Here is a 56,955-nt window from a genome sequence, read left to right on the forward strand (position 1 = left end):
AAGCAAGCCGGCCTGGTCCTCACCCGCCGGGAGGGGACCAAGATCTACTACGACCTGGCCGGTCTGGACGTCGCTCGCCTCTACGAGCACATACGCACCGTGGCGACCGACCGCGTCGCCGAGGTCAGGCAGGCTCGCGACGGATATCTCGGCACCGATCACACCCTGGCGACCGATGCGACGCAGGCGCAGGAGGTCGGTCGCGACGAGCTCCTGGCCATGGCAGCCAGCGGCCGGATCACCGTGATCGACGTGCGCCCCGTCGAAGAGTATGCCGCGGCCCACATCCCCGGAGCGGTGTCCATCCCGCTGGAAGACCTGCACCAACGTCTGGCCGAACTCCCCGCGGAGCAAGAGATCGTGGCCTACTGCCGCGGCGCCTACTGCGTTCTCGCCTACGAGGCCGTCGACCTGCTGCGCACCCAAGGCCGCCAGGCCCGCCGCCTCCAGGACGGCATGCTGGAATGGCGCCTGACCGGCCTGCCGATCGACGTTGGCGAGGCCGCCTGAGCCGGGAGGCGGCGTCGAGGGTGGGCGGGCGGACGGAGCGAGGCTGACTTCATGACTGGGCGTTCGTGGCGGGGATGAAGCTGTACTTCGTCTCGAGGTATTCGGCGATCCCCTCCGCGCCGCCCTCGCGCCCCATCCCCGAATGTTTCGTACCTCCGAAAGGGGCAGCCGCGTTGGAAATGAGGCCCGCGTTGATGCCCATCAAGCCGGCCTCCACGTGTTCGATCAGTCGGTGCGCACGCTGCAGGTCCTTCGTGTATGCGTATGCGGCAAGCCCGTACTCGGTGCCGTTGGCGAGTGTGATCGCCTCGTCCTCGTCGGCAAAGGTGGTGATCGAGATCACTGGGCCGAAGATCTCTTCCCGGTAGAGGCGCGAGCTCACCGGTACGTCGCTGACGATGCTTGGTTGGAAGAATGTCCCTTCTCTCTTCAGCGGCTCTCCACCCGTGATGATGCGCGCGCCGGCAGCGACGGCGTCCGAGACGAGCTCGTGGGTCTTGCGCACGGCGGCGGCGTCGATCAGGGGTCCGATCTCCACGTCGGGTTCCGTGCCGGGACCTATCCCGAGTGCGCCGACCCGTGTAGCGAGCTTCGCGGTGAATTCGTCCGCGATCGACATGTGTACGAGGAAGCGGTTCGCTGCGGTGCATGCCTGCCCGGTGTTGCGGAACTTCGCCGCCATCGCGCCATCGACCGCGGCGTCCAGGTCCGCGTCGTCGAAGACCAGGAACGGGGCGTTGCCGCCCAATTCCATTGACGTACGCAGTACGTTGTCCGCGGCTTGGCGCAGGAGAGTCTGCCCCACGGACGTTGACCCGGTGAAGCTCAGCTTCCGCAGTCGGGTATCGCGGAGCAGGGGGGTCGACACGTCGGCGGAGCGCGTCGTGGTCACGACGTTCAGCACGCCCGGGGGCACGCCAGCTTGGTCGAACAGCGCCGTGAGGTACAGCGTGGTAAGCGGAGTGAGAGCCGCCGGCTTGATGACCACGGTGCAGCCCGCGGCGAGCGCAGGAGCGATCTTGCGCGTGGCCATGGCCAGCGGAAAGTTCCAGGGCGTGATCAGGTAGCACGGGCCCACTGGACGACGGGTGACCACCATCGTGCCCGTTCCCTCGGGAATTGGGGTGTAGCGGCCTTCGATCCGGACAGATTCCTCGGCGAACCAACGGAGGAACTCTGATCCGTACCGCACCTCCGTGCGGGACTCCGCGAGCGGCTTGCCCATCTCGAGGGTGATCAGCAAGGCCAACTGCTCGGCGTGCTCCTGTACGAGCTGGTAGGCACGGAGAAGCAGGTCGCTGCGCACCCGTGGGGCGGTGTGTGCCCACTCGGCCTGTGCGGCTGCCGCCGCGTCCAGCGCGCGCAGTCCGTCGGCGGCGTCGGCGTCGGCGATATGGGCGAGCGTGCGACCGGTCGCAGGGTTGGCCACGTTGAACGTCGCTCCCGCCTCGGCTGCCTGCCACTGCCCATCGACGTAGAGCCCGCGTGGCACCTTGTTCAGCAGTGCTTCAGTTTCCGGAGTCATCGGATCCCCTCTTCGCGCGTTGCTGCGCCAGATGAGGCAATCGCTGCCTCATGCGTTGTCACTGCGGACCGCACTTGTTCTGCGACGCGCTGAGCTGACAGCCCGTACTTGTCGAGAAGGAAGTCATCGGGCCCCGACTCCGACCACTGGTCGTCAAGACCCAGCCGCACCACACGGGGAGACGTCGGGTAGTTGCCGAGCACTTCGCAGACAGCCCCGCCGAGTCCACCGATCACGGTGTGCTCCTCGACCGTGATCAACAGGGACGCGCCCTTGAGCGAGTCCAGCAAGGATGCTTCGTTCAGCGGCTTGATCGTCGGCAGGTGGACGACCCGCGCGCGGATGCCTGCGGCGGCGAGGAGGTCGGCTGCCTCGACGACCCGCGAGGACTGCACGCCGGTCGAGACCAGCACGATGTCGCCGTCGGCGCGCAGCGTGACGGCTTCTCCCAGGCGGAAGGTGTAGTCGTGAGGCAGCACCTGGCGTACCGCGTCGCGCGCGATACGTACGTAGACAGGTCCTTCGTGGTCCGACGCCCACCGGGTGACCGCCGCCGCCTCTACTTCGTCGGCGGGTGCGAGGACAGTCATGTTCGGCATGGCTCGCATGATGGCGAGGTCCTCCACGTCCTGGTGCGTCTTGCCGCTGCTGCCGTTGAGCAGGCCGCTGTATGCGCCGGCGAGTCGCACGTTGGCGCCGGTCTGGGACACGAGCATGCGGATCGGGTCGAGAGCGCGATGAGTGAGGAAGACGGCGAAGGTTGACAGCCACGGACGGTATCCGAGCGTGGAGAGTCCGAACGCGATGCCGACCATGTTCTGCTCGGCGATGCCTACTTCGATAAATCGGTCGGGAAATTCTCGAGCGAACCGGTCCGCTTTCGTGGAGTTCGCGAGGTCACCGTCGACCAGCACGATCGAGGGATCGGTGAGTCCGATCTCCGCGACTGTGTCACCCCAGACGTCACGCTGCGCTTTCATCGGTTTCTCCCTCGATCATGAGCTCGGCGCGTGCGGTCGCGAGCTGTTCCTCGCTCGCCACGCCGTTGTGCCATGTGTAGGTGCCTCGGGTGAAGGAGATCCCCTGCCCTTTAATCGTGCCGGCCAGGATCACTGTTGGCCGGGTTGTCGCTCGTGCGTTCTCTCCCGCCTCGTCGAACGCGGCAAAGATGGCGGCGAAGTCGTGGCCGTCGATCTCGATCACGTTCCAGCCGTAGCCTCGAAAGATGGCCGCGAGGTCGACGTGCGCCCAGGGTTCACTCCGGTCGAACCGGTCGCGACCGTCGACAGCTGGCCAGCCGAACTGCTGCAGCCCGTTGACATCGACGATCGCGGTGAGGCTGCTCAGCTCGAACCGGCTCGCGGAGTTGACCGCCTCCCACACCATCCCCTCCTGCAGCTCGCCGTCTCCGAGCATCACCCAGGTGCGGAACGCCTGACCGGCCATGCGGGCGCCGAGCGCGATCCCGACCGCTGCGGAGAGCCCTTGGCCGAGGGAACCGGTGGAGACGTCGATCCCCGGGGTGAGCCTCATGTCGGGGTGGCCCTGCAGGCGCGAGTCGCCGTGGTCGAAGGTGGCGAGCTCGGCCACAGGAAAGTATCCACGCAGCGCGAGCACGCTGTACAAGCCGATGGCCGAGTGCCCCTTGGAGAGCACGAAACGGTCGCGGCCGGGCGCGTCAGGCCGGTGCGGGTCGATGTTCAACTCACGGAAGTAGAGAGCAACGACGAGATCGGCCATCGACAGCGGTCCGCCGATGTGGCCGGCCTTGCTCTGCGCGACGGTGTTGAGGATGTGCCAGCGCACGTGCCGGGCTATGCGGTGAAGGTCGACGCCGGCTGCTCCGGAAGCCCGGGCGTCGCTGGGTGGGTCACTGAGAGAGACGTCTATGTCCATGCACCCACCATACCGATCTTCGGACACAGTGTCCATATTATTGCACGCTCATGTTCATAGCTGCGCCTCACAGGGCTGCATCAGGACCGACATGCCAATGTTTTGGACGCGTGTCCACATAATGCGACGTCCGCGCGCCGAGGCGCATGCGAAAGACCTGCGGTGGAACACCGCGAATGAACTGCCGCCCATGGTCACAGCGGTCAGAGGAGGCTCGTGGCCGTCGACGGAGCGATCACCTCGGATCTCCACCACGCCGCGCACCGTGTCGACGCGGTGCGCGGCCCCGTGCACGACAGTCACGAAGCGACTCCCGATGCGCGGTCTCCGACAGCCCCTACCTCCGACAGCCCCTTCGCTGCGGAAGGCGTTCAGCCCTGTGCCCGCTGAGCGCGGGACGAGTTCCAGCGGCCGCGGATCCTCCGGTGGTTGGGCGGGAGTCTCGGCAGTACACGTTCACGCTCATGCGCGTCCTGCTCGTCCTTGATCACGCTCGCGTGGTGCGCAGCGCTGCCGCGCGGTCGGCGCGCCCAACAAGCATGCGATATTTCGCGCGAGCGGGCAGGCGTCCGTCGCGTGAGTCAGTCCGGCGCCGCCGACTCACGCAGGCGGGGCATCCCGAGAGTCGTCGTCGCGGGCCGCGGAGCGCGCACCCCGAGTCGACGACGGATGCCCGCGAGCACCTCCGGCGAGGCGTGGACCTGCGGTGCCCGCACGCCATGCACACCGCTCACCGACTCCAGGACGGTCTGGACCAGCCCGGCGTAGGTGACGGCCATCGCCGGGCAGCTCTCACAGGCGCCGAGGAAGCGGACGACGACGTCGCCCTGCTCGTCCACCTGCACGTCCATGTCACCCGCGTGACCCCGCAGCCGGGGGCGGATGGCGCGCAGCGCCTCGCTGAGCTCCCGCGGATCAGCAGCCATCAGAGCCCACCCGCTCGATAGCTCTCGGGGATCTCGTGGCCGAGCGCCCGGGCGAAGCTCAGCCCGAACACCTTCTCCTTGATCTCGCGTGTGAGAGCTGGGTAGCCGTAGCGTTCCTGAAGCTCTTCCGGCATCTCCAGGTTCGCCCACATCTCGATGTATGCCTGGATGTCGGGCCATATGAACCCTTCCGAGCCGTACGCAAGGCGATCGGCACCGACGAAGAGGAGCGCCTGACCGATGCGGTGCAGCATCGGGTACGGCTGCAGGAAGTACTGGTTGAACCATAGCGGGAGCATCAGGTGCATGTTGGGGAACCTGCCCACGATCGAGATGGTCTCGTCGACGTAGGGGTCGCCCATGTGGTGGATGCCGAAGTTCAGCTCGGGGAAGTCGTACGCCGCCATCTGCAGATCGTTCGGCTTGAAGGCCTCGACCGGGTGCATGCCGAGGGGGTACCCCTTATGGAACTGCACCATCTTGATGCCGAGTTCGATCGCCTTCTCGTACAGCGGATATGCGACCTCACGATCGTCCGCAGCCCAGTGGTGATCGCGGTCCTGATAGGTGTAGAACTTGAAGCTCTTGGCGCCCCATTCGTGCACCTGCCGTTCCATTTCGTCCAGCGCGAGGTCCAGGCCCTGCCAGCTCGGGTCGACTCCACCGCAGAAGATCAGCCGCTCGGGGTTGACCAGGGTCAGGTCATGGCACAGCTGTGCAGGCCCGAGAGAGTCCTTCCAGGGGCCGAAGAGCGGCACGGTCTGGACCATCGCCAGGTCAGTGTCGGACTTCTCGAACAGTTGCACATTCGCCCACTCCGGGTCGACGGGGTCATAGAAGTCCGGCTTGTCGGCCGGACCGCCTTTGCTCGCCATCAGCTTGTTGAACTCGTGCTGGTTGGCCCTGTGTGCGGCGACGTTACGCCCGTCCGTGCCGGGCAAGATCTGCCGATCCGTGAAGTCCTGCGTGTGTACGACGCAGTCAAATACAAACATTCCGTCCTTCATTGCACTTTCCTCTCTAGATGCCGTACGCGCGTCCCGCGGGGCATCAGCTCACGAAGTCACCGTTCGGCTGCCCGTTCCAGGCCGTCACGCCACCGTCGATCGGAAGAATGGCGCCTGTGATGAACGACGCCGCCGGCGATGCCAGGAACAGCACCGCGTCGGCGATCTCGCCGGGCTCCGCGATGCGACCCAGCGGGATGAAAGTGCTGAACGCGTCATCCAGCCCGGGGATTGCCCGGAAGTTGTCCTCCAGCAAGGGGGTGCGCACCGGCCCGGGTGCGATCGCGTTGACCCGCACCGAGGACTTTCCGTAGTCGATCGCCATGCTCCTGGTGAGGTTGACGATCGCGCCCTTGGCGGCGTTGTATGCCGCATAGTTGAAGTCGGCGCCGATCCCTGAGACCGAGGCCGTGTTCACGATCGAGCCGCGTGCGGCGATGAGGTATGGCAACGCCGCACGGGCGAGGAAGAATACGCCGTCCACATCTACGCTCATCACTCGTCGCCACAGCTCATTCGATGTCTCGGTCACAGAGCCCACGGGTGCGATGCCCGCGTTGTTGATGAGCACGTCCATGCGGCCGAACCGCTCGTGAACGGCAGCGACAAAGGCATCCGCCGACTCGGTGCGAGAGACATCCAGCACGAGAGGAACGAACCTCTCCCTCAACGTGGCGGGCAACTGCTCGACGAAACGGTTGAGCGCTATGTCGTTGACGTCACCGCCGACGACGGCCGCCCCTGCGCGGAGAAAACCGATCGAGACGGCCGCTCCGATCCCCGAGGCGGCCCCGCTCACCGCTACGACACGGCCGGAGTAGAGGTTCTCTTTCCACACATTCGTGCTCACAACGTCACATCCTCTCTCTCCGCACGTAGCGGCTCAGGCCGTCTGTCGTCGACTGCGTACGCGGAAAATAGAAAGGAGTCTGCCGTCGCTCAACACGGCAAGAATGATCACGGCACCGATGACGACCGGCTGGAGATGCGGGGAGACGTTAAGCAGTGTGAGTCCGTTGTTGAGCACGCCGATGATCAGTAGACCCACGAAGGTTCCCCACATGGAACCTACCCCGCCGGCCAGGCTCGCCCCACCGATGACGACGGCTGCGATGACGCTGAGCAGGTCGCTGGAATTCCCCGCCGAGGGCTGGGCGGCGTTCAGTCGCGCACCGACGACCAGGCCCGCGACCGCGGCGAGAAACCCCGCGGTGGCATACACGCGCAGTTGCAAGAGCTTCACGCGGATCCCCGAAAGTCGTGCCACCTCCTCATTGCTGCCGATGGCGTACAACGACCGTCCCGCAGGCCGGTACTTCAGCCAGAGAGCGGCGATAATGACGACCACGATCATGAGGTACACCTGCAGGGAGACCCCCAGCAAACGCACTTGAGAAAGGCCCAGGAACCAGTCAGGCAGCCCGAGGATCGGCGTCCCGTTGGTGAGGTAGAGGGACAGGCCGGTGGCGGCGAACATCGTCGCAAGCGTGGCAATGAACGCCTGGACCTTGCCGAACGCGACCAGCACGCCGTTGAGCAGTCCGATACCAGTGCCCGTGGCTAGACCGACGATGATGCAGATCCAGAAAGGCCAGCCGAGGTTCTGGTAGGTGACCGCGACGACCATGAAGCTGAGGCCGAGGACGGCGGACACCGACAGGTCGATGCCACCGAGGATGATGATCAGCGTCGCCCCTGCCGCCATGATCCCGATGTACGAGACCTGCACGAGGATGTTGATGAGGTTGTTCGTGGTGAGAAACACCGGAGAAAGGAACGACATCACAGCGATCAGCAGAACGAGTCCGATCAGCGGACCGGACAGCATCTTCAATCGGCTCTTCACCTGAGTGATCCGGATCGCCGACGCCGGCAGTGCGGTCGGTCGCTCCGTGAGTGACGTTGCCATTGGCTTTTCTCCTTGGTCTGTTCGATTCACTGTTCACTCACCGCTACGAAACGCACAGTTGCATGACTCGTTCGGGAGTGGCTTCCTCGCGAGTGAGAATGGCGCGTTGGCGTCCGGCCGCGACGACCATGACCCGGTGCGAGAGCAGCAGCACTTCTTCGAGTTCCGACGACACGACCACTACCGCCACCCCGCGGGCAGCGAGTGCGCGGATGATCTCGTAGATGGCCTCCTTGGCGCCGACGTCAACACCCCGGGTGGGCTCGTCGAGGATCAGGACCTTCGGAATGCGGACGAGCCACTTGGCCAGGAGCACCTTCTGCTGGTTGCCTCCGGAGAGCAACCCCACCGGGCGATCAAGATCGCCACGGATGTCAACCTCGGACGCCATCCGGCGCTTCAGCCTGTCCAGGAAGCGTGTCGTCACGAACCCGCTGGGCACCAGGCGCGACTCCCAAGGCAGGGCCATGTTCTCGGCGCTCGTGCGGTTGAGATTGAGGCCCTGAGCCTTTCGGTCCTCGGGGACCATGTAGATGCCGGCCGATATCGCGTCCGGCACCGATCGGATCTTCACCGGAGCGCCCTCGACCAGCACCTCCCCGGAGTCGAACGGATCGGCTCCGGCGAGGGCCCGCACGATCTCGGTGCGTCCCGAGCCGACGAGCCCCGAGACGCCGAGGATCTCGCCGCGACGCAACTCCACGGTGATGTTCTCGAACCGGCTTGAGGAAAGATCCTGCACGCTGGCCACGACCTCGTGCCCATGCGGTGGGGGCGGTGCCTCCCGACGGGCAAGATCGCGGCCCACCATCGCTCGGATCATTCCTTCGCGATCAATGTCGCGGGCATCCCACTCGCCGACCTTGGAGCCGTCCCTCAAACAGACCACGCGATCTGCGATCCGCAAGACCTCGTCGAGCCGATGACTGATGTAGACGACGCCTGTGCCGCGTGAGCGCAGCAGATCGATCTGCTCGAGCACGCGCTCGGTCTCGTGCCGGCCGAGTGACGCCGACGGCTCGTCGAAGATCACGAAAGCCGGACGACGGATGATCGCCCGCGCGATCTCGATCTCCTGCTGGGTGGCGGTCGACAAGCCGGCGACGGGCCGGCGGGGGTCGAGCGTGACGCCTAGATCGGCGAGCGCTGCTCGGGCGTCGGCGACCATCTCGCGCGTGGCAACGCGCCCGCGCCGGACCGGCAGTCGGCCGAGGAACATGTTCTCGGCAACCGACAGCTCCGGGATCATCTTGATCTCCTGGTGGATGATCGCGACACCCGAATTGAGTGCATCGATCGGGCTGGCAGGCGCGTACGGCCGGTCGTCGATGGTCATAGCACCGTCGTCGGGTCGTTTGATGCCCGCGATGATGGAACTGAGTGTGGACTTGCCGGCACCGTTCTCGCCGATCAGGCCGACGACTGAACCAGCCGCGATGGAGAAGTCCACCGCGCGCAGGACGGCGTTGCCTCCGTAGCGTTTCGTCAGGGCCGTCCCGGTCAGGGTGCGTGCAGTGTTGGCTTCGCTCATTGTCGTCTATTCCCGGTTCGTTTTGGACGGGCGGGCCGCCCGGCGTCCTTCGTTTGATACTTGTTCAAGATCTGCGTATCCCCCGCCTTGGACACGGGACTCCTCCACGCGGAGCATCACGGCTGTCGAGGTATTGAATGCCTCGGTGATGCTGGCTCGATATCCAGGTTGCGCCAGCTCCGCCCGAGGCGTGGATCAGCTCAGCCCAGTGCGTCTCGTCGTTGAGACACGTTCATGAAATAGCGACGCGGGACGCTATCCCTGTGTTCCGTAGTATCTCTGGGCACGAGCCTCTTCCAGGTTCTCATTTGTCACGAGGACCGACTCCTGGATCTGCTCCTTGGGGATGTCTTCCCCCGTGCCCTCCATCGCTGCGATCGCGTCCTGCACAGCAATTTGCCCCATGGTGTAGGGCTGCTGGCTCATGGTGGCGGAGATGTGGCCCTTCTCGATCGCGTCGTAGACCGCCGGGAATCCGTCGATCGTCACGATCGGAATGTTTTCGCGGCCGGCCGACTCAGCCGCACTCGCGGCGCCGAGCGCCATGTCGTCGCTCTGAGCGAATACACCCTGCAGGTCCTCGTTGGCGGTGAGCACATTGGCGAATACGCTGACAGCCTTGTTCTGGTCCCAGTCCGCGCTCGTCGTACTGACCACGTCCAGCCCCGGGTTCTCGTGAAGGGATGTATCGCACCCCTCCGTCCGCTGCATCTGAGTGGACGAGGCAGGGATGCCTTCGACGATGGCGATGTCTCCTTCGCCGTCCAGCAGTTCAGCCAGGTGATCGCAGGCTTGCCTCGCCATGGCCACGCTGTCGCTGCCGATGTAGGTGACGTAGTTGCCGCCCGCCGGAACCTGGTCGACGGCCACGACCGGGATACCGGCTGCATTCGCCTGGCTGATCGATGCGCCCCCCGACGCCGCGTCGAGTTGGATGAAGATCAGCGACCCGACGCCCTGGCTCACCAGGTTCTGCACGTGGTTGACCTGTGTGGAGCTGTTGCCTTGAGCGTTGAGGATCACCAGCTCGTAGCCCTGCTCTGCCGCTTCCTCTTCCATGCCCTGCTGCGCAGCCGCGTAGAACTGGTTGACGAACGACATCGAGACGCCGATCGCCTTGTCGTCACTGTCACGGCTCGACTGTCCCCCGGGGGTGCCCGAGCACCCGGAGAGAACGAGCACTGCCGTGGCGATCGCCGCAGCAGCGGGAACGACGCGGCGGCGCATCTGCGGATTCTGCTGGATCTTCATGGACTCACTACTTTCTTTGGTAACGAACTTCGCCGCGAGCGGCGAACGTGACGAGCGGGCCGTGATCGGCGAATCGGCCGAGCGGGACGTCGGGCTTGTACCGGTGCACCTCGGCGCCCTCGCGCAGCAGCCCGTCGAGGCGGCACTTTCAGAGGGCGCGAATCGGGACACCGGTGCGTTCGCGCGGGGCGCATGCCCGACTCACTCGGTCGCCGGCGATCGCGTGGAGTGCGCCTCGCCCGACGACGGCGGGTCTCCCGATTCGGGAAGCTGCCCCGTGGCGACAGCGAACCTTCCGTCGAGCCGGAACGCGGGAGCACCGGGAGGGGTCACGAGAGCGCTCCCGTGGGGCGCTCGATGAGTCTGCATGGTCCGACCTTCGGACGTGTGCTTCACAGTTCGCTCCTTTGCGATCTGCCGTCGCTGATGAATCTACGCTGACTCCTCCAGCGAACGCGCAGTACGGGTCTTACATGAGGAAACTAGCACGGGTCCATCTATCTTGTCCAGGATCCTGGACACTGAGTTCATTTATAGCAACTAGAGCCGGACAGGCGGGTCAACCCAAAGTATCGTTGCTGGCCCGTCCTGTTTTCTGTAGAGTCTGTCCAAGAAGTGGAAGGAAGTGACGTGGCCAAAATCGGCTCCGAGACCAGCGACACCGCCGGGATGAGCGCGATCAGGAAGGCCACGCGCGTCTTGCACCGCCTCGCCGCATCCGGTGAACTCACTGCGGGAGAGCTCGCCGATGCCCTCGAGGAACCGGTAACGACCGTTTATCGGATGCTCACCAACCTCGAGGGCATCGGCTGGATCGAGCGGGGGTCGCGCAAGGGCAGCCCCGTACGCCTCGGAGTGGAACTCATCGCCCTCGGGCAGTCGGTGGAGGACGCCCTTGACCCGCGCCTCCTGTCGAGGGCTGCACTTGTCCGACTGAATGAGGCGACCTCGGAGACGGCATACCTGTGCGTGCCCAGCGGGCAACGCGCCACCTGCATCGAGCGGGTCGACGGCATCTACACACGCACCGCCGAGCTACCGATCGGTGGATCACTTCCACTGCATCAGGGTGCCGGCCCACGAGCGATCCTCGCCTTCACCTCGCAGTTGTTCCGCGACCGCTACACCGCGACGATGCGCGCCTCGCAGCTCAACCCGATGACCGAGTCGGAGGCGCTTCGACTCGACGCGGAACTCGCGAGCATTCGGGCGTCCGGGCTGGCTTCGTCCGATGGCGATGTCACCCCGGGCGTCTACAGCGTCGCGGCCCCCGTCATGAATCATCGGGGCGAGGTCATCGCCTCCATCACGCTCAGTGCCCTCAAGTCACGAACGGACACCCGCATGCTCGCTTTCGATGACCTCGTCCGCGACGAAGCCCGGCGCGTCTCGACCGACCTGGGATTCCGCCATGCCGACAGTTGAGAAGCCGAGTCGAGTTCTGACACATCTGAGTACTGCCGTCAGGTGCCTCGCGGAAGTGGGCCCGCTGTCGGCCCCCGACATTGCCAAGGAGATCGGCGTTCCGCGTCCAAGCGCCTACCGATTGCTGGGAGCGCTCGTCCAGGCTGGTCTCGCGATCCAGCGTGCGGATGGCACCGTCTCGTTGAGCACCGCCTGGCTCAAGCTCGGCGACAGCGCCCTCGCTACCGCCGCACCATGGTTCGATCGTGACGACCTCTTGCTCGAGCTACGGGACAAGACCCGCTTGACTGTGTTCCTGTGCGTGCCGCGTCCGCAGCGGACGGTATGCGTGCGGCGGCTCGACGGGCAGGGCGTCCAGGTTCTGGTACTAAAGCCGGGCGGGAGCCTTCCGCTCCACGTCGGCGGCGTCGGACGTATCACCCTCGCGTTCGGCGACGAAGACCCCGAGGCCTACCTCGCCGACATCGGCCTCGATCAGCTCACACCGAACTCTCTCGTCCAGCCGGAGCAGGTCCTCGCCGACGTACAACTGAGTCGCCAGCGCGGATACTGCGTTTCCGACGAAGACGTCACGGTCGGGGTGGGCGCCGTCGCCGTTCCCGTCCTGACGGAGGATGGCAGGCTCCTTGCGGCACTGTCAGTGGCAGGTCGACGCGAAGACATCATCGGCCACGAGCCGGGCCTCGCGAACGAACTGACCGAAACCGCCGCTGCCCTAGTGACCTCCGCCAGCACGGCCCGCACGGCCCAGGCCGCGGCGGTTCCGGGCAGGACCGAAGCAAAGGCCGCGGCCCACACACGGACGTAGAGCGCTGCCGTTGCCAGGAGTAGTGACGCCCGGTCGTGGCGGCAGGGCAAGCCTTCTTGGACCAACCCGGCCACGGACGCACCGTCCTTCGGAACTGGCCGTGACCGGGCCCGCGCGCACAGCGACGGGAAGGTGAGCATGTGGCACCCCGACAGGGAGGCGACGCGTCCTTTCGTCATTGGTGAGTCAGGCGTGCTGTCACCGCGCAGTGTGATCGTGCGGGTCACCCTTTGACGCCCAGATCCGGCGATAGGAGCCGTCCATCAGATCCGCGAGCAAGTCGGGCCCTTGCGGATCCCAACCCAGCTCTTCCTTTGCGCGAGATGAGTCGACGCGGCTGTTGCTGGCCAGTGCGACGTCAACCCAGCGCGCGCCAAGCTCTCCACGCGCCTCCTCAATGGATACCTCACGCGCGCCCGTCTGACCGAGAACGTGCGCGATCCCGTCGGTGACCTCACTCATGGCGAGCTCACCGGAAGCGACGTTGTAGGAAGCACCAGGCTTCGCATGCTCCAACGCGAGCAGGTATAGCTCAGCGAGGTCGTAGAGGTACACATTCCCCCAGCGGTTCTCACCGCTCCCCGCATAGATGGTCCTCCCCGTCGAGAGTCCGTAGCGAAGCATGAGGGGAAGCTGTTCTGAGCCGCCGTCACCGAAGACCATGGCCGGCCGGATGACGACCGACCGGATGTCGTCGTTCGCCGCGTCCAGGACGCGCTGGTCAGACTCGTACCGGGCGGCGACGACCGGTGCGGGCACGAAGGCATCCGTCTCCGTGTAGACGTTCGACGAGAACTCCCCGGCCGCGAGGTCGGTGTACACCCCTGTGCCGCTGGTGCGCAGGTACGTCTTGCCCGTGCCCGCCAGCGCACCCAGGAACGCCTCCGTGGACGGCGCGTGGTCCGCGGTCGCAGTGTCGATGATGCCGTCGTAGGTGGACAAATCGAAGCGCCCAATATCTTCGAGGCTCCCGATCACCGGAGTGACGCCTTGCGCTCGCACTGATCGCGCTGACACCTCCGACCGGACCAGACCGTGGACGTGGTAGCCGGCACGCGACAACCGCTGGGAGATCGCCTGGCCGAGGTATCCGGCCGCACCGGTCACGAAGAGTTGCTCAGTCATGTCTTCCTCCATGCACCATCGAGTGCCTGAACGGAGCGCGAAGAGCCTCCTGGACTCTCGAACTCCTCAGATGTCAACACCGTCACTTCCAACTCGCCCAAATCCTGAAGCAGGCGCTCGACGCGCGCCGAAGCATCGTGCTCGGCCAACGCCCTGCGATCGGCGAACACCTCGATGATCACGCGGTCCTGCGCGCTCTCACCGACGAAGTGCCGCCAGAACACGGTGCCCGGCTCCTCGGCGAACGACACCGCCGAAGCCGCGAGCAGATCGTCGAGCGCGCCGACCTGGTTCTCGTCGACGTGCGCTCGCACCAACTTGGCGATGAGCAAGAAGTTCTCCAATCGTGGACACCAAGGATGTCCCGCAGCATCATGGGACGGTGTGGGCTTCCTGGCATCGGCATCCTACACTATTCTCGGACAAGATGTCCACATTTTGCAACACTCAAGGAGCCCCTCACGGCGCATGTCACCACCGCGATCGAGAGCATGCCCGGAAGATGCAGTTGATCTCGCACCCCTTCGAGCACGCAGCGGTCGACAAGGCCCCCGGTCAAGCCGGCAAGCCGATCGGCCCGAGCTCTATGCATCGTCGCCTTGCCCTCCCCTCCCAACTCCGGGGCTGCCCGTGGGCGGGTCGGTGAGGACCGTGCAGGAATCGGCAATCTGACGGTGCCGCAATTCCGCGATCCGCTCGACCGGCGCGGCGCCCGGGTCCCCACAGCTCCGCGAACCCACGGCAAGAGCGCTTGAGCAGTTGCTCGTGCGATGACTCAACCGCACTCATGAATATACATATTCACAGGTCGATGAAGACGCATATGTGGAAGTAGATGAAGACACATGCTTATGAGTCACCAAGGGCGCATATTCGCAGGTCAGAGCCCATACGACAACCGCTCAGAAGGATACTTCCGCTTAGCAAGCGCGAAAGCTCATCGTCAACGAAAATGTCCTGTTTTGCACAACAATCACCCAGTCCCTGTCAGGGAGTGGCTTGCGGTGCCGAGGTGGTGATGTGATGGCTTCACCGCGGAACGATGACGTGCCAAACGGCCAGGCAACTGGTCGTCATCGTTCCGCTTTTGTTGTGTTCAGAGCGGCGTTTCGGAAGAGAACCGTCGCCCGACGCTGAACGACACAGGGAGTCATCGTGAGCACCATGACCACCGACCACCTGTCCTTCTCCAGCAGCCTCGCGTCCGCCGTCGTGCTTCGTGACGCCGTCGAGGCCCCGATCACCCAGCGCAGCGTCGTCGTGAACTGCGCGACGACCGACGCATTCACCGGCACCGCGCAGCTCGCGCCACTGCCGCCGCTGAGCTCCACGATCGTCACGGCGGGCACCGTCACCGGTGAGCTCATCGTCGTGGTCGTCCCGAGCGAGTCAGCCGACCTCGAGGACCGCGCACGGGAGCTCGGCTGGCGGAACTTCTATGGCAGCGAAGGACCCCTGCTGCTGAAGTCGCCGCAGGACCGCGTTGGCACGGTCTCGATCGACCGTCGTGCCGTCCTTCATCAGCCCGCGCTCCCGTCTGGTCCGGAGGCCTTCGCGGTTCGCGCGAACCTGTGGTTCAGCCCTGCCGGGACCGACTGCGGCATCCATAACATTCACCCGTTCATCGAGGTGCACACCCAGATCAGTGGGTACGGCCGCATGCAGAAGTTCGACACGAAGGACCACGAGAGCCTCTACGAGGACCAACAGCTCAGTCCCGGCACCACTAACCCGGTCCCGTTCTGCACCGACCGGGACGGTGAGCTCATCTACCCGTGGCATCAGTACCGAGCGGACACCGACTGCATCTGGCTCGCACTCGAGTACCACAAGGTCTGAAACCTCTCCATCGCACCGCCTCATTCCGCGTTACGTCGTCGGTCGACCTACCGGCTCTCTTCGGCGTACCCCAAACCAGGCAGGAGCACCCCTATGAAGACTCTCGGCATCGTTTTCGGAACCAGGCCCGAAGCCGTCAAGCTCGCACCGATCATCCACACCCTCCAGGACGACCCCCGCTTCCGGACCGTGCTGATCTCCACCGGCCAGCACCGCGAGATGCTCGACAGCACGCTTGAGGAGTTCCGGATCACTCCGGATGTGAACCTCCGTGTCATGCGGGACGGGCAGACAGTCTCCGAGGTCACCCACCGTATTCTCGAGCGCCTGTACGCGGGCAGGCACCTCGACGGCCTCGACGCCCTCCTGGTCCATGGCGACACCGCGACCACCCTCGCCGGCGCCCTCGCCGGGCTCCATGCCCAGGTGCCGATCGTCCACGTCGAGGCCGGGCTGCGCAGCGGGAGCAACGCGTCACCGTTCCCCGAGGAGGCCAACCGCAAACTTGTCGGCCAGATCGCCGCCCTCCACCTCGCGGCCACCCCGGGCAACCACGCCAACCTCATCCGCGAGGGGGTCAGGGAGAGCGCGATCACGGTCACGGGCAACAGCATCGTCGACGCGCTCGCCTGGGGCATGCAGAACCTCGGCTCCTACGGCGACCCGCGGCTGGAGGACCTGGACGACGACCCGCGCCAAGTTATCCTCGCCACCACGCACCGCCGGGAGAGTCACGGCAGGCCAATGCAGGAGATCGCCGAGGCTCTGGCCGACATCGCCACCCGCGGCGACGTCCGGATCGTCGTCCCCTTGCACCTCAACCCCAAGGTCCGCGCGGTGATGCTGCCCGTGCTGTCGGGCGTCGACAACATCGACCTCGTCGACCCTCTGCCCTATCTCTCGTTCTGCCGCCTCCTGCGGCGCAGCGACATTATCCTCTCCGACAGTTCCGGAGCGGAGGAAGAAGGCCCTGCGCTCGGCAAGCCCACCCTGGTGCTCCGGGAGATCACCGAGCGCAGCGAGTCGATCCTGACGGGCTCGTCCCGCCTCGTGAGCCGTTCCCGCGGCCAGATCGTCGCCGAGGTGCAGCGGCTCCTCGACGATCCGGTCGCGTACGCGGAGATGTCGAACGCCATCAACCCGTACGGCGACGGGCGGGCCACCGGACGTACGGTCGCCGCGATCGCAAACTACTTCGGTATGGGCCCGGCGGTCACACCGTTCGTGCCCGGTGCCGACGTGGTTCGGTCGGTCGCATGACGGCGGCCAAGCGCCTGCCTGCCGGACTGGTCGCGCTCGCCCTCGGCGGCTTCGGCATCGGACTGACCGAGTTCGTCATCCTCGGTCTTCTGCCCGAGGTGGCAGCCGACTTCCGGGTGACGATCCCGCAGGCCGGCTACCTCGTGTCGGGCTATGCCCTCAGCGTCGCGGTGGGTGGCGTGCTCGTCACCGCCGGTACCGCCCATCTCCGGCCCAAGCGCGTGCTGGTCGGTCTGATGGTGCTCTTCGTCCTGGGGAACTTGCTCTCCGCGGTCGCCGACACGTACGCGGTGATGATGGCCGGCCGGATCGTCGCGGCGCTCTGCCACGGCGCGTTCTTCGGTATCGGGTCCGTCCTGGCGGCTTCCCTCGTTCCGGCGCACCGGAAGGCGCAAGCGATCTCGATCATGTTCCTCGGTCTGACGCTCGCGAACGTCCTTGGTGTCCCGCTCGGCACCTTTCTGGGCCAAGGCCTCGGCTGGCGGTCCACGTTCTGGACGATCACCGCTATCGGGGTGGTCGCGCTCCTCGGGCTCGTGGCGTTCATACCGAACCGGAGCGCCGATGCCCGCCCGCCGGGACAGCTCCGGCGCGAGCTCGCGGCCTTCCGGAACGGCCAGGTCTGGCTCTCGATCCTCGTCACCGTGTTCGGCTTCGGCGCGATGTTCGGCGCATTCACCTATATCGCGCCGATCCTCACTGAGGTCTCGAGGTTCCCGGACGGCGCGATCCCGTGGCTGCTCGTGCTCTTCGGCGCGGGCTTGTTCATCGGCAACCTCGCCGGCGGCCGAGCCGCGGACCTGGCCCTCGACCGCACCCTGCTGACACTGCTCGGCTCACTGACGGTGGTATTGATCGGCTTCGCCCTCGTCGTCGGCAACCCTTTGGCCGCTGGGGTCGCGCTGTTCCTGCTGGGCGCCGTCGGCTTCGCCTCCGTGCCCGGCATGCAGATGCGTGTCCTCGAGTTCGCGTCCGCCGCACCGACCCTGGCGTCCGGCGTGAACATCAGCGCCTTCAACCTCGGCAACGCCATCGGCGCCTGGATCGGCGGCCTCACCATCACCGCCGGGCTCGGATACCGATCACCGATCGTCGTCGGCGCCGCCCTGGCCGCCGTCGCCCTCGCCGTCATGGCGCTCGCCGCGAACTCCCACCGCCGTTTCGTCATGAAGCAGACGGCGGCACCACTGACCAGCTCCATCACCGCTCACTGACGAAAGGCACTGGCATGACCACACCTATCGTTCGCAGCACCGCAATGCCGTCATTGGCCATCAGCGAACCTGTTTTCGGCTCCGAGACCGTCACCGACTTCCTCCGTGACGGCTACTGGCTCGAGGCCTGCGACATCGACGGCGACGGCAACCTCGACCTCGTCGGCTACGGTCTCAATGTCGGCGAGATCTACTGGTACCAGAACCCGACCTGGCAGAAGCGGCTCGTCGTCGACAAGATCAAAGAACCGGTCGGAGCCGACTTCGGGGACGTCACCGGCAACGGCCTGCCCGACCTGGTCGTCTGCTACCAGCTCTACGGCCCCGGTGGCACGATCCACCACGCCGACGGCGAGGGCGGGAAGATCGACTGGCTCGAGAACCCCGGCGACCCGACCGTCAGCACGGAGAACTGGAAGCGGCACTACGTCGGGCGGGCGACGGGCATGCACCGGCTCCGGGTTGGGCACTTCTCTCGGACCGATCGCCTCCAGATCATGGGTTTTCCGATCGTCGCCGTCGAGGACGTGCACGCCGTCCTGCCGGTCATGCTGTTCACACGGCCCGACGATCCCACCGACGAGTGGGACGCCGAGGTGATCAGCCGCACCGACTTCCGCATGATCCACGGTGTCGCCCGCAAGCCCGGCCTCATCCCAGGATCCCCCCTCGACTCGATCCTCATGGCGTCCGACGAGGGCGTCACGTGGCTGTACTTCGACGAGGACGCCGGTGCGTTCGCGTGGGAACACATCGGCGACGGCGAGACCGGCCAGTTCGAGCAGACCACGTTCAAGGGCTCCGGCGACCTGGACGGCGGCCGCATCGGCGACGACCCGCTCGCCTACGTCGCGGCGATCGAGCCGTTCCACGGCAACACCATCGCCGTGTACACGCGGTCCGCGCAGGACGCCGAGGCATCCGTGTGGCGTAGGCACCTGCTCGACATCTACGGCGACCCGAACGAGAACGGCGAGGGTCCGGGCCACACGGTCATGTGCCGCGACTTCGACGGCGATGGCGACGACGAGTTCCTCGTCGGGCTCCGCGGCCCGGAACCGTGGCAGGGCGCCTACTACTACAAGGCTGTCGACCTCGAGAAGGGCCTGTTCCTGAAGTGGAAGGTGTCCGGCGAGTCGATCGCCCGCATCGTCGCAGGAGACTTCAGCAACCGCGGCCTGGACGACTTCGCCACGATCTCCTACTCGGTGCAGCACTACTTCGTCGCGCCGAAGGCGGAGATCACCCTCCACCGCAACCGCACCCCGCAGCAGGATGGCTGAGATCACCGCGAAGAGCACGGTGTCCTCCAGGGGCAGGCGGGAACGCCCGGCCGTCGACCGGCGGGCGTTCCTGCTCGGTGCCGCGGGCACGGCTGCCGTGGGCGCGACCGTCACGCTCGAACCGGCAACCGCCACCGTCCCTGCTGGTGTCACGTCGTCTGGCGGGAACGGAGCCGCCACCGTCGCCTCGGTCGTCACCGCGTCCGACTCCCGGTACCTCGACATGGCGACCGGCAACAACGCCCGGTTTGTCGCCACACCGGAATACGTCCGCCTCATCAGCTCCACCAGTGACGCGGAGAGGGCGGTCCGGACCGCGGTCCGGACGGGGAGGAAGGTATCCGTCCGGAGCGGTGGTCACTGCTTTGCCGACCTCGTCTGCAACCCGGAGGTCGAGGTCATCCTCGACCTCTCGACGATGACCGATGTCTTCTATGACCCTGCGATGCGCGCCTTCGCCGTCCAACCCGGTGCTCGGCTGCTGACCATGTACGAGAAGCTGTTCAAGGGGTGGGGAGTCACCGTCCCGGGCGGGATCTGCTACAGCGTCGGCATCGGCGGGCACGTCGCCGGCGGGGGCTACGGCCTGCTCGCACGCGCGCACGGGCTCGTCGTCGACCACCTCTACGCCGTCGAGGTCGTCACGGTGGACGCCCGGAGGAACGTCCGGACCCACGTCGCCACACGCGACTCCCAGGGGGGACTCGGCGACCTCTGGTGGGCCCACACCGGCGGCGGCGGCGGGAACTTCGGCGTCGTGACGAAGTACTGGTTCCGGTCGCCTGGCGCTTCTGGCTCGGACCCGTCCGACCTGCTCGTGAGGGCGCCGTCGAGGGTGCTGGTCAGCGCCCTGTCCTTCCCGTGGGACCAGGTGGGCGAGCAGGAGTTCCGGCGCCTGATGGTCAACTGGAACGAGTGGCATGAGCAGTACGAGGACCCGGGTACGCCTGAGTCGCACCTGTCGAGTCTCTTCAACCTGAGCCATCGAGCGAACGGCAGCCTGGGGATGTTCACCCAGATCGACGCGGACGCGCCGGATGCTGCCGCGGTCCTTGAGCGGTTCGTCGCCAAGATCACGGACGGCGTGAACGTCGGCACAGCGCCGATGTCCGCCCCGTCCGGCGAGCTCCCGCCGATGCCGGCCTACTACGAGACCCAGGAGGTCTCGTGGATGCAGGCGACCCGCATGGTCGCGACGAACAACCCGACGATCACCAACCCGACCAGCCGGGGGGCGCACAAGTCCGCCTACTTCAAGAAGGGGTTCACGTCCGAGCAACTCGGCGTCATGTGGACCCAGCTGACCCGACCAGACTTCACCAACCCGGACACGATGATGGTGGTGTTCTCCTTCGGCGGAAAGGTCAACGCGGTCGCGGACGACGCGACGGCGAACGCCCAGCGCGACTCGATCTTCAAGATCTGCCTGCAGACCTTCTGGCAGGACGAGGCGGAGGACGACTTCTACCTGAGCTGGGAGCGCGAGACCTTCGAGGCGATGTTCGCCGGGTCAGGCGGTGTCCCAGTACCCGACGCGCAGGTGGACGGCTGCTACATCAACTACCCGGACGTGGACATGGCCGATCCGGCCAGAAACCGTTCCGGCGTGCCCTGGTCGACCCTGTACTACAAGGGCAACTACCCCCGTCTGCAGCGCGCGAAGCAGGCGTGGGACCCGACGAACTTCTTCACCCACAGCCTCGGCGTCGAGCTGCCGGAAGGGGCTGATCAGCCATGAGCGCCGACGTCTCGATCGTCGGTGCCTCGACCACGAGGCGGCCGCCGAAGCTGCCGGCACTCACCGGGCTACGGTTCTTCGCCGCCCTCCTGGTGTTCGGGTTCCATATCACCCTGTCGGCGTCGCCGATCCCGCCCAACGACCCGATCAACCCGTTCGCCGACCCGGCGGTCGCGGCGGCGACCGAGCGGGTGTTCGTGACCACCGGCTACATCGGTGTGTCCTTCTTCTTCGTCCTCAGCGGGTTTCTGCTCGCGTGGGCCGCCAGGCCCGGAGAGAAGATGACGCTGTTCTGGCGTCGCCGAATCGTCAAGATCTTCCCGAACCATCTGGTCATGTGGACACTGTCGATGGTCCTTTTCGCGGCGGCGATCACCCCGGTGCACGCGTCGGTGCTGAACTTCTTCCTGCTGAGCGCGTACTCGCCGGACGGGGCGGTCAACGTCGCGGTGAACCCGCCGTCGTGGACACTCTGCATCGAGCTGCTGTTCTACATGCTGTTCCCGCTGCTGATCGCGGGAATCCGCATGATCCCCGGCAACCGCCTCTGGTTCTGGGTGGGGCTGATGGTGGTCGGGATGGTTCTCGTCCAGGTCGTCAACCTCACACTTATCCCGGACACGCCCAGGTCGGCGATAACGCCGGTGTCGTCGTACCAGTTCTGGTTCGGCTACATCTTCCCGCCGTCCAGGCTGTTCGAGTTCGTCCTCGGCTCGGTCCTCGCCCGCGTCGTCCTCGAAAATCGCTGGCCGGCGTTCCGTACCTGGCACGTCCTGCTCGTCTGCCTGGTCGGGTACGCACTGGTCAACGTCGTGCCATTCGTGTGGACGTTCAACGTCGCGACGATCATTCCGATTGCGATGGTGATCGCGACCACGGCGGCCGGCGACGCCTCGGGAAAACGCAGCTTCCTGCAGTCCCGGCCGATGCAGTGGCTGGGCGACACTTCGTTCGGGTTCTACATCTGTCAAGGTGTGGTGATCTTCTGGGCCCGGCAGGCGATGGACAACGCCACGTTCCCGACCCCGGTCGCGCTGCTCGTTGTCGCTGGGTTCTTCGGGCTCACGATCCTCGGGGGCTGGGCTCTGTACTCCCTGGTCGAGAAGCCGATGATGGACCGGTTCGCCAGACCACGCCGGACCGTCCCGGTGCCGGTTGGTTCGACCTGAGCAGATCGCGGCGCCAACGAGTCGAGCAGGCCGGACCTCCGACGAGGTCCGGCCTGCTTCCGCACGGCCTCCGGGCTACGCCGTCGATGACACGCCGGCTCAGCGCCTCATTCGCTCGACGAAACCCGCCGTCGTGTCCATACCTGTCTCGATGTCGCGGCCGAGCAGCTCGAGCGCCTCCGCCCCGGAGCCCGGGTCCGGGGTGTACAGCAGAACCCGGTGACCGGAGTCGTCCGGGGGAGTGAGCACCTCGAAGTGAAGCTCGAAGTCGCCGACCTCCGGATGCCGGAAATACTTCACGCCTGAGACACACGTTTCGACAGGGTGCTTGGCCCACAGCTTGCAGAACTCCGGGCTCTTCACCGTGAGTTCCCCGACCAGAGCGGTCAGCTCCGGGTCCTCCGGGCTCTTACCACCTAGAACGCGGAGCGACGCCACGGCGCGCACCGCCTCCTCCTGCCACCTGGCGTACAGCTCCTTGGTGTGCTCGTCCAGGAAGAGCATCCGCGTCAGGTTCGGCCGGTCCGCGGCGCGCCCCGGGCTGTCGACGTCAAGGTGGCCGGCGACGAGCCGGTGCCCGAGCGCGTTCCAGCCGAGCACCTCGCTCCGCCGGCCGATGATGACCGCCGGTGTGCCTGGCAGGGAGTTGATCAAGCGGAGGGTTCCGATCCGTGCACGATCAGGCTTCACCGCAGCTCTCCGCTTGGGAGACCGTTCCGGCCTGGCCAGGTTGAGCAGGTGCGCCTGCTCGTCCGGCGTCAGGTTCAGTGCCCTCGCGATCGAGGCGATCACCGCGTCCGACGCGTTCGTGCTGAGCCCCTGCTCGAGGCGTGAGTAGTAGGTCGGGCTCACCCCGGCGAGCATCGCGAGCTCCTCGCGGCGCAGACCCGGCACCCTGCGCACGCCGAAGCCCTGCAGCCCGACGTCCTCCGGCTGCAGCGCGGCGCGACGGACACGAAGAAATTCCCCCAGCTCGTTCGGTCCACTCATCCCCACATTCTCCGCGACCATACGCCGTCCTGCCTATCCCTGCCAGTGACAGGCACGACGGGGTGTGGCTGTCCTGGGCAGCAGGCTGGATGGTTGGCCGCGTAAGCCACCAGCCCCGAGCGCAGATGCGCTTCGTGCTCGAAGAGAGGTTCCCTGTGACCACGGACCAGACAGCAGACCGCGACATCGCCGGTGTGGCCGAACCAGCCCCCGGCGACCTGATGACAGGCAGACAGCGCGTCGCGCTCATCGTCCTGCTCACCGCGAGCTTCACGCTTGCCGTCGACTTCTCCATCCTCAACGTGGCGCTCCCCAGCATCGGGGCGGACGTCGGGTTCGGCATCGAGAACCTCCAATGGATCGCCACCGCGTTCGCACTCTGCTCCGCAGGGCTCACCCTCCTCATGGGGCGCGTCGCAGACATCGCCGGGCGCCGCCGCATGTTCCTGATCGGGATGGTGCTCCTCGGCGTCGGATCCGTCGTCGGCGGACTCGCCACCACTCCGGCAGTCTTGCTCGTCGCCCGGGTCGCGCAAGGAATCGCCACGGCGATCGTGGTGCCTGCGGCGCTCGCGCTCCTGATCGGCGCGTTCCCGGAGGGGCGCGCCCGCGACCGTGCGCTGGGCCTCAACGGATCGCTGATGGCCGCCGGCTTCACCACCGGCGCGATCCTCGGCGGTCTTCTGACCGACCTCCTGTCCTGGCGCTGGGCCTTCTTCATCAACGTGCCGATCGCTGTCGCGGTCCTCGTCGTGGCACCGATCGTGCTCCAGGACAGCCGCTCCTCGCAGCGCACCCGACTCGACGTCCCCGGCGCCGTCTTCGTCACCCTCGGCCTGCTCGCGCTCGTGTACGGGCTCACCAACGCCGCGGAGACGGCGTGGACCGACCCGGCCACGCTCGGTGCGCTAGCGGCCGCCGCCGTCCTCCTCGGGCTGTTCGCGCTCGCCGAGCGTCGGGCCGCGTTCCCGCTGGTGCCGCTCGGGATGCTCGCGCGGTCGAACGTGGCATGGGGCAACATCGCGGGAGCGCTCGCGTTCGTCACCGAGACCTCGCTCGTCTTCCTCCTCACCCTGTACCTGCAGGAGGTCCTCGGATACACACCGCTCGGCGCGGGCCTGTCGTTCGCCGTGCTCGGCATCGGCACCGTGATCGGCGGCCTCATCGGGCCCAGGATCATCGGCAGGTTCGGGAACAAGGCCGCCATCGTCGGAGGATTCCTCGTCCAGGCCGTGGCGACCCTTTCGCTGGTGCTGATCACCGACGCTCCAGGGTCGATCTGGCTGGTCCTCGTCGCGACCTTCGTCGGGGGCGTCGCCAACCTGGTCGTCATCGTCGGCTTCATGGTCACCGCGACGTCCGGCGTGCCCGACTCCGATCAAGGGCTCGCAACCGGCCTGACGACGATGAGCCAGCAGGTCGGCATCACGATGGGCACCCCGATCATGAGTGCCGTGTTCACCGCGGTGGTGCTCGCGAGCGCGGCACCGGACACGTCAGCGGTGCTCGCCGGCGTGACCACGGCCATCTGGGTCAACGGCGGGATCTGCATCATCGGTGCGGTGGTCGTGGCCGCGTTCCTTCGCGTGTCGCGGACGACCCCCTGAACCGTAGAGAGGGCTCTCCCTTTGCCGAGTGCATGCGCTCGGCATTGAGCCATGCCTCGGCGGCCATCTTGTCGCCGAACGTCCTGGGATGCCGTGCGAGATCCGGGCCGGTGTAGCGCGCTCGCCAGCCGGTGATCTTGCCGGTCGTGGCGCTCTTGCGCTTCTCCAGCTCACCAAAGACTCGCTTGCCGGGTGTGGCCGTTTCTGTCCACCGCTGTCCCGAGGGCTCAGGGGCGTTACCGCAGGTCAACCGGTATCCGGCCTGGTCAGGAGACCGGGCCGAACCGGGGTGATGCTCAGACGTTGAAGCGGAACTCCACCACGTCGCCGTCCTGCATGACGTAGTCCTTGCCCTCGATGCGGGCCTTGCCCGCGGCCTTCACCGCGGCGACCGAGCCGGCCTCGACCAGGTCCTCGAACGAGATGACCTCGGCCTTGATGAAGCCGCGCTCGAAGTCGGTGTGGATCACGCCGGCGGCCTGGGGGGCGGTCCAGCCCTTGTGGATGGTCCAGGCGCGGGCCTCCTTGGGACCGGCCGTGAGGTAGGTCTGCAGACCCAGGGTGTGGAAGCCCACGCGCGCGAGCTGGTCCAGGCCGGACTCTTCCTGCCCGGAGTCGGCGAGCATCTCGGCGGCGTCCTCGGGCTCGAGCTCCGCGAGCTCGGCCTCGAACTTGGCGTCCAGGAAGATCGCATCGGCGGGCGCGATCACCTTGCGCAGCGCTTCCTGCGATGCGGTGTCCGCCAGGCCGGCGTCGTCCGTGTTGAAGACGTAGATGAACGGCTTGGCCGTCATCAGCTGCAGGCTCGCGATCTCGGCCAGGTCCAGGCCGGCGTCGGCCGCGCCCTGGTAGAGGGTCACGCCCTTGTCCAGTATCTCCTGGGCCTTCTTCGCGGCCGCGTAGAGGACGGGGTCGCCGCGCTTGATCTTGACCTCCTTCTCCATCCTCGGCAGTGCCTTCTCAAGGGTCTGGAGGTCGGCCAGGATGAGCTCTGTGGAGACAGTCTCGATGTCACCGAGGGCGTCGGAGGAACCATCCACCCGTACGACGTCCGGGTCGTCGAACACGCGCGTGACCTGGCAGATCGCGTCAGCCTCCCGGATGTTCGCAAGGAACTTGTTGCCCAGGCCTTCGCCCTCGGACGCGCCCTTGACGATGCCCGCGATGTCGACGAACGACACGGTGGCCGGCAGGATCCGCTGGCTGTCGAAGATCTCGGCGAGCTTGGCCAGCCGCTCGTCGGGCAGCGAGACCACCCCCACGTTGGGCTCGATCGTCGCGAACGGATAGTTCGCGGCGAGCACCTGGTTGCGCGTCAGGGCGTTGAAGAGGGTGGACTTGCCGACGTTGGGCAGGCCGACGATGCCGATAGTGAGTGCCACGTCGGGAAATTCTACGTGCCGAGCGCCAGTCGTCTGCGCTCCAGCTCGTCGAGGTCACGTTCCGCGAACCGGTGGTGCTCCCAGGCCTCTTTGGCGATCACGCCAAGGCAGCGCCACACGGGAAGACTGCGCGTCTCTGGTTCCCACGGCGGCAGCCGCCGGGCCGGTGCCTCGAACTCCTCCTGGGTGAGAGCGTCGTACTGCGCTCGTACCTGAGCCACGCGGTCGGCGTATGCGGCCTGCACCTCGTGGAACGACGGCGTGGCCGTGATGTCGACGCCGAGCGCACCCACCTCGTCGTCGTACTCGGAGAACGGGAGGCCGATCGGGCTGAACGCGCCGTCGAGGCGCTGGATCCCGTGTCGCACCCAGCCGTCGACGGCGAACACGAGGTGGCGCAGCGTCTGGGCGACCGACCACTCGCCGTCGACCTGCTCGTCCACCGTTCCCGGGGGCATCGCCGCTACCCGGTCGAGCGTGGCCGCCCAGGTGCGCTGCGCTGCCTCGAACGACTCCCGCTGCTCCGCCAGGACCGGGGACCTGGCCAGCTCCCGGCCCGGGTAGCGGCGGTTCAGCTCGGCCTCGATCAACGGCAGCACCTCGACGCCGTTGACCTTGAGCCCGTCGATCTCGCCGTCGATGTCCGCACCCGTCAGGTCGACCCCGCGCAGCACGGCGCGCGGCAGGTACGACTGGTCGAACGCTGCGCCCTCCAGATCGGTGAAGCGGAACCGGGCGCCGGTCAGGTTCACCGTGTCGAACTCGGCGTTCCGCAGGTCGTCATCGGCCGTGAATCGCGTCATGGCCCCCAGCGTAGGAGGACTCTCTGACACAACCTCTGACCTGGGACGACGCTGCTTCGCCTCGTCACGGGAACGACTGCACCTGCTGGAGCAGCTCGGGCAGTCGGCTGTTGTACACGCGAGCCCCGAAGCGGACGGCGAGCACGAGGATCAGCGCGCCGTACAGGACGCCCACAGCGAGCGTGGCGATGCCCCACGACACGCCACCCAGCAGCAGGGCCGCGATGCCGACCCCGAAGACGGGCACCGACAGGCCCAGGGTGACGAGGAAGCCCAGGCCCTGCGCCACGATCGTGGCCATCGCTGCTCCCTGCGGTGACTTGAGCGGGCTCTCCCCTGGCTTGGCCACCGGGTAGACGAGTCGCGCCGAGACCGCGCACGACACCCCCGTGCTGACGAGCAGGGATCCGAACGCCAGACCGAGCAGGGGCAGCGTGAGGTGCCAGGCGTCGGCCACCCAGACCGAGGCGACCACCGTGGCGGCGCTGACCAGCGGCCCCATCACCAGCATCGGGATCGCCCGGCCCCACCGGTCGGCGCGACCGTCGACACCCGAGGAGACGTGCAGGGCGAACGCCGTGTTGTCGTAGCCGATGTCGTTGGAGATGCTGAAGCCGAGGATCCAGGCCACGAACGGCCCGGTCGCGAGCAGCATGAAGAAGTTACCGGTGCTCTGCGACGAGAAGTACATGACGACCGGCAGCAGCGGCACTATCGCGATCGAGCCGGAGTAGCGCGGGTCGCGCAGCCAGTAGGTAGCGGTCCGGGCGGTGACGGCCCAGGTCGGCGTGAACGGCACGCGGCCGAACGCGCCCAGCCCCTTGGCCTTGCCACCGCCGCCGTCGCCGACCGGCGGGCTGACCAGGGCGCGGGCCAGCGCCCGGTCCCAGACCAGCCAGGCCAGCGCGATGGTGCCGAGCGCGACGGCGACCCGGCCGACCAGGCCGGCCCAGTCGCCGTCGTGCGCCGTGCTCGCCAGCGACCAGGCGGCACCGAACGGGGTCCAGCCCACGACGGCGGCCGCCTGCTCGAACAGCGCGAGGATCTGCGTGCCCGCGCCGCCGTCGGAGTCACCGCCCACCGAGACCTCGACGCCGTTGGTGAGCCAGCCGATCAGCGGGCCGATCATCACCACCAGCACCACCGCCACGATGGTCACGACCTCGCGATACCGCCTGGACTCCAGGACCGGGGCGAGCACCGTGGTGATCGCACGTGACCCGATCACGCACGTGGCGACACCGAGCACCGCGCCGACGAGCGCGACCAGGAGCACGCCCGGCTCCAGCACCCAGGCGAAGGCCGTCCCGAGGGCGACCAGCACCGTGGCGATACCCGGCACCGAGACCAGACCCGCGACCGCGAGCCCCGCGACGAGCGTGCGGCGCGGGATCGCGAACGTCGTGAACCGATGCGGGTCCAGGGTCGCGTCGACGCCGAAGGCGAAGATAGGGATCAGCCACCAGCCGAGCACGGTCAGGGCTCCGCCGAGAGTGATCGCCAGGCCGGCCCAGGCCGGGTCCTCCAGGAAGGCCAGAGCTCCGACCACGATCACCAGGATGACCACGACGCCCAGTGCGTACACGGCCGCGGCGATCATGCCGATGGTCTGCCAGACGCTCTTGAGGAACGTGTTGCCCATGAGCGTCAGCTTGAGGGTCAGGAACCGCGCAACCACGAGAGCCCTCCCGAGTGCTGACGGCCGCCGACGAGGTCCACGAACCGGTCTTCCAGGGTCTGTTCGCCGCGCACGTCGTCCACGGTGCCCGCCGCGAGCACCTGTCCCGCCGCCAGCACGGCCACGTGGTCGCACATGCGCTGCACCAGGTCCATGACGTGGCTGGAGACGATGACCGTGCCGCCACCCGCCACGTACCCCTTGAGGATGTCGCGGATGTTGGCGGCGCTGACCGGGTCGACCGCCTCGAACGGCTCGTCCAGCACCAGGGTGCGCGGGGCATGGATCATCGCGCTGCCGAGCGCGATCTTCTTGGTCATGCCCGCGGAGTAGTCCACGACGAACGTATCCGCGTCCGCGCCCAGGTCGAACGCCTGCAGCAGGTCGGCCGTCCGCTCGACCACGGTGTCCTTGTCCATCCCGCGCAGCATCCCGGCGTACGTGAGCAGCTGGCGGCCGGTCAGGCGGTCGAACAGGCGCACGCCGTCGGGCAGGACGCCCAGGGTCGCCTTGGCCTCGTCGGGCCGCGCCCACAGGTCGACGCCGTGGACCCAGGCCGTGCCGAAGTCGGGCCGGAGCAGGCCGGTCGCCATCGAGAGCATGGTGGTCTTGCCGGCCCCGTTGGGGCCGACGAGGCCGTAGAACGAGCCCGCGGGCACGTCCAGGCTCACGCCGGAGACCGCAACCTTCTGCCCGAACCGCTTCCAGAGGCCGCGCACGCTCAGTGCCGCCGAAGGGTCGTACGAGAGTGGCTCCGGGGAGGCCTGGAGCCCCTGAGCGCCGTGGGGCCCGGGGCCGCCCGGAGGGCTCGGGTCGACTGGGGTCGTCATGGCACCCAACGTAGCGGGGAGGTCAGACACGGCGGATCCGACGCGGGGATGAGTGCGGGTGACTTCGCAGGTCCGCCTGCGGGCGGAGACCCTCCGTCGCGGCCATACCGGGCGATTCCGAACGCACGGGGTGTCGTCGCGCCGGAGTGTCAGTGGCACATGGCAGCCTGTCGCACATGGACATCGCCGCAACGATTCTGCTGGCCCTCGGCGCACTCGTGGTCGGTGCGCTGCTGGGGTGGCTCGGTCACGCACAACGGCTCGCGCCCACCCAGCGTGAAGCCGACCTGGAGGTCATGCGGCTGCGCTCCCAGGTCGACTCGGCCGACCAGCAGATCGCCGCCGCACGGGAACGCGCGGACGAGCAGATCGCCGCCGCACGCGAACGCGCCACGGAGCAGATCGCCGCCGCCCGCACCGAGCAGGAGAACGCGCGCCGTCAGTTCCAGGCGCTCGCCGGCGACGCCCTGGACGCCAACAGCAAGCGATTCCTCGAGCTCGCGGAGGAGCGGCTCAAGCGTTCCACGTCCGACGGCGAGCAGGCGCTCGCCAAGCGCGAGGCGGCCGTGAAGTCGCTGGTGGACCCGCTGACCAAGGCCGTAGAGCTCGTCCGTAACGAGGTGCTCCTGGCGGAGAAGGCGCGCATCGAGGGCCAGGGCGCGCTCGCGGAGCAGATGCGCAACGTCGCCGAGGTCTCGGCCGAGCTGCGCAACGGCACCGCGGACCTGGTCACGGCGCTGCGCTCGTCACAGACACGCGGCGCGTGGGGCGAGCTGCAGCTGCGCAAGGTGGTCGAGTCCGCAGGCATGATCAACCGCGTCGACTTCACCGAGCAGGCCCAGGTCACGACGGAGGACGGCGAGGTGCAGCGGCCGGACATGGTCATCAACCTCGCGGGCGGCAAGCGCGTGGTCGTGGACTCCAAGGTCGCGTTCCTCGGCTTCCTGGAGGCACAGCAGTCCGACGACGCCGCGTACCGCGAGCAGCGCCTCGACGCCCACGTGCGGCACATGCGCAAGCACGTCGACGATCTGGCCGGCAAGAAGTACTGGAACCAGTTCGAGCCCGCACCCGAGTTCGTCGTCATGTTCGTGCCCGCCGAGGCCTTCCTGTCGGCGTCGCTCGAGCGCGCTCCGGAGCTGCTGGAGTACGCGGCACAGAAGAACGTCATCATCGCGACACCGACCACCATGCTCGCCCTGCTGCGCACGGTCGCCTATGCGTGGCGCCAGGAGGCGCTGGCGGAGAACGCACAGAAGGTGCTCACCGTCGGCAAGGAGCTGTACGCGCGCCTGGTCACCATGACCAGCCACGTCACCAGGACGGGCCGGGCGCTGGAGTCGGCGACGAAGAGCTACAACCAGATGATCGGCTCGCTGGAGCGCAACGTGCTCACGTCGGCCCGCCGGATGGTCGAGCTCGACGTGGTCGACGAGCGCGACGCCATCGAGGAGATCAAGGGCATCGAGGAGGTACCGCGCCCCGTCACCAAGCCCGAGCTGCTGGCGGCGGACGAGGGCGGCGTCATCGCGATCGACCGCGCCCAGGACACCGACGCCATCCTGGTGCAGGAGCTGGAGGTCACCGAGCTCGCGGCGACTGACAAGCGCGCCCTCGAGGCGGTCGAGAACGCCGAAGGCGGCACCACGAGCGGCGCGGCAGCCGGCTGACCCTCAGGCCTGCGGGAGCTCCTTGCGCGCCTCGCGGCGCGGGCGCTTGGTCTCCTCGCCCGCGGCCTTGAGCCCGGCCCGCAGCTCGCGGGGCAGCGAGAACATGAGGTCCTCGGTGGCGGTCCGCACCTCGTCGACGGTGCCGAAGCCGTGGTCCGCGAGGTGCGCGATGACGTCCTGCACGAGGATCTCCGGCACAGAGGCACCTGAGGTCACGCCCACCGTGGTGACGCCTTCGAGCCACTCGTCCCTGATCTCGGTCTTGCGGTCCACGCGGTACGAGGCGGTGGCACCGGACTGCAGCGCCACCTCGACGAGCCGCACCGAGTTCGAGGAGTTCGCCGAGCCGACCACGATGACCAGATCGCACTCGGGCGCCAGCTTCTTCACCGCGACCTGGCGGTTCTGCGTGGCGTAGCAGATGTCGTCGCTCGGCGGGTCCTGCAGGGACGGGAACTTCTCGCGCAGGCGGCGTACGGTCTCCATGGTCTCGTCCACGGACAGCGTGGTCTGCGAGATCCACACGACCTTGTCGGGGTCGCGCACGACTACCTGGTCCACCTCGTCGGGCGAGTTCACGACCTGCACGTGCTCGGGCGCCTCGCCGGCCGTGCCCTCGACCTCCTCGTGACCGGTGTGCCCGATCAGCAGGATGTCGTAGTCGTCGTTCGCGAACCGCACGGCTTCCTTGTGCACCTTGGTGACCAGGGGGCAGGTCGCGTCGATCGTCTCGAGGCTGCGGGCCTGGGCCGACGCCCGAACGGCCGGCGAGACCCCGTGAGCGGAGAACACGAGCCGGGCACCCTCGGGCACCTCGTCGGTCTCGTTGACGAAGATTGCGCCGCGTTCGCGCAACGTCTCCACCACGTGCTTGTTGTGCACGATCTCCTTGCGCACGTACACCGGTGTGCCGTACGTCTCCAGTGCCTTCTCGACGGCGACCACCGCACGGTCGACGCCGGCGCAATAACCACGCGGGGCAGCCAGCAGGACGCGCTTGGTCTTGGTCTCGGCAGGGCGCTCAGGGCTCGTGACACTCACACACGCAGTCTAGGGGCGACGTGCGGAGGGCTTGTGTCGGTGGTGGGTGGCAGGGTTGGACACGTGACGGAACCAACCCAGCGACCGACCCCGACCGAGCTCCCCCTGAAAGCCCTCGACACCACGCCCACCAGCCCGTGGCCGGTCCGTGTGCTCTCGGAGAAGATCAGGGGCTACATCGACAGGATGCCGCCGGTCTGGGTCGAGGGACAGGTCGTGCAGTTCAACCCGCGCCCCGGCTCCGGCATGCAGTGGCTCACACTTCGTGACACGGAAGCCGACGCCTCCCTGCCCGTGACGATCTTCTCCCGCGTCCTGGGCATGCTGCCGCAGCCGCCGAGTGAGGGTGATCACGTGGTGGTGCACGCCAAGCCCGTGTTCTGGACCAAGCGCGGCACGCTCCAGATGCAGGCCAACGAGATCAAGGCTGTTGGCGTCGGCGAGCTGCTCGCCCGGATCGAGGCGCTGAAGAAGGTCCTCGCGGCGGAGGGCCTCTTCGACCTCTCCCGCAAGCGGAAGCTCCCGTTTCTGCCCGCCGTCGTGGGGCTCGTGTGCGGGCGCGAGTCCAAGGCGGAGCACGACGTCGTGGTGAACGCGCGCGCCCGCTGGCCCCAGGTGCGGTTCGAGATCCGCGAGGTCGCCGTCCAGGGCGTCAATGCCGTGCGCGAGGTGTCGAGCGCCATCGCCGAGCTCGACCGGGATCCCGCTGTGGACGTCATAGTCGTCGCCCGTGGCGGCGGCTCGGTCGAGGACCTGCTGCCGTTCAGCAACGAGTCGCTGGTGCGTGCCGTCGCGCAGGCCCGCACTCCCCTGGTCAGCGCGATCGGCCACGAGACGGACGCGCCGCTGCTCGACCTCGTCGCCGACTACCGCGCCTCCACACCGACAGACGCCGCCAAGCGGATCGTCCCGGACGTCTCCGAGGAACGCCTCCGCCTCACCCAGGCCCGCGGCCGTATGCGCGGCGCCGTCGCGGCCATGATCAACCGGGAGCAGCACGGGCTCGACGGCGTCCGCTCGCGGCCGGTCCTCGCCGTCCCGCACACGATGCTCGAGTCGCGAGAGCGCGACATCGTCCAGGCCCTCCGGCACAGCCGGCACGCCCTGAACGCGCTGCTGCTACGGGCGAGTGGCGAGATCGGGCGGCTCGGCGCCCAGGTCACGGCGTTGTCGCCCGCGTCGACGCTGGAGCGCGGCTACGCCGTCGTGCAACGCGTCGACGGTCACGTGGTGCGGCGGCCCGACGACGTCGAGGTCGGCGCGAGCGTGCACGTCCGCCTCGCGGAGGGCGCACTGGACGCGAAGGTCACCGCGGTCGGGGCCTGAGGGTCAGGTCGTTGATCCTCTATCGGCCGCCCGGCGAAACCGCGCAGCGAGCCGGCCGAACGCCGCCGCCAGCTCGTCACCCTCGATGACCTCGACGTCGACACCGAGCTGTGTCATCCACAGCGCGAGCTGGTCCGGGTCGTCCGAACCCAGCTCGACGCGGCACGCGGTCTCGTCGACCACCTCGATGTCGAGCGGGATGGGAATCTTCGCGGCGACGTGGGCGGCAGGGGCGTGCACGAGCACCCGGGCGCGGTATCTCCAGGACGCCCGTGCGACGCGGCCGACGACGTACTCGACGACCTTGTCCTCCGGGATCACCCGCGGCCGGAATCGCGCGCCCGTCGGCGCGTGCGGAACCATGCGGTCGACGCGGAAGACACGCCAGTCGGCGCGGTCGAGATCCCATGCGAGCAGGTACCAGCGCGTCCCCCAGCTCACCAGCCGCTGCGGTTCGGTGACCCGCGCCGATTCGGTGCCCCCGGGTTTCGTGTACCCGAACCGGAGCCGCTCGTGGGCACGGATCGCGGCCGCGACCACGCCGAGCACAGAGAGGTCGAGGCCGGCGTCTGCCCCCGGAACGACGCTCGTCGCCTCCCGGACCGTCTCGACGCGCCGCCGCAGGCGCGAGGGCAGCACCTGCTCCAGCTTCGCGAGCGCCGTGAGTGAGGTCTCCTCCACACCGAGCCTCCGGGTCGCGACCGCGCCCAGCCCTACCGCGACGGCGACCGCCTCCTCGTCGTCGAGCAGCAGTGGGGGCATCGCCGTTCCGGCGGCCAGCCGGTATCCGCCGGCGACGCCCGGGCGCGCATCCACGGGGTAACCGAGCGATCGCAGCCTGCCGATGTCGGCGCGCACCGTCCTCGTGCTCACATCGAGCCGGCCGGCGAGCTCTGCGCTCGTCCAGTCGCGCTTGAGCTGAAGCAACGACAGCAGTTCGAGCAGGCGGGCTGAGGTCTCCAACATGGCTCCGATCATTTCAGCAATTGCGGAAGCTAACCTGCCGCATTACTTGGGAGCGTGGATGTCATGAACGAGAACAACGCACTCACACCGTTCCGCATCGACATCCCGCAGGCCGACGTCGACGACCTGCGCAACCGGCTGGCGCAGACGCGCTGGCCGCTCCCCGTCCCGGGCCGGGACGACCGCACCGACTTCAGCCGCGGCATCCCGCTGGTGTACCTGAAGGAGCTCGCCGAGTACTGGCGAGACGCGTTCGACTGGCGGGCGCAGGAGGCGAAGCTCAACGAGTACGACCAGTTCACGACGGTCGTCGATGGCCAGACGTTCCACGTCCTCCACGCGCGTTCGGCGAACCCCGACACCACCCCGCTCATCCTGAACCACGGCTGGCCGGGATCGTTCGTCGAGTACCAGCGACTCATCCCGCTGCTGACCGACCAGTTCCACGTGGTCATCCCGTCGCTGCCCGGCTTCGGGTTCTCGACGCCGCTGTCAGGGACGGGCTGGGAGCTAGGGCGGACGACCGAGGCGTACGCCGAGATCATGACGCGTCTCGGGTACGAGCGGTTCGGGGCCCACGGCACCGATATCGGCGCGGGCATCACCGGCCGGCTCGCGGCCCTCTACCCGGAGCGCGTCATCGGCACACATGTCGGCAGCGAGGGCCGGCTGCTCGCGTTTGTCGGCGACAAGTTCCCCTACCCCGACGGCCTGTCCGACGACGAGATCGCCCAGATCGAGGAGGTCCGCGCCGGTCTCGCCGCAGAGCGTGGGTACCTCGAGATGCAGAACCACCGTCCGGACACGATCGGGGCGGCGCTCACCGACTCGCCGGCCGGGCAGCTCGCGTGGATCGCAGAGAAGTTCCAGACCTGGACCAGCGCCGCGTACCGGACGCCGGACGAGGCGGTCGACCGTGACCAGTTGCTCACCAACGTCAGCCTGTACTGGTTCACGCGCGCCGGCGCGTCGAGCGCACAGTTCTACTACGAGGGCGAGCACTCGGGGCTCGACTGGGCCATGGCCGCCGACGTGCCGTCCGGGTGGGCCGTGTTCGACACCCATCCGCTCATGCGCCGCGCAATGGACCCGTGGAACGCGATCAGCCACTGGAGCGAGTTCACCGAGGGCGGCCACTTCCCCGCGATGGAGGAGCCCAAGCTGCTCGCGGACGACATCCGCGCCTTCTTCAGCAGCCTCCGCTGACCGTTCCGCGGCAGGGCCGACGCCGACTCCCGGCGCCGGCCCGCCGCCGATACCCGGTCACGGCCGGCGGGCCACGAACACCCACTCCAGGCCCGGCCGGTCCGGCGCGTCCAGCACCTCGTCGACCCTGAACCCCGCGGCATCCAGCGACGCCTCGACCTCGTCGCGCTCGCGGAACCGCAGGGTCGAGACCGAGGTGACCACGTCGCCGTGGGGCAGCACACCCGGTGGGAAGCGGTAGGAGCCCTGGAAGGTGACCAGCGGGAGCGCGACCTCGAGGAGGTCGTTCCACATCTCGACCTCGCCGACCCCGGGAATGTCGCGGCGGGCCGACCTGTGCTCGCGGGTCCAGCCGAGCCACGCCTGCCGTGCCGGGATCCGGGTCTCGAACACGAGGACGCCGCCGGGGCGCAGGGCGTCGTGGACCGCCGCGAGCGCCTGTGCCCAGTCGGCGTCGGTGCAGAACACCTGCGCGACGTTGCCGGTCATCGTGGCGAGGTCGGCGGCGAGGCCGAGCCCGGCGACGGCGTCCGCGCCGCCCTCCACCCAGGTGACGGCGTCGGCCCCGGGCTTTCCTCGGGCGACCTCCAGGGACGCGGCGGCGGGGTCGACGCCGGTCACATCCAGGCCGCGCTCGGCCAGGAGCAGGGCGAGCACCCCGGTCCCGCAGCCGACGTCGAGCACCGTGCGGGCGCCGAGCCGTTCCGCGAGGCCGACGTAGAGGTCGAGGTCGCGGCGGTCGTCGTCGAAGGAGTCGTAGAGCCGTGCGAGCCGAGGATCCACGAAGATCGGGTCGGGTGCGGTCATGCCGGAATGCTCACACGACCGGGGCTGTGGCCGAAGGACATTTTGCCTGTGGGTGCGAGCGCTCCGTTGCGGATACGCAAGAATTCTCGCCTCGGGCTGATGGGGCTTTAGACGTGTAGTCGCCTGGTCACCTGACGATCCGCTTACCGCCGAGACCGCGCGTAAGGCGCTTCTCCTGAAGAACGCCAGAATGCGTGGCCACAGGCACGCGATCGACGCGACGGTCGTGGAGACGGCGCTCCGGCAGCCTGGAACCACCGTGATCTACACCTCCGACCCCGATGACCTGCAGCGACTCGGCGACGGCGAGGTCCACACGATCAAGGTCTGACCTCCGCCGACACTTACGCCGCCCGGGCAGCGTAGGTTTCTACTGCCACGGGACGCGCAGAGGCCGGCCGTCTCCAGGTGGAATGTGGAACAGCCGCCAGGGAGAGCACGATGACAGGTGAAGTAGAGGCCACGCTCGACGACGCGGCGGCGGTGTTCGCGACAGCGCGGCGGCGGCTGTTCGGCATCGCGTACCGGATGCTCGGCTCCGCGGCGGAGGCGGAGGACGTCGTGCAGGAGACGTGGGTACGGTGGCAGACGACGGACCGGTCTGCGGTGCTGAACCCGCAGGCGTTCCTGACCACCACCGTGACCCGGCTGGCGATCAACGTGCTCCAGAGCGCGCGGTCGCGCCGTGAGACCTATGTCGGGCCGTGGCTGCCGGAACCCGTCGACACGAGCGCGGACCCGACGCTGGGGGCCGAGCGCGCGGAGGCGCTGGACGTGGCCCTGCTGATGCTGCTGGAGCGCCTGACCCCGAACGAGCGGGCCGCGTACGTGCTGCGCGAGGCGTTCGACTACGCGTACCCGGAGATCGCTCGGATCGTCGGAGCGTCCCCCACGGCCACCCGCCAGCTCGTGAGCCGGGCGCGCAAGCATCTCGCCGCGGAGCCGCGGAACACGGTGACCGGCACCGAGCGCCGCGCGCTCCTGGAGGCGTTCCTCGCCGCCGCCCGCGTGGGCGACGTCGAACAGCTGGAGCGTCTGTTCGCCGAGAACGTCGTCACCCGGGCCGACAGCAACGGGACCGCCAAGCATGTCGCGCGGGTCGCGGTCACGGGCCGGTACAAGGTGGCACGGGTCCTGTCCTCGTTCGCCGACATCTTCTGGGCGGGCATCACGACGCGGCCGATCGACGTCAACGGCACGGAGGGCATGGCGATGGAGCGGGACGGCGAGCTGGTCGGCGTCCTGTCCGTCACAGCCTCCGACGAAGGGCTGCACGAGCTCATGTGGCAGCTGAACCCGGAGAAGATCGACCCGTTCCGGCAGGCCCTGACAGGACGGGCCGCGCCGGACGGGTCGACCGGGCCTGCTACGCCTGGGCCTTCCGCCACTCCTCGTAGCTGACCTCGCCCAGCAGCGCCTCACCGTGCGGCACGAGCTCGCCGTCCTGGAGCGCAGCCCCGAAGTAGGTGGCGCTCGGGTCGGCGCGGACCTCGCGAGGGTCGTCCTTCGAGCCGAGGTACGTCCGCACGATCTCGTCGAAGCCGAAGGTCTCCGGCCCGGCGATCTCGATGGTCCCGTCCAGCGGCGTGCCGACGGCGGTCCTGGCCACGAACCGGGCGACGTCCGCCGAGGCGATCGGCTGGAAGCGGACAGGCGCGATGTGGACCACGCCGTCGACCGTCGCCGTGTCGGCGATCGCGCCGAGGAACTCCAGGAACTGGGTGGACCGCACGATCGACCAGCCGGAGCCGGACGCCTTGACGAGGTCCTCCTGCACGACCTTGGCGCGCATGTAACCGGAGTCGATGCCCTCGGCGCCCACGATCGAGAGGATCACATGGTGCTGCACGCCGGCCTTCCGCTCGGCCTCGAGAACATTCGTCGTCGAGGTCCGGAAGAAGTTGGTGACGTCCTCCTCCGCGAACGAGGGCGAGTTGCTGAGGTCGACCACTACCTCCGCCCCTTCGAGCACCTCGGGCAGGCCCTCGCCGGTCAGGGTGTTCACGCCGGTCTGCGGCGCGGCGGCGACGGCCTCGTGGCCGTGCTCCCGCAGGTTGTTGACGACCTGGCTGCCCACGAGGCCGGTACCGCCGATGACCACGATCTTCATGGTGCACTCCCCTATGTCTTCGCGACGTTTCTCACGACGGGCCGGACGGCCCGTCGTGAGTTCGACCGGGAGACCATCGGATCTGTGACAGGCCGCACCGTGTGCGGCGCGCGGCCCGGCTCGACGGCCATTTCACCCGGACCCGTTACGGTTCGCTGGTGACGACCATCCGACACGTCCTCTTCGACGCCGACGGTGTGCTCCAGGAGATCCCCGGCGGCTTCTACCACTCCGCCGAGCCACTCCTGGGCGAGCGCACGCGCGAGATCCTGAACCTCGCGTCCGAGCACGAACGGCCGCTCCTCGCGAGCGACGACGACTTCCTGCCGGTCCTCGACGGCGTCCTGCGGGAGTACCACCTGGACGTGCCGGCTGCCGACCTGTACGCGGCCGTCTGGCAGAACATCGCCACGTCGGCGGCCTCGCTGGACCTGGTCCGCGGGCTGCGCGACGCCGGCTACGGCGTCCACCTCGGGACGAACCAGGTCCGGCGCCGGGCCGACCACATGCGGGCCACGATGCCGTACGACGAGCTGTTCGACGTCAAGCTCTACTCGTGCGACCTGGGAGTGGCCAAGCCGGACGCCGCGTTCTTCCAGAAGGCCGCGACGCGGATCGGGGCCGAGCCGGCCGCGATCCTCTTCATCGACGACCACTTCCCCAACGTCGAGGGCGCCCGGTCGACGGGGATGGCCGCCGTGCACTGGCGCATCAAGGAGGGGCACGACGTCTTGCTGGAGCGGCTCGCCGAGCACGCCGTAGCGCCCGACGTCGGCCCCGGCGCGAGCGCGTGACCGCCTAGCGCTCGCGCTCGACCCGGCGCTCGTCCCACACGGGCTCCGAGGTCTCGCGCACCACGCCGTCGGACCCGAAGACGAGGTAGCGATCGAACGACCGCGCGAACCAGCGGTCGTGGGTCACCGCCAGCACCGTCCCGTCGAACGATTCCAGGCCGTCCTGCAGCGCCTCGGCCGACTCGAGGTCGAGGTTGTCGGTGGGCTCGTCCAGCAGCAGCGCCGTCGAGCCGGCGAGCTCGAGCAGCAGGATCTGGAACCGTGCCTGCTGCCCGCCGGACAGCCGGTCGAAGGGCCGGTCCGCCGCCTCGGTGAGCTCGTAGCGCCGCAGCCGCGCCATCGCCTTGCCCTTGTCCTGCGCGTGGTCCTCCCACAGGATGTCGAGCAGCGCGCGGCCGAACAGCTCCGGGTGCGCGTGCGTCTGCGCGAAATGCCCGGCTACCACGCGCGCCCCGAGCTTCCACGAGCCCGAGTGCGCGACGTCGCCACCGGCGAGCAGCCGGAGGAAGTGCGACTTGCCCGAGCCGTTCGAGCCGAGCACCGCCACCCGCTCGCCGTAGAAGACCTCCAGGTCGAACGGCTTCATCAGGCCCGTGAGCTCCAGACCCTCGCAAGTCACGGCCCGCAGCCCGGTGCGCCCGCCGCGCAGGTGCATCGTGATGTCCTGCTCGCGGGGCGGCTCGGGCGGCGGCCCTGCCTCCTCGAACTTCTTCAGCCGGGTCTGCGCCGCCCGGTAGCGTGAGGCCATGTCGGGGCTGCTCGCCGCCTGGTTCCGCAGCGTCAGGACCAGCTTCTTGAGCTGGGCGTGCTTCTCGTCCCAGCGTCGGCGCAGTTCCTCGAACCGCGCGAACCGCTCGCGCCGCGCGTCGTGGAACGTCGCGAAACCGCCGCCGTGCACCCAGGCGTCGGCGCCCGCGGGGCTCGGCTCCAGCGAGACGATCCGGTCGGCCGCCCGGGACAGCAGCTCGCGGTCGTGGGATACGAACAGGACCGTCTTCTTGGTAGCCCTGAGCTGGTCCTCCAGCCAGCGCTTGCCCGGCACGTCGAGGTAGTTGTCCGGCTCGTCGAGGAGCAGCACCTCGTCCGTGCCGCGCAGCAGCGCCTCCAGGACGAGCCGCTTCTGCTCGCCGCCCGACATCGTCCGCACCTCACGGAACTGCGCCCAGTCGTACGGAATGCCGAGCGCGGCCATGGTGCACACGTCCCACAGGGTCTCGGCCTCGTAGCCGCGCACCTCCGCCCAGTCCGAGAGCGCCTGCGCGTACGCCATCTGGGCGGCCTCGTCGTCGACGGTGAGCATCCTGTGCTCGGCCTCGTCGACGGCGCGCGCGACCTCGCGCAGGCGGGGCGCCGACACGGACACGAGCAGGTCCCGCACCGTGGTCTCGTCGCGGACCGAGCCCACGAACTGGCGCATGACGCCGAGGCCGCCGCTCGCCGCCACGGAGCCGCCGTGCGGCGCCAGCTCACCGGTGATGATGCGCAGCAGCGTGGTCTTGCCGGCGCCGTTCGGGCCGACGATCGCCGTCGCGCTGCCCTCGCCCACGCGAAACGAGACGTCCCCGAGGAGGGTCCGGCCATCCGGCAGGTGATATTCGACGTGCGCTACTTCGAGATGGCCCATGGGTCACCATGGTCCGACGTCGGACGCGCCAGGACCAAACTCTTTCCCTGTGGACAGAGGCAACGGATGTCGGTGGCGTGCTGTTGACTGTTCCTCGTGAGTACAGATGCTGTGACCGGAACCGATGCGGTGAGCGACGCACCCGACGTCGCCTCCCTCAGCTATGAGCAGGCGCGCGACGAGCTCGTGCAAGTGGTGAGCCGGCTGGAGACCGGCGGTGAGGCACTGGAGGCGTCCCTCGCGCTCTGGGAGCGTGGCGAGGCGCTGGCCGCTCGCTGCCAGGAGTGGCTCGACGGCGCCCGCGAGCGCCTCGCCGCCGCGCAGCAGGGTTCGGCCTCGTCGGCCGAGTCGCCGGAGGACGCCGAGTGAGCGCGTACGTCCTCGCCGTGGGCGAGGCTCTCGTGGACGAGGTGCGCCGCCCGGACGGCTCCTCCGCCGAGCATCCCGGCGGCAGCATCGCCAACGTGGCCCTCACGCTGGGCCGCCTGGGCCGGGAGGTCCGGCTCGCGACGTGGCTCGGCCGGGACGCCCGCGGCGACCTGGTGCGCGACTGGCTCGCCGAGTCCCGTGTGGGGCTGGTGCAGGGCAGCGACGGCGCCGAGCGCACCAGCGTGGCGGTGGCCACGCTGGACGACGACGGCTCGGCCACCTACGACTTCGACCTCACGTGGCAGGTGCCCGCCGAGGCGCTGCCGGGCCGCGACACCAGTGCGGAGGCGAGCGCCCAGGTGGGCGGCAGCGACGCGGTCGCGGTGCACACCGGGTCCATCGCGGCGATGCTCGAACCGGGCGCCGGTCAGGTGCGCCAGGTCCTGGAGGCCGCACGCACGACGTCGACCACCACGTACGACCCGAACGCGCGGCCCGCGATCATGGGCTCCGCCGACGAAGTGCGCCCGCGGGTCGAAGCGCTCGTGCAGCTCTCCGACGTCGTCAAGGTGAGCGACGAGGACCTGGGCTGGCTCTATCCCGGTGCCGACCCGGTCGCCGTCGCGCGGGAGTGGCAGCGCGGCACGCCCGCGCTCGTCGTGGTCACGTTCGGCGGCAAGGGCGCGGTCGCGGTGTCCGACGCCGGTACGGTCGAGGCGGTCGCCCCGCAGGTCGAGGTGGTCGACACCGTCGGGGCCGGTGACTCGTTCATGGGCGCCCTGATCGACGGCCTGTGGGAGCACGACCTGCTGGGCGCCGGCCGGCGCGACGCGCTGAAGGCCGTCGGCGCGGCCACCGTGCAGCAGGTCCTGGACCGTTGCTGCGCGGTAGCCGCCATCACTGTGTCCCGGGCGGGGGCCAACCCGCCGCGTCGTGCGGAGGTCGGATCATGAGCCAGAACCTGAACCCGGATCGACTCACCCCGCGTGATGCCTGGGCGCTGCTGCGCTCCGGCAACGACCGGTTCGTCTCGGACGCGCCGGTGCACCCGTCGCAGAACGCGGACCGCCGCAGGGAGCTGCAGGCCGCGCAGCACCCGCACACGGTGATCTTCGGCTGCTCCGACTCCCGCGTCGCGGCGGAGATCATCTTCGACCAGGGTCTGGGCGACGTCTTCGTGGTCCGCACCGCCGGGCACGTCCTGGACACGACGGTGATCGGCTCCATCGAGTACGGGGTCGACGTGCTCGGCGCGTCCCTCGTCGTCGTGCTGGGACATGACTCGTGCGGTGCGGTGGCGGCGGCGGCGCACACGCTCGCCACGGGCGAGCAGCCCAGCGGGTTCGTCCGTGCCGTGGTGGACCGCGTGATCCCGTCGATCGTCAGCATCACGTCGGGCGACCCGGCCGCGGCGATGGCCGCCCTGTCCGACCAGCACGTGCTGCGCCGTGAGCACGTGAAGCACACCGTCGGGATGCTGCACGGCTACTCGGCGGGCCTGGCCCGGGCCGTCGAGGAGGGCCGGTGCGCCGTTGTCGGCCTCGAGTACGACCTCGCGGTGGGCAGCGCGCGCATGGTCAACGTGATCGGGGACGTCGGCGAGCAGCCCCCGGCCGTGGACCTGCCGCGCGCGGTCTGAGGCGAGGGTCTGATCCGCGGGGTGACAGGGGTCACGCGCTCAGGTACGTGACCGGGGCGAGGCTGCGGCACGATAGACCCATGACTGCTGACACCGTCGTCTCGTCGAGCTCTTCCGAGTCCGGCGACACCACCGACTACCGCATCGAGCACGACACCATGGGCGAGGTCCGGGTCCCCGCGAACGCGCTGTACCGCGCGCAGACGCAGCGTGCCGTCGAGAACTTCCCCATCTCCGGCACCCCCCTCGAGCGCGCCCACATCGAGGCCCTCGCGCGCGTGAAGAAGGCCGCCGCCATCGCGAACGCGGAGCTCGGTGTGCTCGACCGGGACATCGCAGACGCGATCGTCGCCGCCGCTGACGAGGTCGCCTCCGGCAAGCACGACGGCCACTTCCCGATCGACGTCTACCAGACCGGCTCCGGCACGTCGTCGAACATGAACACCAACGAGGTTCTCGCGACGCTCGCCACCGCGGCGCTCGGCAAGGACGTGCACCCGAACGACCACGTCAACGCGTCGCAGTCGTCGAACGACGTGTTCCCCACCTCGGTGCACGTCGCGGCGACGTCGGGCGTCGTGAACGACCTGATCCCCGCGCTGACCCACCTCGCGGAGGCCCTGCGGGCCAAGTCGGACGAGTACGCGACGGTCGTGAAGTCCGGCCGCACGCACCTCATGGACGCGACGCCGGTCACGCTCGGCCAGGAGTTCGGCGGGTACGCCGCGGCGATCCGCTACGGCGTGGAGCGCCTGCAGGCCGCGCTGCCGCGTGCGGCCGAGGTCCCACTGGGCGGCACCGCCGTCGGCACGGGCATCAACACCCCCGCAGGCTTCCCGCAGCGGGTCATCGCGCTGCTCGCGCAGGACACCGGCCTGCCGCTGACCGAGGCGCGCGACCACTTCGAGGCCCAGTCGGCGCGGGACGGCCTGGTCGAGCTGTCGGGTGCGCTGCGCACCATCGCGGTCTCCGTGACGAAGATCTGCAACGACCTGCGCTGGATGGGCTCCGGCCCCAACACGGGTCTGGGCGAGATCGCGCTGCCCGACCTGCAGCCGGGCTCCTCGATCATGCCGGGCAAGGTCAACCCGGTGATCCCCGAGGCAGTGCTCATGGTGTGCGCGCGTGTGATCGGCAACGATGCGACGGTGACGTGGGCCGGTGCCTCCGGCTCGTTCGAGCTCAACGTCCAGATCCCGGTGATCGCGCAGGGCGTGCTCGAGTCGATCCGCCTGCTGTCGAACTCGTCGCGGGTGCTGGCCGACAAGACCATCAGCGGCATCACGGCGAACGTCGACCGGGCCCGCGCCCTGGCCGAGTCGTCGCCGTCGATCGTGACGCCGCTGAACCGCGTGATCGGCTACGAGGCCGCCGCGAAGGTCGCCAAGACCGCCGTCAAGGAGGGCATCACGGTGCGCCAGGCCGTGATCGACCTGGGCTTCGTCGAGCGCGGCGAGGTCACCGAGGAGCAGCTCGACACGGCCCTCGATGTCCTCTCGATGACGCGCCCGCCCCAGGCCTGAGCCTCGATTCCTGCCAAGGGAAGTCTCAACCCCTTGGCTGTGAGCGTGATCGTTGCGCCTACACGCCCGATTTGGGCGCAACGATCACGCTCACAACGATGGACTGGCTGCGGTCAGGACACCGGGGCTTCGGCGGGCTCAGCGGCGGCCGGCGAGGTCGTGTCCGCGGCCTTGTCGGCGTCGTTCGACAGGAGGATGAAGGCCGCCGCGGCGACACCGACCGTGGCGACGGTCGCGACCGTCGCCGCGATGGCGACCTGGGTCGCGACGGTGGCCACGCCCCACTCGCTGCCGGCGATCTCCTCGGCGCGGTCCTGGGCGGCCTTGCGCTGATCCTTGCCGACCAGGCCGCCGATGAGGCCGGACCCGTGCAGCAGGGAGATCAGCGTAGCGGTGCGCTCGTCGGGCTCGGCACCATCGACGAGGACCTTCGTGAGGGTGGCGCGCAGCGCGGTCTCGTGGCTCGAGTCGGCGGCCGGCCAGCGGGTGACGGGGAGCATCCGGAAGAGCTTGGACTCCTCCTTCTCGAGGATCCCGCGCTCGACGAGGGCGGCCAGGAGGTTCTCCTCCGCGTTCTCGGAGACGGCCTCGACGATCTTCCGCGCGGGCGCGTCAGGAGCGTCGAGCGCGGCCTGCAGGGCGGCGTCGAGAGCCACGTGGCCGGTGGGCGCGTTGTCGGTGACGAGGATCGTGGCGTCACCGGCCTTCTCGCGCTCCTCCTTGGTCGCGCCGGCCTCCGGCGCGCCCCGCATGAGGGTCTTGTTCGCGGCGGCGAGGTCGGCCAGGAGCGCGCCTGCGAGGCGAACACCCAGGTTGTCGACGTTGGCGGTCTTGCCCGTCTCGTCGTCGACGGCGAGCAGCAGGAAGTCTTCGGCAATCAGCATGCCCCGATGCTATATCCGACAAGCGAGACAACGCCCTAATTGAGACGACTGCCGGGAAACGATGGCGCGAACTCCAGGGATCACCGCCGGTAACAGCCTTTGGTTAGGCTTACCTAAGCCTGCTAGAGTCGGCAGCGCACGCATGGGAGGCGGCCGCCGGGCTGCGGGGCTGGGGGGTTCCGTCCGGCGGCCCGCCTCTCCCGTGCCAGAAGTTCCAACGTGTCAGAGGCTCAGGTCACCATGGTGACCTGAGCCTCTGACGTGTCGATCTGGACTCAGACCTCCAGGCGCTCCAGCATGTCGGTCACCAGCGCCGCCACCGGCGAGCGCTCCGAACGGGTCAGGGTCACGTGCGCGAAGAGCGGGTGCCCCTTGAGCGCCTCGATGACGGCCGCGACACCGTCATGCCGGCCGACCCGCAGGTTGTCGCGCTGAGCGACGTCGTGGGTGAGTACCACGCGCGAGCTCTGGCCGATCCGCGACAGCACCGTCAGTAGGACGTTGCGTTCGAGGGACTGCGCCTCGTCCACGATGACGAACGAGTCGTGCAGGGACCGCCCGCGGATGTGCGTGAGCGGCAGCACCTCGAGCATGTCCCGCGCGATGACCTCTTCGACGACGGCGGGCGAGACCAGCGCGCCGAGGGTGTCGTAGACGGCCTGCGACCACGGGTTCATCTTCTCGGACTCGGACCCGGGCAGGTAGCCCAGCTCCTGGCCGCCCACCGCGTAGAGCGGCCGGAACACGACCACCTTGCGGTGCTGCTCCCGCTCCAGCACGGACTCCAGGCCGGCGCACAGGGCGAGCGCCGACTTGCCCGTACCGGCCCGGCCACCGAGCGAGACGATCCCGATCTCTTCGTCGAGCAGCAGGTCGATCGCCACGCGCTGCTCGGCCGAGCGGCCGTGGACCCCGAACACCTCCTGGTCGCCGCGGACCAGCCGCACCCGCTTGTCCGCCGTCACGCGCCCGAGCGCCGAACCGCTCGGCGAGTGCACCACCATCCCCGTGTGCACCAGCAGCGGCTCAGCCGCCTCGACCGTCGCCGGGTCCAGTGTCGCGATCTCGACCGACTCGTTCTCCCAGAGGGATCCCATCTGCTCGTCGGACAGGTCGATGTCGCGCATGCCGGTCCAGCCGGAGTCCACCGCGAGCTCGGCCTTGTACTCCTCCGCCTGCAGACCGACGGCGGACGCCTTCACCCGCATCGGCAGGTCCTTGGAGACCACCGTGACGCTGTTCCCCTCGGCCGCGAGGTTCGCGGCCACCGCGAGGATCCGGGTGTCGTTGTCGCCCAGGCGAAAACCGGCGGGCAGCACCGTCGGGTCCACGTGGTTGAGCTCCACCCGCAGCGTGCCGTCCGCGTCCCCCACGGGGACCGGTGAGTCGAGTCTGCCGTGCTGCACCCGCAGCCCGTCCAGCATCCGCAGGGCGCTCCGGGCGAAGTACCCGAGCTCGGCGTGGTGACGCTTGGCCTCCAGCTCCGTGATCACGACGATCGGGAGAACGACATCGTGCTCCGCGAACCGCAACATCGCCTTCGGATCACTCAACAGCACGGACGTGTCGATGACGAAGGTCCTGCGTTCGTCACCTGCCGCGCCGGGAGCGGCGTCGGCACTCTGGTCGGACGGACGGGTGGTGTGTGCGGAATGGCTCACTGCGGTCTCCCTCCGGCGCCGAAACGCCGTGACAGCCTCGTCGCTACCTGGCGGGTACCGCCTGTCGGCGGAACCGCCCCGGACGAACCGGGACTGGTGGATGGGCCGGGCGACCAGCTCGGCGCGCCGCGTCGTGGCGCAGAGCCGGGGCCGGCCCTTCTCCACGGAGCGAGCACTCCATAGGTTGGCCTCCCGAAGGGGCGACTGGGTGCCGTCCCTGAGTTGGAAACTACGCGCCCTGCCATCCCATGACCAGGGCTACGCCCCGGCGGGTCGCAAGTTGTCACGAACTGTTCACACGCTGGCAATGGCTTGACGATTCCTCCAAGGATTGGCAAAACTCGCTGGAAGACGCGCCGTAGCGGCAGGATGGGACACATGGCCTACTTCGCGATCCTGCTCCGAGCCGTCAATATCGGACCGAGCCTGCGCGTCACGGCTGCCGACCTGCGCGGCGCCGCCGACGACGCCGGCCTCGGCGCCGCCCGCACCCTCCTGAACAGCGGCAATCTCGTGGTCACGCCGGGGACCTCGGGGGCCACCGAGGCGCGCGACATCGCGCGCCTCGTGCGGGAGTCCCTCGGTGAGCGGCTGGGCCAGGACGTGCCCGCCGTCGGACTGAGCGCCGAGCAGCTGACGGCGATAACGCAGGCCAACCCGTTCCCGGCCGCCGCCCGGGACGACCCATCCCACCTGCAGGTACACGTACCGTTCGGCGAAGTGGACGAGGCGGGCGTGGCCCGGCTCGACCTGGCCAACGCCGGCCGGGAGATGCTGGCGACGGCCGTCGGAGTGCTGTACGTGCACTACGTGGACGGAATCGGCCGCTCCAAGCTCACGCCCAAGGTCATCGACAAGGCGGTCGGCGCACCGACCACCGCACGGAACTGGAATACGATCACCAAGCTGCGCGCGGCCTGCGACGGATCGGCTTCCCGGTAGCGGCGCGGGACAGATCGTGACCCAGGTCTCACCCACCGAGTGGCCAGGCGACAGCCAGGCAAGGCCGGGGCAGGGTGACCTGGCAGGTAAGGTAAAGGGCAGGTGTGCCGGGAAGTCTGGTCGGCGTGGACCGGGTCGACCGGTCCGTCACAGACGACCCGCAAGCCGAGAGGACACGCGTTGATCTCTAACGCCGCCGCACCCGCCCCGAGCCGCATCCAGCGTCTGAAGACCTGGATATCCCGAGAGACGACGGGCGGCGTGCTCCTGATCGGGGCCGCGTTCCTTGCCCTGCTGTGGGCCAACTCGCCCTGGCGTGAGTCCTACCAGACCCTCTCCGACACGGTCATCGGGCCCGCCATGATCGGGCCGATCGACGTCCACCTCGACCTGGCGCTGACCGCCTGGGCCGCGGACGGCCTGCTCGCGATCTTCTTCTTCGTGGTGGGCGTGGAGCTCAAGCACGAGTTCGTCGCCGGCAGCCTGCGCAACCCGAAGGAAGCGGGCGTCCCGATGATCGCCGCCGTGGGCGGCATGGTGATCCCCGCGGCGATCTACGTCGGCGCCCTCTTCCTGTTCGGCGACACCGGGGCCTTGCACGGCTGGGCCATCCCGACGGCCACCGACATCGCGTTCGCCGTCGGTGTCCTGGCGATCTTCGGCCGCGGGCTGCCCGCGGCGATCCGGACCTTCCTGCTCACCCTCGCCGTGGTGGACGACCTGCTGGCGATCGTCGTCATCGCGATCTTCTACACCAGCGAGATCCACTGGCTGTCGCTCCTCGGCACGCTCGTCTGCGTCGGGCTGTTCTGGTGGCACGTGCGCTCGCGCAAGCCCCGGTGGTTCATCCTCCTGCCGCTCGCGGTCGTGGCGTGGGTCCTGATGCACGCGTCCGGCGTGCACGCGACGATCGCCGGCGTGCTGCTCGGCTTCACCGTCCCTGCGATCGCCATGCACGGCGAGGCGAAGTCCCGCACCGCCCAGTACGAGCAACGGATCAAGCCTCTCTCGTCGGGCTTCGCGCTGCCCGTGTTCGCGTTCTTCGCCGCCGGGGTCTCGCTGGTCGACGGCGAAGGACCGGGCGCTGTGATCGGCCAGCCGGTCGTCGCCGCGATCGCGGCGGGCCTCGTCCTGGGCAAGCTTCTGGGCGTGCTGGGCACGACGGCGCTGGTCACCCGGATCACGCCGCTGCGCCTGCCCGACGGCATCGGCGTCCGCGACCTGCTGCCCGTCGGGTTCCTGGCCGGTATCGGGTTCACCGTGTCGCTGCTGATCAGCGAGCTGTCCTTCGACGGCTCCGAGCACACCGACGGCGCCAAGATCGCGATCCTCGGCGCCTCGGTGCTGGCCGCTGTCCTCGGCGGCATGTCGCTGCGCTGGGACGCCCGCCGCGCCCGCACCGCGGACATGAACCTCGACGGCCGGGCCGACGTGATCAGCGAGTACATCGGCGACGCCAAGGACCGCGAGTCCCACTGACCCCTCGCCCCCCTCGCCGAGGTAGAACCAGGGCGAAGTAGGACTGCAGCGGACCGCGGTGCGCTGCAGTCCTACCTCGCTACAGTCCTACCTCGCTACAGTCCTACCTCGCACTGGTTCTACCTCGGCGTCAGTACTCCAGGAGGAGAGCCTCGCCCTGGCCTCCGCCACCGCACAGGCCGACGGCGGCCCGGCCGCCCCCGCGCCGCGCCAGCTCGTGCGCCGCGTGCACCGCGATCCGGGCGCCGGACGCCCCGACGGGGTGCCCCAGGGCGATCCCGCCGCCGTGCACGTTGACGCGGTCCAGCGGCACACCCAGGGCCTGCGCCGACACCCCGACCACCACGGCGAACGCCTCGTTGATCTCCACGACGTCGAGGTCCTCGGCCGTCCAGCCCTGCCGCTCCAGCGCCTGGGCGATCGCCCTGGCCGGCTGGGAGTGCAGCGAGTTGTCCGGACCCGCCACCTGACCGTGCGCGCGAACCGTCGCGAGCACCGGCACGCCCGCCGCCTCCGCCCGGCCGCGCGTCGTGAGCACGAGGGCCGCGGCGCCGTCCGAGATCTGCGACGAGTTGCCCGCCGTCAGGGTCCCCTCGCCCGAGAACGCCGGGCGCAGCTTCGCCAGCGACTCGGGTGTCGTGTCGGGCCGGACACCCTCGTCGGTGCGCACCTCCACGGCCTCGCCCCGGCGCTGCGGCACCAGGACCGGCGCGAGCTCGGCCTCGAACACACCGTCCTTCGCGGCCGTCGCGGCCCGCTGATGGGAGGTCGCGGCGATCTCGTCCTGCTCCTGGCGCGACACGAACACCGAGCCGGAGTTGTGGTCCTCCGTCGAGATACCCATGGAGACGCCGTCGAACGCGTCGGTCAGGGCGTCGCGCGCCGTGGCGTCCAGCAGCTCCGCGGCGCCGTAGCCGAACCCGAACCGGGAGCCCGGCAGGAGGTGCGGGGCGTTCGTCATCGACTCCTGGCCGCCCACCAGCACCACGGCGGCCTCGCCCGTGCGCAGCAGCCGCGCGCCGTCGATGATCGCCGTCAGCCCGGAGAGGCAGACCTTGTTCACCGTGACGGCCTGCACGTCCCAGGGGACACCGGCGGCGACCGCCGTCTGCCGGGCCGGGTTCTGCCCGGCACCCGCCTGGATCACCTGGCCGAAGATCACCTTGTCGACGTCGGCGGCCAGCGGCCCCGCGTCCTCCAGCGCGCGGCGCGCCGCGACCGCGCCCAGCTCGACCGCGCTCAGCGCGGACAGCGACCCCTTCAGCCGTCCCTGCGGCGTCCGCGCCGCCGAGACGATCACCACGTCGTCAGCACCGTTCTTGTCGGCGCTGTTCTCTGCACCCCGTGCGGCGCTCGTGGCGCTCGCCCGGATGGTGTTCGGGTCAGTCATGGGACCTCCTTTGGTCGTCTGCTCAGCGTATCTCCGGCACTCCAGGCAGCGGCAGCCCGGCAGCCGTCACTCCTCCGCGAAGTCCCACCGGCCGGGCGCCGAGAAGAACGCCCACGTGCCGCCGATCGGACCCTCGTCGACGCCGGGCCGGTCGTAGTCGCACACCCCGTCAGCGAAGACGTGCCGCAGGCGGTGCCACTGCCTGGCCGACATCGCCGGGTAGTCCCAGCGCTCGGGCGACGTGCGCCGGCACGTGATCACGTCGCTGGCCAGCGGGCCGCCCGCGACGATCCGCGGGGAGGCGAACGTCGGGTAGAGGTCGGCGCACTGCCCGGCGTCGGGCCGGATGTCCTCGACGATCTTCCTGCTCGCCAGTTCCTCCGGCGAGCTGATAGGCCCCGGCGTCCAGCAGGCGTCGACCAGGTCGGCGGGTCTGCTGTCGACGACGACGTCGTGCGGGTCGCGCCAGGACCTGTCGGCCTGGACGGCCCGGATCCACCGGTCCATCTGCTCCAGGGCCTGGACCAGCACCGGGTTGGCGGGATCGAGGCCGCCGTAGGTGTTGTCCTGCACGAGCATCACCTGGTTGTCGGCGTCTCCGTTGGCCTCGATCAGCCGCTCCTGGGTGGAGAAGGAGTGGTAGCGCATGTGGATGTCACCGCCCGGCAGGCCGTCCGTGTACGCGCGGAAGTCGATGATCGGCGTCCTGGCGAGACCGCCCCCGCCGTCGAGCATCCGGCCCGTACGGTACGCCGCCCGCCGCGCCGCGGGATCCGCCTGGATCCGCTCCGCCGTGGGCTCGGCGTCGATGTCGAACCCACCGATGCCCTCGTTCAGGTCGAGGAACTGGTCGACGCCGATCATGCCCTCCCGCAGGGCCTCCAGGCCGTACTGCACCCCGACGTTGTCCAGCGGACGCCGCGCGAAACCCGTGCCCGGGCTGATCCCGTACGCGGTGCGGGTGTGGTCCCAGATCGTCCCGCGTGCGCCGGTCGGGTTGGTGACGGCGTCGTAGCGCACTTCCACCGGTACCGACGCGTCGAACTCGGCGTCCGGGTCGAGGCGGTTGGCACCGGTGCTCTGCGCGGCGATCGCACGGTGTACCCCGAAGCCCGCCACGGCGAGCTGCTGCTCCGCGGTGAAGCTGTCCGCGCCGGGCTCGTCGCCGGTGAACCAGGTGTGCAGCAGGCGGGCGTCGGCCAGCTTCTGCGAGGTGCCGAAGCCGACGTCGGGAAAGCTGCAGCCCACGATGATCCCGTCGAGCAGGCCCGGGTAGTTGTCCGCGGCCTGGTGCGCCTGGTAGGCACCGCCGGAGCAGCCCCAGCCCATGGTGTACGCCGGCTCCCCGTACGCCTCGGCGAACCGCTCGGTGGTCATCGCCAGCGTCTCGGTGGTCAGCAGGTCGGAGCAGTTGTTGCCGAACGCGTTCAGCGTGTTCGAGGCGACCGCGAAGCCGCGCGACAGCATCGAGTCGACCAGCACACCGCCCGTCCCTGCGCCCTGCTGGTACCAGCCGCGGCGGCAGCCGCCGCCGAGCGTGTAGACCAGCCGCCCGTTCCAGCCCTCGCTGCGCTGGTGCGCCGTGGGCTGTGGCTCGTTCGCCGGGTCGTGCAGGCTTGCGATCTCGTAGATCCCGCGGTTCGCGGTCCCGATCTCGATCCGGACGATGTACGGCACCTCGGCGCCGTCCAGGGTGGTGGTCGTGGCGAGGTCGGCGGGGTGCTGGGCCAGGTCCGGCAGGACGGCGAACCGGCCCGCCGTCGTGCGGTACATGTACTCGACCCGGGTGGCCAGCGAGCAGTCCTCGTCGACCGGCGGCCCGCCCGGGGCTCCGGCCGGGCTCCGGTACTCGGTCGTCTCGCAGTAGAACGGCACCTGTTGCGGCCCGGAGAACACGGGCCCGGTCGCCGGGTGCACCGAGATGCGCTGGGCCGACGTCGCCACGCCGGGCGCCTGGGCGGCCAGGTTGTGCGGCCCCGGCTCCAGCCCGCCGACCAGGCCGAGCAGGTCGTCCCCGTCCGGCCGGAACAGCCCGGTGACGTCCGCTCCGTCGCGGGTGACGGTCACGTCCCCGGCCGCCGTCCCGGCCGGGAGGCTGACGCGGACCAGGGTCTCGGGGCCGCTCACGGCGTCCGGCCGGCTCGACACGGTGGTGATGCGCAGACGGTCGCGGTCGGCGGCCTCCGCGGCGGCGGACGGCGTCACCGACGCCGCGATCGCGAGCGGGACGCCGAGGGCGGCGACGAGCGCACCGGTCATCAGGCGACGGCGCGTGGGCGCGGGCAGGAGCACGGGCAGGGTCATGGAGCAACTCCTCATCGAGTCGACCGCACGAGAACCGGGTGGCACCGCCCGCAGGCCTGCCGGGACAATCCCACAGCAACGTAATGATTCGGACGAAACCACGTCAAGAAGAATCCGGGCCAGGTTTCCCGGCCCGGATTCCGCCGGACGACGGTCGCCAGGCGCTAGACCATCGGCTCCACGAGCTCCACGGCGAGCTCCGGCTCGGTCTTGTCGACGACCTCCTCGGCCGTCACTCCCGGCGCGAGCTCCCGCAGCACCAGCCCGGACGGCGTCACGTCGAGCACCGCGAGATCGGTGATGATGCGGTTCACCACACCCTTGCCGGTGAGCGGCAGGCTGCAGGCGTTCAGGATCTTCGGCGCCCCGTCGCGCGCCGTGTGCTCCATCAGGACGATCACGCGACCGGCGCCGTGCACCAGGTCCATCGCTCCGCCCATGCCCTTGACCATCTTGCCGGGGATCATCCAGTTGGCCAGGTCGCCCGTCGCCGACACCTGCATACCGCCCAGGATCGCAGCGTCGATCTTGCCGCCGCGGATCATCCCGAACGACGTCGCGGAGTCGAATATCGACGAGCCCGGCAGCAGCGTCACCGTCTCCTTCCCCGCGTTGATCAGGTCGGGGTCCACGGCGTCCTCGGCCGGGTACGGCCCGACACCGAGGATCCCGTTCTCGGACTGCAGCACCAGGTGCCGGCCCTCGGGCACGTAGTTCGGCACGAGCGTCGGCAGCCCGATGCCCAGGTTCACGTACATGCCGTCGGTCAGCTCGCGCGCGGCGCGAGCGGCCATCTCCTGTCGGGTCAGTGCCATGGTTCAGGCTCCCTTCGTGTCGGACGACGACGGCGCGGCGACCGTGCGCCGCTCGATCCGCTTCTCGATGTCGGTGCCCACGTGCACCACGCGGTGCACGTACACGCCCGGCAGGTGTACGGCGTCCGGGTCGATCTCCCCCGGCTCGACGAGCTCCTCGACCTGCGCGATGCAGACGCGTCCCGCCATTGCGGCGAGCGGCGAGAAGTTGCGCGCGGACTTGTTGAACACGAGGTTCCCGTGCCGGTCGCCGCGCAGGGCGTGCACCAGCGCGAAGTCGGTGCTGATCGCCTCCTCCAGCACGTACTCGGCGGCGTCTTCCCCGCTGCCGAACGCGCGCACCTCCTTGGCGGGGGACGCGATCGCGACGCCGCCGGCGCCGTCGTACTTGCGCGGGAGGCCGCCGTCGGCCACCTGGGTGCCCACGCCCGTGCGCGTGAAGAACGCCGCGATACCCGCGCCGCCGGCGCGGAGCTTCTCGGCGAGCGTGCCCTGCGGGGTGAGCTCCACCTCGAGCTCGCCCGAGAGGAACTGCCGCTCGAACTCCTTGTTCTCCCCCACGTACGAGCTGGTCATCTTGCGCACGCGGTGGGCGTTCAGCAGGATGCCGAGCCCCCAGTCGTCGACGCCGCAGTTGTTGCTCACCACCGACAGGTCGGTCGTGCCCTGCGCCAGCAGCGCCTCGATCAGGGCTATCGGGTTGCCGCACAGGCCGAAACCGCCGACCGCCAGGGAGGCGCCGTCGGGGATGTCGGCCACGGCCTCGGCCGCGCTCGCGACCACCTTGTCGAACCCGCTGCTGATGGCAGCGCTACCCAGTTCAGTCATCTTCGACTCCATTTCAGTCGGGATCCGATCGGGATCCGGTCAGGCCCCGGGCCCGACGATCAGCAGGGTCGCCGCGAAGACGATCCCCGAGGCCAGCAGTGTCACGGTGGTGTATCCAAGGATGTCCCGCACCTTCAGTCCGGCGATAGCCAGCAGCGGAAGTGCCCAGAACGGCTGGATCATGTTGGTCCACTGGTCGCCGTAGGCCACCGCCATGATCGCGATCGACGGGTCGACGCCGAGCTGGGTCGCGGCGTCGAGCAGGATCGGCGCCTGGACCGCGAACTGCCCACCACCCGACGGCACGAAGAAGTTGACGACGCCCGCCGCCACGAACGCGAGCGCCCCGAACGTCTGCGGCGTCGACACGCTCACTATCGCGTCACTGAAGATCTGGATGAGGCCCGTCGCCGTCATGATCCCGAGGATGCCCGCATACAGCGGGAACTGCAGCAGGATGTCGCCGACGTTGGTCGCGGCGTTCTTGACCAGGGCCGCCACCTCGAAGGGGCTGCGCACCAGCAGGAGCACGAGCGCGAGGAAGGTCCAGTTCACGATGTCGAGGGTCGGCGTGCCGCCGCCGGCGAAGTAGACCACCAGGTAGGCGACGAGCCCGAGGCCGGTCAGCGTGGTGAGCACGCGGCTGGCGTCGAGGCGGTCCGCCGGGGTCACCGGCCGCTCCACCTCGACCTCCGCCTCGCGGGCGTCCACCTCGAGCTCGACGATCCGGTCGGTGCCGCGCGGCGCCACCAGGGCCAGCGCCCCGGCGACCACGACCACCGTGACCAGGGCGGCCACCATGTTCCAGGGGGCGAAGGTGGTCTCGGCGACCGGGATCGTCTCGCCGAGCTGCTCGACGACGAACGAGTCGGCGGTGGCCGCCGTCAGCGGCCCCGAACCCGTGTACCCCATGTGCCAGACGACGAAGCCGGAGAACCCGGCGGCGACCAGCAGCGGGAAGTGCACCCGCACGCCTTTGGCCCGCATCTGGGCGGCCACCTCGCGGGCTAGCAGGCCGCCCGCGACCAGGCCGAGCCCCCACTGCACCAGCGACAGCGCCGACGCGAGGACGGCGACGAACACGTACGCCTGCAGCGGACCGCGCGGCAGGGCGGAGACCCGGGCCAGCCCGCGGCGCACCAGCCGCGTGTTGGCGAGCATGTGCCCCAGCAGCAGGACGAGGGCCATCTGGGTCATGAACTCGAGCAGCCCGGACAGCCCGTCGCCCCAGCCGGTGAGCACGGTGGTGGGCCCGGCGTCGGTGAGCAGGAGCGCGAGGGCCGCCACCACGAACGTCAGCAGGACGGCGAACACCAGCGCGCTCGGGATGAACCGCTCCACCACGGCGTTCACCGGGCGCATCGCTCCCGCGAACGGGTTCCGGGAGGTCTTGGTCGTGTTCGTCATCGCGCGCTCCATCCGCCGTCGATAGTCCATGAGGCGCCCGACACCATCGCACCGTCCGGGCCCGTGAGCCACCCCACCAGCGAGGCGACCTCGTGCGGCTCCACGAGCCGCTTCACCGCGGCCTCCGCGAGGATGACCTGCGCCATCACCTCGTGCTCCGGGATCCCGTGGACCGCCGCCTGCTCGGCGATCTGCTTCTCCACCAGCGGCGTGCGCACATAGCCGGGGTTCACGCAGACGCTGGTGACCCCGTGCTGGCCGCCCTCCAGCGCCGTCACCTTCGACAGCCCCTCCAGCCCGTGCTTGGCCGAGACGTAGGCCGACTTGAACGGCGAGGCAACGAGCCCGTGCACCGAGGAGATGTTGACGACCCGGCCCCAGCCCCGCTCGTACATGCCGGGCAACGCCGCCCGGACCAGCAGGAACGGTGCCTCCAGCATGATCCGATGGACCAGCCGGAAGTC

General features: G+C 68.9%; 52 protein-coding genes (2 of these 52 only partly in view). 22 read left to right on the top strand and 30 right to left on the bottom strand.

The annotated features are described in order from the left end of the window. Nucleotides 1-510, top strand: partial view of an ArsR/SmtB family transcription factor gene (locus EW117_RS08160; RefSeq protein WP_242504158.1) — the 3' portion only. The gene continues 195 nt to the left of window position 1, outside the view; 510 of the gene's 705 nt are visible here — the last part of the coding sequence; its start codon lies off the left edge, out of view; it ends in the stop codon at nucleotides 508-510. 49 nt (nucleotides 511-559) lie between these two features. Here the strand turns inward: EW117_RS08160 and EW117_RS08165 are convergent, their stop codons facing one another. From EW117_RS08165 to EW117_RS08205, 9 genes are all read right to left on the bottom strand, one after another. After that, a complete protein-coding gene (locus EW117_RS08165; protein WP_129785536.1) occupies nucleotides 560-2,035 on the bottom strand; it encodes an NAD-dependent succinate-semialdehyde dehydrogenase in 1,476 nt (491 codons plus the stop codon). Further along, a complete protein-coding gene (locus EW117_RS08170; protein ID WP_129785539.1) occupies nucleotides 2,032-3,015 on the bottom strand; it encodes a transketolase family protein in 984 nt (327 codons plus the stop codon). Before EW117_RS08170 ends, EW117_RS08165 begins: the two co-directional genes overlap by 4 nt. Continuing rightward, nucleotides 2,999-3,931, bottom strand: a complete 933-nt coding sequence (locus tag EW117_RS08175; RefSeq protein ID WP_129785541.1) for a transketolase — start codon at nucleotides 3,929-3,931, stop codon at nucleotides 2,999-3,001. The genes EW117_RS08170 and EW117_RS08175 overlap by 17 nt, the downstream gene beginning before the upstream one ends. A 581-nt stretch (nucleotides 3,932-4,512) precedes the next feature. After that, nucleotides 4,513-4,857: a NifU family protein gene (locus tag EW117_RS08180; protein ID WP_129785543.1), complete on the bottom strand. Its 345-nt coding sequence runs from the start codon at nucleotides 4,855-4,857 to the stop codon at nucleotides 4,513-4,515. Beyond that, on the bottom strand, nucleotides 4,857-5,864 hold the full coding sequence (locus EW117_RS08185) for an amidohydrolase family protein (RefSeq protein ID WP_129785545.1): 1,008 nt from the start codon (nucleotides 5,862-5,864) through the stop codon (nucleotides 4,857-4,859). The genes EW117_RS08180 and EW117_RS08185 overlap by 1 nt, the downstream gene beginning before the upstream one ends. A gap of 43 nt (nucleotides 5,865-5,907) precedes the next feature. After that, nucleotides 5,908-6,714, bottom strand: coding sequence for a meso-2,3-butanediol dehydrogenase (gene budC / locus EW117_RS08190; protein WP_242504159.1), 807 nt, complete (start codon nucleotides 6,712-6,714; stop codon nucleotides 5,908-5,910). A 33-nt stretch (nucleotides 6,715-6,747) separates the two neighbouring features. Further along, a complete protein-coding gene (locus EW117_RS08195) occupies nucleotides 6,748-7,773 on the bottom strand; it encodes an ABC transporter permease (protein WP_129785547.1) in 1,026 nt (341 codons plus the stop codon). A 43-nt stretch (nucleotides 7,774-7,816) separates the two neighbouring features. Continuing rightward, the gene (locus EW117_RS08200; RefSeq protein WP_129785549.1) at nucleotides 7,817-9,304 is read right to left on the bottom strand and encodes a sugar ABC transporter ATP-binding protein; all 1,488 of its coding nucleotides are present in this window, start codon (nucleotides 9,302-9,304) and stop codon (nucleotides 7,817-7,819) included. A 255-nt stretch (nucleotides 9,305-9,559) separates the two neighbouring features. After that, nucleotides 9,560-10,555, bottom strand: coding sequence for a substrate-binding domain-containing protein (locus tag EW117_RS08205; RefSeq protein ID WP_129785551.1), 996 nt, complete (start codon nucleotides 10,553-10,555; stop codon nucleotides 9,560-9,562). A gap of 630 nt (nucleotides 10,556-11,185) precedes the next feature. Here EW117_RS08205 and EW117_RS08210 point away from each other — a divergent pair. Then, nucleotides 11,186-11,980, top strand: a complete 795-nt coding sequence (locus EW117_RS08210) for an IclR family transcriptional regulator (protein ID WP_129785553.1) — start codon at nucleotides 11,186-11,188, stop codon at nucleotides 11,978-11,980. After that, nucleotides 11,967-12,788, top strand: a complete 822-nt coding sequence (locus EW117_RS08215) for an IclR family transcriptional regulator (protein WP_165362579.1) — start codon at nucleotides 11,967-11,969, stop codon at nucleotides 12,786-12,788. Before EW117_RS08210 ends, EW117_RS08215 begins: the two co-directional genes overlap by 14 nt. Nucleotides 12,789-12,986: 198 nt before the next feature. On the opposite strand, the gene EW117_RS08220 is transcribed toward EW117_RS08215, so the two are convergent. After that, on the bottom strand, nucleotides 12,987-13,913 hold the full coding sequence (locus EW117_RS08220) for an NAD-dependent epimerase/dehydratase family protein (protein WP_129785556.1): 927 nt from the start codon (nucleotides 13,911-13,913) through the stop codon (nucleotides 12,987-12,989). Continuing rightward, nucleotides 13,910-14,245: a putative quinol monooxygenase gene (locus EW117_RS08225; RefSeq protein WP_129785558.1), complete on the bottom strand. Its 336-nt coding sequence runs from the start codon at nucleotides 14,243-14,245 to the stop codon at nucleotides 13,910-13,912. The genes EW117_RS08220 and EW117_RS08225 overlap by 4 nt, the downstream gene beginning before the upstream one ends. An 823-nt stretch (nucleotides 14,246-15,068) precedes the next feature. Here EW117_RS08225 and EW117_RS08230 point away from each other — a divergent pair. The 6 genes from EW117_RS08230 to EW117_RS08255 all read left to right on the top strand — a co-directional run bounded on the left by EW117_RS08230 (nucleotide 15,069) and on the right by EW117_RS08255 (nucleotide 22,416). Then, complete coding sequence (locus EW117_RS08230) at nucleotides 15,069-15,752, top strand: hypothetical protein (RefSeq protein ID WP_129785560.1); 684 nt, start codon at nucleotides 15,069-15,071, stop codon at nucleotides 15,750-15,752. 93 nt (nucleotides 15,753-15,845) lie between these two features. After that, nucleotides 15,846-17,012, top strand: coding sequence for a non-hydrolyzing UDP-N-acetylglucosamine 2-epimerase (gene wecB, locus EW117_RS08235; protein WP_129785562.1), 1,167 nt, complete (start codon nucleotides 15,846-15,848; stop codon nucleotides 17,010-17,012). A gap of 14 nt (nucleotides 17,013-17,026) precedes the next feature. After that, nucleotides 17,027-18,226, top strand: a complete 1,200-nt coding sequence (locus EW117_RS08240; protein WP_129785877.1) for an MFS transporter — start codon at nucleotides 17,027-17,029, stop codon at nucleotides 18,224-18,226. 14 nt (nucleotides 18,227-18,240) lie between these two features. After that, nucleotides 18,241-19,509: an FG-GAP repeat domain-containing protein gene (locus EW117_RS08245; RefSeq protein ID WP_207211805.1), complete on the top strand. Its 1,269-nt coding sequence runs from the start codon at nucleotides 18,241-18,243 to the stop codon at nucleotides 19,507-19,509. After that, nucleotides 19,502-21,247, top strand: coding sequence for an FAD-binding oxidoreductase (locus EW117_RS08250; RefSeq protein WP_129785564.1), 1,746 nt, complete (start codon nucleotides 19,502-19,504; stop codon nucleotides 21,245-21,247). Before EW117_RS08245 ends, EW117_RS08250 begins: the two co-directional genes overlap by 8 nt. Next, on the top strand, nucleotides 21,244-22,416 hold the full coding sequence (locus tag EW117_RS08255; protein WP_129785566.1) for an acyltransferase family protein: 1,173 nt from the start codon (nucleotides 21,244-21,246) through the stop codon (nucleotides 22,414-22,416). Before EW117_RS08250 ends, EW117_RS08255 begins: the two co-directional genes overlap by 4 nt. 99 nt (nucleotides 22,417-22,515) lie before the next feature. Here the strand turns inward: EW117_RS08255 and EW117_RS08260 are convergent, their stop codons facing one another. Next, on the bottom strand, nucleotides 22,516-23,406 hold the full coding sequence (locus EW117_RS08260; RefSeq protein WP_129785568.1) for a helix-turn-helix domain-containing protein: 891 nt from the start codon (nucleotides 23,404-23,406) through the stop codon (nucleotides 22,516-22,518). A gap of 221 nt (nucleotides 23,407-23,627) precedes the next feature. On the opposite strand from EW117_RS08260, the gene EW117_RS08265 reads away from it, so the two are divergent. Next, nucleotides 23,628-25,013: an MFS transporter gene (locus EW117_RS08265; protein WP_129785881.1), complete on the top strand. Its 1,386-nt coding sequence runs from the start codon at nucleotides 23,628-23,630 to the stop codon at nucleotides 25,011-25,013. Here EW117_RS08265 and EW117_RS30880 read toward each other — a convergent pair. The 5 genes from EW117_RS30880 to EW117_RS08285 form a co-directional block, all read right to left on the bottom strand. Then, nucleotides 24,958-25,263, bottom strand: coding sequence for a hypothetical protein (locus EW117_RS30880; protein ID WP_479725108.1), 306 nt, complete (start codon nucleotides 25,261-25,263; stop codon nucleotides 24,958-24,960). The genes EW117_RS08265 and EW117_RS30880 overlap by 56 nt on opposite strands. Before the next feature lie 46 nt (nucleotides 25,264-25,309). Further along, nucleotides 25,310-26,395: a redox-regulated ATPase YchF gene (gene ychF / locus EW117_RS08270; RefSeq protein ID WP_129785570.1), complete on the bottom strand. Its 1,086-nt coding sequence runs from the start codon at nucleotides 26,393-26,395 to the stop codon at nucleotides 25,310-25,312. Nucleotides 26,396-26,406: 11 nt separating this feature from the next. Beyond that, nucleotides 26,407-27,198, bottom strand: a complete 792-nt coding sequence (locus tag EW117_RS08275) for a DinB family protein (RefSeq protein WP_129785572.1) — start codon at nucleotides 27,196-27,198, stop codon at nucleotides 26,407-26,409. Between the two features lie 64 nt (nucleotides 27,199-27,262). Then, on the bottom strand, nucleotides 27,263-28,876 hold the full coding sequence (locus tag EW117_RS08280; RefSeq protein ID WP_129785574.1) for a hypothetical protein: 1,614 nt from the start codon (nucleotides 28,874-28,876) through the stop codon (nucleotides 27,263-27,265). Next, nucleotides 28,858-29,706, bottom strand: coding sequence for an ABC transporter ATP-binding protein (locus EW117_RS08285; RefSeq protein WP_129785576.1), 849 nt, complete (start codon nucleotides 29,704-29,706; stop codon nucleotides 28,858-28,860). The genes EW117_RS08280 and EW117_RS08285 overlap by 19 nt, the downstream gene beginning before the upstream one ends. Nucleotides 29,707-29,882: 176 nt before the next feature. Here EW117_RS08285 and EW117_RS08290 point away from each other — a divergent pair, with 176 nt between their 5' ends. Next, entirely contained in the window at nucleotides 29,883-31,376 is a 1,494-nt protein-coding gene (locus EW117_RS08290; RefSeq protein ID WP_129785578.1) for a DNA recombination protein RmuC, read from the top strand. A gap of 3 nt (nucleotides 31,377-31,379) precedes the next feature. Here the strand turns inward: EW117_RS08290 and EW117_RS08295 are convergent, their stop codons facing one another. Continuing rightward, a complete protein-coding gene (locus tag EW117_RS08295) occupies nucleotides 31,380-32,417 on the bottom strand; it encodes a 4-hydroxy-3-methylbut-2-enyl diphosphate reductase (protein WP_129785580.1) in 1,038 nt (345 codons plus the stop codon). A 63-nt stretch (nucleotides 32,418-32,480) separates the two neighbouring features. On the opposite strand from EW117_RS08295, the gene xseA reads away from it, so the two are divergent. Further along, the gene (gene xseA, locus EW117_RS08300; RefSeq protein ID WP_129785582.1) at nucleotides 32,481-33,743 is read left to right on the top strand and encodes an exodeoxyribonuclease VII large subunit; all 1,263 of its coding nucleotides are present in this window, start codon (nucleotides 32,481-32,483) and stop codon (nucleotides 33,741-33,743) included. A gap of 3 nt (nucleotides 33,744-33,746) precedes the next feature. Here the strand turns inward: xseA and EW117_RS08305 are convergent, their stop codons facing one another. After that, nucleotides 33,747-34,709: a helix-turn-helix transcriptional regulator gene (locus tag EW117_RS08305; protein ID WP_129785584.1), complete on the bottom strand. Its 963-nt coding sequence runs from the start codon at nucleotides 34,707-34,709 to the stop codon at nucleotides 33,747-33,749. 63 nt (nucleotides 34,710-34,772) lie between these two features. Here EW117_RS08305 and EW117_RS08310 point away from each other — a divergent pair, with 63 nt between their 5' ends. Next, a complete protein-coding gene (locus EW117_RS08310) occupies nucleotides 34,773-35,915 on the top strand; it encodes an epoxide hydrolase family protein (protein ID WP_129785586.1) in 1,143 nt (380 codons plus the stop codon). Between the two features lie 57 nt (nucleotides 35,916-35,972). Here EW117_RS08310 and EW117_RS30480 read toward each other — a convergent pair whose 3' ends face one another. Next, a complete protein-coding gene (locus EW117_RS30480) occupies nucleotides 35,973-36,722 on the bottom strand; it encodes a class I SAM-dependent methyltransferase (RefSeq protein ID WP_129785588.1) in 750 nt (249 codons plus the stop codon). 190 nt (nucleotides 36,723-36,912) lie between these two features. On the opposite strand from EW117_RS30480, the gene EW117_RS29365 reads away from it, so the two are divergent. Beyond that, nucleotides 36,913-37,053, top strand: coding sequence for a hypothetical protein (locus EW117_RS29365; RefSeq protein ID WP_165362581.1), 141 nt, complete (start codon nucleotides 36,913-36,915; stop codon nucleotides 37,051-37,053). Between the two features lie 110 nt (nucleotides 37,054-37,163). Next, nucleotides 37,164-38,123, top strand: coding sequence for an RNA polymerase sigma factor SigJ (sigJ, locus tag EW117_RS08320; protein WP_129785590.1), 960 nt, complete (start codon nucleotides 37,164-37,166; stop codon nucleotides 38,121-38,123). On the opposite strand, the gene EW117_RS08325 is transcribed toward sigJ, so the two are convergent. Beyond that, nucleotides 38,089-38,832, bottom strand: a complete 744-nt coding sequence (locus EW117_RS08325) for an SDR family oxidoreductase (protein WP_129785592.1) — start codon at nucleotides 38,830-38,832, stop codon at nucleotides 38,089-38,091. The two genes, sigJ and EW117_RS08325, sit on opposite strands and share 35 nt — an antisense overlap. A 158-nt stretch (nucleotides 38,833-38,990) precedes the next feature. Between EW117_RS08325 and EW117_RS08330 the strand changes: the two genes are divergently transcribed. After that, nucleotides 38,991-39,626, top strand: a complete 636-nt coding sequence (locus tag EW117_RS08330) for an HAD family hydrolase (RefSeq protein ID WP_129785594.1) — start codon at nucleotides 38,991-38,993, stop codon at nucleotides 39,624-39,626. A 4-nt stretch (nucleotides 39,627-39,630) separates the two neighbouring features. Here the strand turns inward: EW117_RS08330 and EW117_RS08335 are convergent, their stop codons facing one another. Further along, nucleotides 39,631-41,250, bottom strand: a complete 1,620-nt coding sequence (locus EW117_RS08335) for an ABC-F family ATP-binding cassette domain-containing protein (protein ID WP_129785596.1) — start codon at nucleotides 41,248-41,250, stop codon at nucleotides 39,631-39,633. Between the two features lie 96 nt (nucleotides 41,251-41,346). Here EW117_RS08335 and EW117_RS08340 point away from each other — a divergent pair, with 96 nt between their 5' ends. From EW117_RS08340 to EW117_RS08355, 4 genes are all read left to right on the top strand, one after another. Then, entirely contained in the window at nucleotides 41,347-41,619 is a 273-nt protein-coding gene (locus tag EW117_RS08340) for an exodeoxyribonuclease VII small subunit (protein ID WP_422890486.1), read from the top strand. Next, nucleotides 41,616-42,572: a carbohydrate kinase family protein gene (locus tag EW117_RS08345; protein ID WP_129785598.1), complete on the top strand. Its 957-nt coding sequence runs from the start codon at nucleotides 41,616-41,618 to the stop codon at nucleotides 42,570-42,572. The genes EW117_RS08340 and EW117_RS08345 overlap by 4 nt, the downstream gene beginning before the upstream one ends. After that, the gene (locus EW117_RS08350) at nucleotides 42,569-43,258 is read left to right on the top strand and encodes a carbonic anhydrase (RefSeq protein WP_129785600.1); all 690 of its coding nucleotides are present in this window, start codon (nucleotides 42,569-42,571) and stop codon (nucleotides 43,256-43,258) included. The genes EW117_RS08345 and EW117_RS08350 overlap by 4 nt, the downstream gene beginning before the upstream one ends. Before the next feature lie 80 nt (nucleotides 43,259-43,338). Continuing rightward, on the top strand, nucleotides 43,339-44,781 hold the full coding sequence (locus EW117_RS08355; protein WP_129785602.1) for a class II fumarate hydratase: 1,443 nt from the start codon (nucleotides 43,339-43,341) through the stop codon (nucleotides 44,779-44,781). Nucleotides 44,782-44,894: 113 nt separating this feature from the next. Here the strand turns inward: EW117_RS08355 and EW117_RS08360 are convergent, their stop codons facing one another. Together EW117_RS08360 and EW117_RS08365 are read right to left on the bottom strand one after the other, a co-directional pair. Continuing rightward, entirely contained in the window at nucleotides 44,895-45,665 is a 771-nt protein-coding gene (locus tag EW117_RS08360) for a GOLPH3/VPS74 family protein (RefSeq protein WP_129785604.1), read from the bottom strand. 275 nt (nucleotides 45,666-45,940) lie between these two features. Continuing rightward, the gene (locus EW117_RS08365; protein WP_242504183.1) at nucleotides 45,941-47,200 is read right to left on the bottom strand and encodes an RNA 5'-3' helicase PhoH2; all 1,260 of its coding nucleotides are present in this window, start codon (nucleotides 47,198-47,200) and stop codon (nucleotides 45,941-45,943) included. Nucleotides 47,201-47,704: 504 nt separating this feature from the next. On the opposite strand from EW117_RS08365, the gene EW117_RS08370 reads away from it, so the two are divergent. Continuing rightward, nucleotides 47,705-48,268, top strand: coding sequence for a DUF1697 domain-containing protein (locus EW117_RS08370; protein WP_129785608.1), 564 nt, complete (start codon nucleotides 47,705-47,707; stop codon nucleotides 48,266-48,268). 183 nt (nucleotides 48,269-48,451) lie between these two features. Beyond that, nucleotides 48,452-49,747 (top strand): Na+/H+ antiporter NhaA, encoded by a 1,296-nt coding sequence (gene nhaA, locus EW117_RS08375; protein WP_422890529.1) that lies wholly within the window; start codon nucleotides 48,452-48,454, stop codon nucleotides 49,745-49,747. Between the two features lie 130 nt (nucleotides 49,748-49,877). On the opposite strand, the gene EW117_RS08380 is transcribed toward nhaA, so the two are convergent. The 6 genes from EW117_RS08380 to EW117_RS08405 all read right to left on the bottom strand — a co-directional run. Then, nucleotides 49,878-51,137: an acetyl-CoA C-acetyltransferase gene (locus EW117_RS08380; protein ID WP_129785612.1), complete on the bottom strand. Its 1,260-nt coding sequence runs from the start codon at nucleotides 51,135-51,137 to the stop codon at nucleotides 49,878-49,880. 66 nt (nucleotides 51,138-51,203) lie between these two features. Then, nucleotides 51,204-53,441 carry a DUF6351 family protein gene (locus EW117_RS08385; RefSeq protein ID WP_242504161.1) on the bottom strand — a complete coding sequence of 746 codons (2,238 nt, stop codon included), beginning with the start codon at nucleotides 53,439-53,441 and terminating at the stop codon, nucleotides 51,204-51,206. 164 nt (nucleotides 53,442-53,605) lie between these two features. Then, entirely contained in the window at nucleotides 53,606-54,256 is a 651-nt protein-coding gene (locus EW117_RS08390) for a CoA transferase subunit B (protein WP_129785614.1), read from the bottom strand. Between the two features lie 3 nt (nucleotides 54,257-54,259). Next, the gene (locus EW117_RS08395) at nucleotides 54,260-55,084 is read right to left on the bottom strand and encodes a CoA transferase subunit A (RefSeq protein ID WP_129785616.1); all 825 of its coding nucleotides are present in this window, start codon (nucleotides 55,082-55,084) and stop codon (nucleotides 54,260-54,262) included. A 39-nt stretch (nucleotides 55,085-55,123) separates the two neighbouring features. Continuing rightward, on the bottom strand, nucleotides 55,124-56,491 hold the full coding sequence (locus EW117_RS08400; RefSeq protein ID WP_242504162.1) for a short-chain fatty acid transporter: 1,368 nt from the start codon (nucleotides 56,489-56,491) through the stop codon (nucleotides 55,124-55,126). After that, nucleotides 56,488-56,955 carry the 3' portion of a 3-hydroxybutyrate dehydrogenase gene (locus EW117_RS08405; RefSeq protein ID WP_129785618.1) on the bottom strand. The gene runs 297 nt beyond the window's last position, so the window shows 468 of its 765 coding nt (coding positions 298-765); its start codon lies off the right edge, out of view; the stop codon is at nucleotides 56,488-56,490. The genes EW117_RS08400 and EW117_RS08405 overlap by 4 nt, the downstream gene beginning before the upstream one ends.

It is taken from the genome of Promicromonospora panici (genome assembly GCF_900608595.1).
Classification (GTDB): Bacteria; Actinomycetota; Actinomycetes; order Actinomycetales; family Cellulomonadaceae; genus Promicromonospora; species Promicromonospora panici.

What these genes read in the sequence shown, in the direction of transcription:
- EW117_RS08275 (WP_129785572.1), bottom strand. Translation starts at nt 27,198, where the DNA reads ATGACGCGATTCACGGCCGATGACGACCTGCGGAACGCCGAGTTCGAC.
- EW117_RS08310 (WP_129785586.1), top strand. Translation starts at nt 34,773, where the DNA reads ATGAACGAGAACAACGCACTCACACCGTTCCGCATCGACATCCCGCAG.
- EW117_RS08185 (WP_129785545.1), bottom strand. Translation starts at nt 5,864, where the DNA reads ATGAAGGACGGAATGTTTGTATTTGACTGCGTCGTACACACGCAGGAC.
- EW117_RS08335 (WP_129785596.1), bottom strand. Translation starts at nt 41,250, where the DNA reads ATGGGCCATCTCGAAGTAGCGCACGTCGAATATCACCTGCCGGATGGC.
- EW117_RS08355 (WP_129785602.1), top strand. Translation starts at nt 43,339, where the DNA reads ATGACTGCTGACACCGTCGTCTCGTCGAGCTCTTCCGAGTCCGGCGAC.
- EW117_RS08400 (WP_242504162.1), bottom strand. Translation starts at nt 56,491, where the DNA reads ATGACGAACACGACCAAGACCTCCCGGAACCCGTTCGCGGGAGCGATG.
- EW117_RS08195 (WP_129785547.1), bottom strand. Translation starts at nt 7,773, where the DNA reads ATGGCAACGTCACTCACGGAGCGACCGACCGCACTGCCGGCGTCGGCG.
- EW117_RS08370 (WP_129785608.1), top strand. Translation starts at nt 47,705, where the DNA reads ATGGCCTACTTCGCGATCCTGCTCCGAGCCGTCAATATCGGACCGAGC.
- EW117_RS08350 (WP_129785600.1), top strand. Translation starts at nt 42,569, where the DNA reads ATGAGCCAGAACCTGAACCCGGATCGACTCACCCCGCGTGATGCCTGG.
- EW117_RS08170 (WP_129785539.1), bottom strand. Translation starts at nt 3,015, where the DNA reads ATGAAAGCGCAGCGTGACGTCTGGGGTGACACAGTCGCGGAGATCGGA.
- EW117_RS08380 (WP_129785612.1), bottom strand. Translation starts at nt 51,137, where the DNA reads ATGACTGACCCGAACACCATCCGGGCGAGCGCCACGAGCGCCGCACGG.
- EW117_RS08305 (WP_129785584.1), bottom strand. Translation starts at nt 34,709, where the DNA reads ATGTTGGAGACCTCAGCCCGCCTGCTCGAACTGCTGTCGTTGCTTCAG.
- EW117_RS08325 (WP_129785592.1), bottom strand. Translation starts at nt 38,832, where the DNA reads ATGAAGATCGTGGTCATCGGCGGTACCGGCCTCGTGGGCAGCCAGGTC.
- EW117_RS08390 (WP_129785614.1), bottom strand. Translation starts at nt 54,256, where the DNA reads ATGGCACTGACCCGACAGGAGATGGCCGCTCGCGCCGCGCGCGAGCTG.
- EW117_RS08205 (WP_129785551.1), bottom strand. Translation starts at nt 10,555, where the DNA reads ATGAAGATCCAGCAGAATCCGCAGATGCGCCGCCGCGTCGTTCCCGCT.
- EW117_RS08250 (WP_129785564.1), top strand. Translation starts at nt 19,502, where the DNA reads ATGGCTGAGATCACCGCGAAGAGCACGGTGTCCTCCAGGGGCAGGCGG.
- EW117_RS08285 (WP_129785576.1), bottom strand. Translation starts at nt 29,706, where the DNA reads ATGACGACCCCAGTCGACCCGAGCCCTCCGGGCGGCCCCGGGCCCCAC.
- EW117_RS08360 (WP_129785604.1), bottom strand. Translation starts at nt 45,665, where the DNA reads ATGCTGATTGCCGAAGACTTCCTGCTGCTCGCCGTCGACGACGAGACG.
- EW117_RS08165 (WP_129785536.1), bottom strand. Translation starts at nt 2,035, where the DNA reads ATGACTCCGGAAACTGAAGCACTGCTGAACAAGGTGCCACGCGGGCTC.
- EW117_RS08365 (WP_242504183.1), bottom strand. Translation starts at nt 47,200, where the DNA reads ATGTTGCGGTTCGCGGAGCACGATGTCGTTCTCCCGATCGTCGTGATC.
- EW117_RS08395 (WP_129785616.1), bottom strand. Translation starts at nt 55,084, where the DNA reads ATGACTGAACTGGGTAGCGCTGCCATCAGCAGCGGGTTCGACAAGGTG.
- wecB (WP_129785562.1), top strand. Translation starts at nt 15,846, where the DNA reads ATGAAGACTCTCGGCATCGTTTTCGGAACCAGGCCCGAAGCCGTCAAG.
- EW117_RS08265 (WP_129785881.1), top strand. Translation starts at nt 23,628, where the DNA reads ATGACAGGCAGACAGCGCGTCGCGCTCATCGTCCTGCTCACCGCGAGC.
- EW117_RS08180 (WP_129785543.1), bottom strand. Translation starts at nt 4,857, where the DNA reads ATGGCTGCTGATCCGCGGGAGCTCAGCGAGGCGCTGCGCGCCATCCGC.
- sigJ (WP_129785590.1), top strand. Translation starts at nt 37,164, where the DNA reads ATGACAGGTGAAGTAGAGGCCACGCTCGACGACGCGGCGGCGGTGTTC.
- EW117_RS08385 (WP_242504161.1), bottom strand. Translation starts at nt 53,441, where the DNA reads ATGACCCTGCCCGTGCTCCTGCCCGCGCCCACGCGCCGTCGCCTGATG.
- EW117_RS08215 (WP_165362579.1), top strand. Translation starts at nt 11,967, where the DNA reads ATGCCGACAGTTGAGAAGCCGAGTCGAGTTCTGACACATCTGAGTACT.
- EW117_RS08200 (WP_129785549.1), bottom strand. Translation starts at nt 9,304, where the DNA reads ATGAGCGAAGCCAACACTGCACGCACCCTGACCGGGACGGCCCTGACG.
- EW117_RS08245 (WP_207211805.1), top strand. Translation starts at nt 18,241, where the DNA reads ATGACCACACCTATCGTTCGCAGCACCGCAATGCCGTCATTGGCCATC.
- EW117_RS08260 (WP_129785568.1), bottom strand. Translation starts at nt 23,406, where the DNA reads ATGAGTGGACCGAACGAGCTGGGGGAATTTCTTCGTGTCCGTCGCGCC.
- EW117_RS29365 (WP_165362581.1), top strand. Translation starts at nt 36,913, where the DNA reads ATGCGTGGCCACAGGCACGCGATCGACGCGACGGTCGTGGAGACGGCG.
- EW117_RS08175 (WP_129785541.1), bottom strand. Translation starts at nt 3,931, where the DNA reads ATGGACATAGACGTCTCTCTCAGTGACCCACCCAGCGACGCCCGGGCT.
- EW117_RS08255 (WP_129785566.1), top strand. Translation starts at nt 21,244, where the DNA reads ATGAGCGCCGACGTCTCGATCGTCGGTGCCTCGACCACGAGGCGGCCG.
- EW117_RS30480 (WP_129785588.1), bottom strand. Translation starts at nt 36,722, where the DNA reads ATGACCGCACCCGACCCGATCTTCGTGGATCCTCGGCTCGCACGGCTC.
- EW117_RS08290 (WP_129785578.1), top strand. Translation starts at nt 29,883, where the DNA reads ATGGACATCGCCGCAACGATTCTGCTGGCCCTCGGCGCACTCGTGGTC.
- EW117_RS08220 (WP_129785556.1), bottom strand. Translation starts at nt 13,913, where the DNA reads ATGACTGAGCAACTCTTCGTGACCGGTGCGGCCGGATACCTCGGCCAG.